The sequence below is a fragment of the Nostoc sp. genome, from assembly GCF_036916655.1.
GTDB lineage: Bacteria > Cyanobacteriota > Cyanobacteriia > Cyanobacteriales > Nostocaceae > Nostoc.
Window position 1 is genome coordinate 1 of sequence record NZ_JBALFY010000077.1, and the last position, 57,671, is coordinate 57,671.

Consider the following 57,671-nt stretch of genomic DNA (forward strand, 5'->3'; position numbering starts at 1 on the left):
GAAAAGAAAAACCCTATTTTCAGAGGAATTTTAACGACACAAAAACTGCATGAACAAAAACCGCCTAAAAACCCACAAAGTCAACAGCCTAGGCTTAGGGGAAAAGTGAGTATCTTTTTTTCTCAGTTGCTCAAGATTGAACGATTCATACTCTTTATAGTCCATAAATATTCTCTTTTTTTGGAACGCAAGTTTTTGTGGATAAATACAATTTGTATTTCAAACTTAGAATTCCCACAATTTTGTATAAAGTATCACTGTGCCGAATCGGGAAAATTGTATATTAATAAATTTAATAAACCTCGACCGCCCAAGAAGGGTGCTGTGCTAGAGAATGGCGCTCAAAACCATTGATATAGCTTGCCTATGCTAAATAAAGTAAGAAATTTGGTGCGGTAGTTTCTTACTTTAGGGGTTGCTGAAAAAGTCATAAAAAAGCAATTTCAAGGGTTGACCAGTTATTCAACCATGAACAGAGATAGTTTTATGTTATTTATAGCTAGCCAGAAGATTATTTTCAATTATGTTAAACTGGGAAAAAGGTCTATTTTTGAAAAATAGACATAAAAAAGCATAAAAAACCCGCGACAGGTGAGTAGAAAGATTCATCACTAAAAAAGTAATAGCAATTGCAGTTTCAGAAGTATGAGACAGTTTTGCCATCACTCGATTGAGACTAAATCTTCTTTTAGCTTGCCCAAATTTTCCTTCAATACAATTACAAATTCTCTCGGATTCTAAATCTTGTTTCTTTTTTTCTTTACTAGCACGTCTCGCTACGGATGGTCGCTTTGATGCAAGGGTTTTGGGGTATTTTACGTTCAAATCTTGCACCTGAATATACTTCTTTGGTCTGAAAATCTCAGAGTGTCAGCTTTTCTTTCTTTTTCAGCAACCCCTAAATAGACTGTGAGCAAGAATGTCGGGAAATGGGAGGATGACAACATCGGCAATTAGGGGGCATGGAACATCACCCATCATTTACCTCCAAAAGCCGCCTTAACTCCTGCTTTAAAACCTCCGGATCTGGCAAAAAAAGTCGATATCTTGACACAAAAAGCTGATTAGAAATACCACCCATCGCATACTCAACCAAAATCTCATACTTATAATGCCCATTTTTTACCTTGTAACTCGCCGCATATAATTCCCCCACAACTGAGCTGCTTGAGCGCTGCTGCCAGATGTTGGGGAATTATTGTCGTTTCCCAGCCAAACGCCAGTTACAAGTCGCTGACTGGGGATAAAACCAATGAACCATAAGTCAACGTTTTTATCAGTCGTGCCAGTTTTACCAGCTTCCCCTAGTCCAATAGCAGCACTACGACCAGTGCCTCTAGCGATGACACCACGCATTAAAGTAGTCATTTCATCGGCGACATCGTTTTTCAGCACTTGTTTGTTAGCAGCCGGATCTTGGTCGAAAGAGTAGATTACCCGACAGGTTTTGATATCATTGCGATCGCTGCAATCACCACTGTCTAAAATTCGGCTAATGGCATGGGGAGGATTGGACACACCGCGATTACCAATAGCGCCAAAAGCACCAGTCATTTCCAAAACATTGACCACGCTTTGACCTAGTACTAAGCCAGGAACCGGATCGAGGTTTGATTTGATCCCCAAACGCCGCGCCATTGCCACCACTTTATCTAGCCCAATTTCTTTAGCAACTCCCAAGGCAATAGGATTTTCTGAAAGCGCTAGTCCAGTGGCAATATCTAAACTCCCAGCACTTGAACGACAGGGTTTATAAGTAAAGCCTTGCCAAGTTAAAGGAGCGCAGGAATAACTTTTGGATGGTGAAATTCCCTGTTGAATAGCAGCAGTATAAGCAAAAATTTTGAAGGTGGAACCTGGTTGTCTTTTGGCTTGAACAGCACGATTGAACTGACTTTTTTTGTAATCAGTTCCACCTACCATTGCGAGGATGCTGCCTGTACTAGAGTCAAGAGTTACCACCGCTCCTTGAGAAAAATTAAAATTTCTACCAGAGTTGTTCACCGAATTATTCAAAGCGGCTTCTGCTTGTCTCTGTATGGCTGGATCGAGCTTGGTTTCAATGATATAATTGCCCTCTCTTGCGGCTCCCTCCCCTAAGATTGATTCCAGTTCAGAAAAGACGTAACTGTAAAAATAAGGTGCGATCGTTTTAGCTTGTTGTTCGCAGACTTTAGGACTAATTTGGACGGTGGAGCGTCTAGCGCGGTTGGCATCCTCTGGTTTAATTTTGCCCATCTCCAGCAACCGCTTAATCACGCGATTCCGGTATTCAGCCGCTTCTAGCTTATTTGGCCCATTCCCACAAAAATCGAAGGCGTTGGGAGCAGGTAAAATTCCTACCAATGTTGCTGCTTCTGCTAAAGTTAATTCTTTAGCCGATTTATCAAAGTAATACCGGGCTGCATCCTCAAAGCCAGAGGTATCTCCCCCCAAAAAAACCCGATTTAAGTACATCAGCAAAATATCATCTTTGCTGTAGAAGGTTTCGAGTTTTAGGGCGACAACTGCCTCTCGCAATTTGCGTCCAAGGGTATCTTGTCTGCCTACATACTCACGGAACAAACTGCGGGCAACTTGCTGGGTAACAGTACTGGCTCCTTGTTGGACATCTCCACTGCGGCTATTGATTAACACGGCTCGTAAAATACCCAGAGGGTCAACCCCAAAGTGCCAGTAATAACGACTATCCTCTGAAGCTACTACGGCAGCAGGCAAATAAGGGCCAAATTCCTCTAATCGCTTCATGTCTACATGAGAGATTGTCCGAGGCTCTCTCAGGGGGGTGGCTCCATCACGGGCGTAAACAACTACTGGGGCGCGTGTCGCTGTGGGTAGAGGTTTAACTTTAAATTTCAGCCATTCGACGCCAATGACTAGCGTTAACAGGGCAGTGACACCACCTATACCATAAGCTGTCCAAGTTGCAGCTTTGACATACCATGCTGGTGGATCGACGTATTGCAAACGTACAGAAGCGGCAAGTTCTGGGGGCCCCAGAGTCAAAATATCGCCGTGACGAAGTTCTAGGGAGCTAACACGACGCTTGCCACGATAGATGCCGTTAGTCGAGTTTTCGTCTTTGATGACAAAAACTGGTGTGCTATGAGTGGAATTTCGCGATAGTGACAGGTGAATTTGGCTGACAACAGGGTTACGGATGACGATATCGCTGGATTTGGAGCTACGACCGAGAATATAGCGATCGCCCAACAGTGGATATACCTCTGCTTTATCCGCCCCCGCATCCTGCACCCAAAGTTCTGGTACTTTGGCATTAGGCTTGAGCGCCAATTTAGAAAAATCGACTCTAGCTTGAATCGTATGTACTGCTTGAGTCAGTTGACCTAGTAAAGTTTGTGGCTTGTGAGGCGGTTGGGGAGAACTCATCGGCTATTCACATCACAGTTTTTAGTGAAGAATCGGGCGAATTACAATCAATTCTAGATGTTAGTCTTTCATCATTTTACTCATAAGCCAAAGCATAAATTAGCTATACGGAACTTTTTGATTTAATTTATACTTAAATTTATATTACAAACAGTATTGATTTGTGATTTTCATCACTTATTTATATCAGCATAAATTTTTTTACTATTCTCAAAGGCTTATTTAAGCTACTGTTATAAGCTCAATAACTACACTCACAATTTTTTATTGTATTCTTTAACACTAGTTATCAGCAAATAACAGGTTTTATTTTTACTAATTTTATATATCCACATACTCTAAAACCAACTTAAACATCTTCATTTAGGAAGATTTTCTAAATCTTATTGTCTGTTTTAATGGGCCGAGTGTTCCGTTGAGGTTAATTTCAGAATGATGGGAAAATCTCTGAGCCTGATTGGTGCAGCTTTATCTTTGGCACTTACCACTAATATTGCTGTAGCCGAATCCAGTAAATCCCCCATAGCTCAATCTACTGGTAGCGAATCTACTAGCGCACCAACGGAAATCAAGATGTCGCCAGAAGGTATGAAAATTCTGTGCGAGTATTTTCCGCTCAACTCCCGCTGTCCCAATGGCACAGCAGCTACTCCTAGCGCTCCTAGTAGCACTACAGTACCAGCAGAAACCACAACACCAACAGAAACTAAAACACCTGATAGCACAACTGCACCAGGTAGCGTTACCCCAACTCCGCCTGGCGCTCCCGAAAGCACTCCAGCACCAGGCGCTCCTGGCAGATTAACCCCAGCACCAGGCGCAGGCGCTCCTGGCAGATTAACCCCAGCACCAGGTAGCATTACCCCACCAGCACCAGGCGCTCCCGAAAGTACTCCAGCACCAGGTAGCCCGATCGCACCTGCACCAGGCGCTCCTAGCAACTTAACTCCAGCACCAGGTAGCTCAACACCCGAACAACCTAGCCCTCCTGGCAGCACTACCGAACCAGGTAGCTCAACTCCACCTGAACAACCTGGCACTCCTGGCACTCCTGGCAGTAGTATCGAACCAACTCCCACGACTCCCGGCTCTAGTGCGCCAAAAACTCCTACCACAGGTAATTAATTTAAAAGCTGGTGCATAATCTAAATACTAGTTTGCCATCAGCGATCGCCTGTGCGTCTTTTTTAACCTATTGCACCAGTTATTCAAACTGGTGTCAGGTAAAAAATAAAAATCGCTGAAACCTTATAGATAAAGTCTTCGCATATAAGACTGAGCAAGGGTTTCACTAATCAATAGCCTGGGATTAATCATCCCAGGCTTAATAGTTTAATGCGATCTGCCAGTTGAAGTTGGTGTTTTTTGTAAGGAAGCAATTAACAGGCAAACAATACCAATACTAATAAATGAATCTGCCACATTAAATACAGCAAAGTTAATCAGGCGAAAATCAAGAAAATCAACAACATAGCCTAAAATAAAACGATCGATACCGTTGCCCATCGCTCCACCTAAAATTAAGCCATAGCCTAACTGATCCCACAAATTTAAGGTTGGGCCAACCAGCGCCAATGCTATCAAGACTAAACTCACTCCTAAAGATAACCAGCGCAACCACTCTACTTTCCCACTTAAGAGACTAAATGCAGCACCAGTGTTAGTGACATAGGTAAAGTGAAATATCCCAGGTAAGAGTGGTAATGTCTGCCCCAAACTAAAGCTTTGTACTATCCAGTACTTTGTTATTTGGTCTAAGAAAAAAACGATGAAGGCAGCTATCCAGAAAAGACGATTTTTTAAATGCATGGTGAATTAGTCATTGGTCATTGGTGAGCCAGCATGGTCTTCTCCCTTGGCGTTAGCCTCTCCCTTTGGGAGAAGGGGAGACGCTACTAAGAGCGATAGCGTCGGCGGCAAGCGAGTCCGCGAGCGTCTGGGGGTTTCCCCATGAGTGACTGGCGTTAGCGAGGCACGAGCATCACCCGTAAGGGTCATTGGTCATTAGTCATTGGTCGTTGGTCATGAGCTTTTGACAAATGACAAAGGACAAATGACAAATAACATCAACTAATAAAACATTAAGTGACGCAATATATATGCTATTACACTAACTGCACAGACCACAGTTAGTTGACCTGGTAGCGCAAACCAGGAGTATCTGAGGATTGCTTGCATTAAGGATAGATTTTCTGTGCCTTTCCACTGAAAAAGATAGCTAATAATTAAATAAGTAATACCGCAGATGTGGAGAGTTAACAAGCCACAGATACAGCTAAAGGCAAGAGTTTCTAGTCGAGGTCTAGCTTTAAAGGCGAACAAGCCACAAATCCAAGCTCCAGGAATAAAACCTAGTAGATAGCCAAACTGAGATAGCTTGACATAACCAATACCACCGCCATCGGCAAATACTGGTAGTAAGGTTAACCCCATGACTAAATAGGCGATTTGTGAGAGCGCACCGGCATTTTTGCCCCCTAAACAACCCACCAACAACACTGCGCCAATTTGAAAAGTGACACCTAAAGAAAAAGTCTGAATTCCGTGCTGACTCCAAGTCCAAGGTAAGGTAATCCCATAAACTTCTAGGAAAGTACCACCCATTGTCAGGAGTAAGCCAATCATAGACCACAGTAATTGATTGGAAGCAGCAAACATTTATCAGGCAATTAAGGAAAAGCAAAAGGGAAAACCAGCAGCAAATAGTATATTCATTAATATTGAAATGAAATCTGTGCTGACATCTTAAGAACTAGCATATTTTCTTTTGCCTTTTCAGTATGTATGTAATTTTTCAGTTCTGCGAATTGTGGCTGAGGTGTCTATTATCTGATTTTATTGACTGAGCTGTGTTCTAAATCTGGTATCTTACTTAGATAAATGGTAAAATAAATATTATTTTTTCAATTACTACCTAAGTTTAGCTACAAATTACTTAGTATTTATAGTGATTCCAGTTGAGATAAATACTGACATAACAATTGCATACAGGTGAAAAATGCTAACAGAACTTGGAGGCAGGAAGTAAGTATATCTGATAATTATAAAGTTTTGTAAATACGTATAATCAACTTATTAATGTAGTGCTATCTGTAAGTTAAATCTCAAGCGAGAGTATAAAATTTATCAAGATAAACTGGAAATAAGCGTTTGTTCTTCATCAAAAAAAAACAAGTATTTTTTGTTCTGTTAACCTATCGTTAATCTTTATTGTTGTGCTTTAGGAGTATCTTAGAAACGCTTACCTGAAAACTTACTAAAAAATTGATAGCGATGCTCTTACGTCTTAGTGCAATAAAAACTCATCGCCTCACAGGTTCAATTTCAGTGTTAGCACTGACAATCAGCCTAGCAGGTTGTGGCGGCGGACAGCAAACCCCAGATACAGCCACCAAGGACACACCTTCTGGCACTGCTACAGATACTACTGCCTCTAGCCCAGCTAAATTAGACCTTGGTGGAACCGTAAAGTTAAGCGGGGCTGGTGCGTCTTTTCCGGCACCACTATACGATACCTGGTTTACAGATTTAAACAAAAAATATCCAAATCTGCAAGTTGACTATGCATCAGTTGGTAGCGGTTCTGGAGTTGAGCAATTTATCAAAGGCACTGTAGACTTTGGTGCTAGCGATGTAGCAATGAAGGATGAAGAAATCCAGAAAGTACCAGCAGATAGAGGTGTAATTTTACTGCCTGTGACTGCTGGTAGCATCGTGTTGGCTTACAACTTGCCTGATGTTCCAGAACTAAAGCTGCCACGAGCCGTTTACGCCGATATTTTACTAGGCAAAATCAAATCTTGGGATGATGCCCAAATTGCCAAGGCTAATCCAGGTGCAAAACTTCCTAAACAGCCAATCACAGTTGTTTATCGTTCCGATGGTAGCGGAACCACGGGTGTGTTCACCAAACACCTCAGCGCGATCAGCCCAGAGTGGAAGAGTAAAGTCGGTGATGGCAAAACTGTCAACTGGCCTGCGGGAGTCGGTGCTAAGGGTAATGAGGGTGTTACCGCTCAAATTCAACAAACTCAAGGTTCTATTGGTTATGTCGAGTACGGCTATGCCAAACAAAATAGTCTCAAGTTTGCTGATTTGGAAAACAAAGCCGGTAAATTTGTTGTAGCTAGTGAGGAGTCAGCCTCTAAAACTCTGGAATCAGTAGCTTTACCGGCAAACCTCCGCGTCTTCATTTCCGATCCCGAAGGGGCTGATTCCTATCCAATTGTTACTTACACCTGGATTTTGGCTTACAAGAAATATCCTAATGCCGCAAAAGCTAAGGCGATCGAAGCTGCGATCGAATACGCTTTAACTGATGGTCAGAAGCAGGCTACTTCACTAGGGTATGTTCCTCTACCTGCAAACGTCATCACAAAGGTGGCTGCGGCGGCTGACCAAATTAGTCCAGAGTATAAAATTTCTGTTACCAGCGGTAGTAGCGCTAGTAAGTAAACAATCACACACAGATGCTAAGTAGTAACTTTAAATACGGAGTTACTATTGTATTTAGTTTAAATAGATGATGAGGCGACAATTTTACTAAATCTGTTTGCCTCCCACATTTTTCTCTGATTTAATTGTGAAAGTCGGTATTCATGACTACAAATTCTCAAAATCTGTCATCAGCGATGAAAAATCGCTCTGGCGCAGAAAAATCCCTAGATCAGGGTTTTATTTGGCTAACTAAAATTTTCGCCTTTGGGGTTGCTGGTACTTTATTATGGATTGGGTCGCAGGTTGCAATTGGCTCTTGGCCTGCTATTCAAAAGTATGGTGCTGGCTTTTTAGTCAACACTACTTGGAACCCGGTTAATGATAGCTACGGGGTGCTACCTCAAGTCTATGGAACTCTTGTGAGTTCTTTTATTGGTCTGCTGATTGCAGTACCAATTGGGGTTGGTACTGCGATTGTCCTGAGCGAAGATTTTTTACCTGCGAAAGTGAAGCTGGTACTGGTTTTCGCAGTAGAACTACTCGCAGCTATTCCCAGCGTTGTCTATGGCGTGTGGGGGATTTTTGTCTTGGTGCCAATCTTAACCAACTTGGGAAAATGGCTCAATGGTTACTTTGGCTGGCTGCCATTTTTTAGCACTTCTCCTACAGGGCCAGGAATGTTACCGGCGGGAGTCATCTTAGCGATTATGACTTTGCCCATTATCACAGCTTTATCCCGCGATGCCTTGATTTCTGTACCCCCCAGTTTGCGCCAAGCCTCTATAGGACTGGGAGCAACCCGCTGGGAAACAATCTTGCAAGTTCTCATCCCAGCAGCCTTTTCAGGCATAGTTAGTGCTGTGATGCTGGGACTCGGCCGGGCAATGGGAGAAACAATGGCTGTCACAATGTTAATTGGCAACTCCAACAACATCAGTCTTTCTCTTTTAGCACCAGCCAATACGATTTCTTCTCTACTGGCAAATCAATTCTCAGAAGCTAGTGGTTTGCAAGTTGCGGCTTTAATGTACGCGGCTTTAGTTCTATTTTTCTTGACACTGGTAGTCAATATTCTGGCCGAGTTGATCGTTATGAGAGTCAAGCGAATATAGCTTAGTTTTTGGTTAAATTATGACTTCTAATTTTCCAGAGCGCAGTTTAACTCGCTCCGCCATGTCTCAAAGAACACTGTTTAATACAGTGATGACCGTAATCGCTTTTACCTGCGGAGCATTGGCACTTGTTCCTTTGCTAGCAGTACTCTCTTATGTGATTATTAAAGGCTTTAGCAGTCTGAATCTGGCGGTGTTTGTGGAACTGCCACCCAAAGCTCTCCAAAAGGGAGGAGGCTTTGGTAATGCAATTTTAGGCACACTAGTAATGGTAGGAATTGCTGCCTTGATTAGCATCCCCTTTGGAGTTTTGGGGGCGATTTACATCACAGAATTTAGTTCGGCGAAAGTTGCTAGATGGGTACGTTTTGCGGCTAACGTCCTGAGTGGAGTCCCCTCGATTATTGCTGGGGTATTTGCTTATGGGATTGTAGTTTTAACACTGGTAAAATTGAACTTAGGATCGTATTCAGCTCTTGGTGGAGGGTTTGCACTGGCAATTTTGATGTTGCCCATTATTCTGAGAACCACTGATGAAGCGTTACAGTTAGTATCGCAAGATTTGCGACAAGCTTCTGTAGGGTTAGGAGCGACTAACTTTCAAACGGTAAGTCAAGTAGTTTTACCAGCAGCCTTACCAGCTATTGTAACTGGGGCAACGCTAGCGATCGCCAGAGCATCTGGAGAAACCGCACCATTGCTATTTACTGCTTTATTTTCTAACTTTTGGCCAGATGGTGTATTCCAACCAACAGCTTCTCTGGCTGTATTGGTTTACAAATATGCTATTTCTCCGTTTAAAAATTGGCAATCTCTAGCTTGGGCAGCATCTTTGATTTTGGTATTGATGGTTCTAATCACAAGTATCATCGCTCGCTGGGCAACTCGCAAAAAAGCTTAGTAAACAACCATCCACAGTGCAAATTCCCATCGCTAAAATCAACACTAAATTTAATTTATGGCTACCAACACTAGGACAGTGAATGACACTGAAACCGTTTTACGGGCTGAAAATCTCAATATTTACTACGGCAAGTTTTTAGCCTTACAGAATATTTGGCTAGATATACCGAAAAATCAGGTGACTGCTTTTATCGGCCCTTCCGGTTGTGGTAAAAGTACATTGTTGCGATGCTATAACCGCCTCAATGACCTGATTGAGTCATTTCGCGCAGAAGGTAAAATACTTTTTTACGATAAAAACTTGTATGCACCCGATATCGACCCTGTAGAAGTGCGTCGGAGAATTGGGATGGTGTTTCAAAGACCAAACCCATTTCCAAAGTCAATTCATGACAATATTACTTTTGGAGCTAAAATCAACGGCTACAAAGGTGATTTCGATGAATTGGTAGAAAGCAGTCTCAGAAAGGCAGCTTTGTGGGATGAAGTCAAGGATAAACTACATCAAAGTGGCTCGTCTTTATCTGGTGGACAACAACAACGGTTATGTATTGCTCGTGCGATCGCAGTCCAACCTGAAATTATACTGATGGATGAACCTTGCTCGGCTCTTGACCCCATTTCCACCTTGCGTGTTGAAGAACTGATTCACGAACTTAAAGAGCAATATACTATTGTTATCGTCACTCATAACATGCAGCAAGCAGCGCGTGTTTCTGATAAGACAGCCTTTTTTAATGTTCGGACTTCAGAGAAAGGAACCCGTAGCGGTTATATGGTAGAGTATGACGCAACAGAATTAATTTTCAACAATCCTAAGCAAGAAGAAACCAGAGATTACGTCAGTGGCAAATTTGGATAAATATTTATTTTACATTGTTGATATTAAAGCAATGAGGGATACTCGGAAATTAAAGATGTTCGATATTCCTCTATGTTTTTTTATTTGAAGACTTTTTTCTTAAACGAACCTCATCTCCATGCAGTCTGAAGTCTATTACTTGGTGCGCTCAAAAACTGACGGTAATTATCTCATCGCTCGTCCTGATGCCGAAACGTCGGGTTATTTATTGCTGTTTCAGGAAAATTTTGAAGCTCTCAGCTATCTCAATACCCATGCAGCAGAAGTGGCAAATCGCTTTGCGGTTGAATCTATTGCGCGTACACAGTTGGGAAATTTGCTCAAACGCTGGGGTTTTAGCGGTGTGGGTATTGTGAGTGACCCGTTATTGCCCAAAGTTGAGTTTTTACAGCACAATTAACTAATTCGTAATTCGTAATTCGTAATTCGTAATTTTATCTTAAGTAAATAAAAGAGCGATCGCACAAGTAAAATTAGGCAATATGGGTGAACTTAATTCATCACCACTGAATAACGTAGCAACTAACTTTAAACTTGCTTGTTCGCGTCGATATACTTCCACCTGTTGCTTGCGCCAATCTACAATCCAATATTCTCTGACACCTCGTGATGAGTAGAGCTTAAGTTTTAGTTCTCTGTCCCGTTTTTCGTTTTCACTACCAGCAGATAGCACCTCTACAACTAGTTCTGGCGCACCTGTCAAATGTCCCGCCTCGTCTAAAAGTAGGGGTAATATCTCGTAGCTAGCCCAGACAACATCAGGAATAACATTATCATTATCGCCAAAAATTATGCCTGGAGCAGTCACAACTTCTCCCAGACCAGTAGTTTGTGACCAGTTATCCAAGGAAGTGCTAATTCTGACACAAGTTTTTTGATGCTTCCAATGGGGCGCTTTAGTCACAAACAATTCTCCGTCAATAATTTCATAGCGATTCCCGTTATCTGGAAACAACTCTAAGTCGGCGGTAGTCCAGCGCACTCTCTCAGATATCGGCTGGTTCATAAATCATTTTTGTTAGGGGATTTACCTATTTTAGCCTGAGTGGAAATTGAACATTTTAGTTGTATTCCCATAATCTATGCGATATTCCTTATAAAGAATAATATATTGACATTCCTTATAAGGAATACTATAGTTTGAGGTAGGAAGTGAATTGGACTTGGGAACTTTATCAAGATGTCAATGGAGAAATCCCCAAAGATTTGCTTGCTTTTTTCATTAGGATGATTCCTGAAGAGGAGCAACCAGAAAATCCACCACAGCCATTACTGAGTCCTTCCGAAACTAGACGTTTACAAGTTAACCTTGGCTACCTGTGTAACAAAGGACTCGCATCACTCACCAGTGGCATCTTTGAGAAACTTGAAGATGACCTGTATGAGTTACGTATGACCAAGAGCGAACATAATCCAAGGTTTATTTTAACGGCTGCGAGTCCTCAGCGATTTGTTGTGCTGCACGCCTTTATGAAGAAATACGACAACGCTATTAAAGATAGAGACAAAGAGCCTGCAAGAGTAAGATTACGTGAATTGCAGCAGAGAGAAAATTGATGAAAAAACCTAATTTTCAAGCTTGGTTGCAGCAGAAGGTAAGTGACGAGCCAGAAGTGATTTTGGCAGGAAAGTTAGAGTATCTACGCCTATATCTTACTGATGCGATGCGGGAAATACGTAATAAAGCAGGATTGACTCAGGCACAGTTAGCCCAAAAACTGGGAGTAAAGCAGGCGGCTGTGTCCAAGTTGGAGTCGGCATTAAAGGAACATGAATTGGAATCGGTGTTGCACTATTTACATACCTTGGGTGCAGATTTGCTGGTAGCCGTCAAACAAGGGGATGACTTATATCAAGCTAGTGATAACGAAGGTGTGTTGCTGGTAGATGTACCAGATGTAGTTTTCCAAAAAGCATTGGCGGCAAACATGAGCGTCCGAGAATATGTGCGTGTCGCTGTTGAGAAGTTTTCTGGCGAGGGTGATGGACTGAAAACAGCTTTGGTAAAACTACTTGAAAGTGACGATTTGGTGGCGGTGAAAGTAAGAGCGCGTTTAGGTTCAAGAACAATCCAAGAAGTTGCTGTAGAGTTGGAAAAATGTTTGAGTCTATCTGAAGAAGATAGGATTTTCGCTGTGAAAAATGTTTTGGCTGCTAATGTGGCGTGTGGAGAAAGTAATCGTGGAAGTAGTGATGAAGTTGATGAAATTGAGTTGTTGGATTTAGCTGAAGAAGTGCTGGGGAAGTTAGGTATTTTTTTTTAAAACTAGAACTCATAAACAGGAATTAATTAGTAGTGGAAGACAAACGCCTTGATGCTTATTTAAAACTAATTCAAGAACTTATCCAATCTTCTGAGGGACAAGAACCGGAGATATTAGAGATTCATAAGAACCTGATAGACACTGGTTTAGTAGAGACAATGAAGCAGGTAGCTGCAAAATTAGTAGAACAGGGAGACAAAGACAATGCCATTTTTCTGCGTAAGGTTGCTGTTACAATTTCTGCTAATTTAGGAGAGCCATCATTAGCAGAAACCTATGAAGAACTTATTCAAATGATTTTACAAGCAGTTCATAATAGTAAAAAAAATCCAGATATACTTTACTATATCCTTGAAGCTAATATAGACAAAATTAATGATGGTTTTCCTTCTGAATTGAAAAAGTATATAAAAAATTTATTTGAAAGCAATTTATTGTTATCAGAAATAATTGCAGTTGATATAGTCAATTTTAGTAGTTTTATTACTAATTTTTTACTAGGAAACACAGCTATAAATAGAGAAATAGCTATTGCTGGCTACGAAGTTTCACAAAGTATTTTAACTTCGCAAGTATTTCCTCAAGAGTGGGCTGTAATCAAAAACCAACTAGGAAATGCTTATCGTTTTCGTATAAAAGGAGATAGAGAAGAAAATATTGAGTTAGCTATTGAATCTCAGAAAGCAGCATTAAAAGTTTTTGAGCAGATAGATGATTCTCAAAAATGGGCTGATGTAAAAAATAATTTGGGGCTTGCTTACTTAGAACGTGCTAAAGAAAACAAAGAGCAAAATATAGAATTGGCCATATCTGCTTTTAAAGAAACTTTGCAAGTTTTTACTAAAGAAGTATCTCCCAATGAATGGGCAGTAACTCAAAACAACTTAGGTATCGCTTATCTTGATAGAATTGCTGGGACTAGACCAGAAAATTTAGATTTAGCTATTACTCATCTTCAAAAAAGTTTACAGATTCGTAGCAAATACCTTGACCCTATAGCATGGGCTACTACTCAAATGAATTTGGGAATTTGCTATGGTGAGCGTTTTAAAGAAGATTATACAAATGACTTAAAACTAGCTGCCAATGCTTTTCAATCTGCTTTACAAATTCGTACCCAAGAAGCTTTTCCAGAAGACTGGGCATTAACTCATAGTAATATTGGGCATATCTATAACTTGCATGGATATTTTGCGAAGGCAATTGAATCTTTCCAGTTAGCCTTAACCGTTTATAGCTACAAAATATTTCCGCTTGATTGCCTTCTAACGGGACGCAACTTAGGTAACACAGCTTTCTGCATTGGTAAGTGGGATAAAGCTATCCAAGGCTATGAAGCAGCTATTGATGGAGTAGAAACCAGTCGCAGTTGGGTAACATCCGAATCACGTCGCCAGAAAATTTTAGAAGAATCCATTGATGTTTATCAAAATATGGTGCAAGCCTGCATCAATGCTGGACAAATAGAAAAAGCGTTTGAATATTCAGAGCGATCGCGTTCCAAACGCCTGGTAGACTTAATGGCAAGCTACAACCTCTCTCAAGGCGAGGAAATTCCCCCAAAAGTTCAAGAATTATTGCAGCAGTATGAAGAACTGCAACGGCAAATTGACCAAGAACGCCAAAGCCATAAATCTGAAAATAGCCGTAGTGAAACACGCGCTGCTTGGGAGGCTTATAATGAAGCGATCGCCACTCTAGAAGCCCAAAAACAACAAGTTTGGGAAAATCTCAGACGCGAAGATCCCGTATTAGCTGACGAAATTCAAGTTAACCCCCTCAGCTTGTCAGAAATTCAAAAGCTAATTGACCAACCCAATACAGCTATCCTCAGTTTCTACACTACTAACAGCGACACCTATATTTTTGTCGTCCAGCAAAACCAGATTACTCTCCACACCTGCACAGGACAAGGCTTAAATACATTGCAAGGATGGATTGAGCAGAATTGGTTATTGCCTTATAGGGATGAACCCAAAAAATGGGAAACTCAAATTAATAGTATTCTCCGCGAATTAGCTGAACGCCTGCAAATATCTGAACTCATTTACGAACATCTTGAAGGAATAGAAGAATTAATCTTAGTACCTCACCTGTTACTACATCAGATTCCCTTTGCTGCTTTGCCTACAGGAGAATATCAGGAATATTTAGGAGATAAATTTCTCACTCGTTACAGCCCAAGTTGCCAAATTTTAGAATTTTGTCAACAACGCGATAATATAGGGACATTTAATGAAATATCTCTACAATATGGAACTGTGGAAGGTGCCGAAGATAACCTTCCCTGTGCCAGATTTGAAGGCGAACAACTCGCCAAAATGTACAACATTCCACTAGAAAACAGATTAATTGGCAGCAGTCAAGCTACCTCCAAAAACTATCGAGAATTAGCACAACAAGTTCAAGTACTTCATTCCTGCCACCATGCCCAATCTCGCCTCGATAATCCCTTAGAATCACAGTTAAAATTAGCTGATGGTAGCATCACCTTGGGGCAGTTAATGACACCAAGCTGGCGCTTACCTCAACTTGTAGAAGTATTTCTGTCTTGCTGCGAAACTAATTTGGGTACTCCTTCCCTAACTGACGATATTCTTACTCTCTCCACAGGCTTTTTGTGTGCTGGTGCTAGAAGCGTTGTTAGTACTTTGTGGTCAGTCAATGATTTAGCCACAGCATTATTTTCCATCTTTTACTACCAGCAGCGACAAGAAGGTAGAAACCGTCCTGAAGCATTACAGAAAGCGCAAATTCAACTACGAGAATTTACAAAAGTAGACCTAAATAAAATATTTCAGGAAGTAGAAGTAGGGGAAAAAGCACTGATAGGAAATAGAAAAAAATATCCTCCAGATTCTATCGAATATCAACAATGGAAGCTTGAATATAATATGTATACTAAATTGAACAGACGAATTAAAGAAATTGAAAACTCTACTCAGCAATTTCCTTTTTCAGAGCCTCATTACTGGGCTGCTTTTATTTGTCATGGTTTACGGTGAGAAAATAGTAGTATTGTGACGATTACTCGCCCTGTTCATCAATCTGATTAAAATTTGGTAAGAATTTAGGATTCAAAGTTTGGTCTAAAGTGTAGGGACAGATTTCTGGAAAAACATTTTCACCCAACTCAGTTTCTCGAATCGCTAAAGCCAAACCTAGTTCATAAACACTGAAGAAAACTTCATCAAGATAGGGTTTCAAACTAGGGCTATCTTGCAGAAGCAGTTTAATTTGAACACGTTGCTCTCGAATTGTACCCAACCAGCTATTGCTACGTTTTTCAGGTTGAAATTGCCATTTTAGTAGATGTCCTAGCAATACTCCCAGCCGATTTCGCAATTCTTGCCGTTCTCTTCTGCCCAAAGTTTCAATTTCTTCAATCAGGTTAAGCGTATCTATTTGTTCCCACTGTTGAGTTTTGAGCAAGCTAACCTGCTTTTGCGTCCAATCATAGAAATCTGTTTCATATAGGTGAGATGTGTACATTTTTTCCACTTTATTTACACCTATCTACTTACCTACACCTGCGGTAACGCTTGCAGTAAAATCCAAAATCTAAAAATAAATATTGGGTTTAGCAATGCATACGGCGGCAAGCTACGCTAAACCCAGGCTCAAATAATCTAAAATTTCGGAACTAATTCGCTACTTCAGCCACTTCAATAACTCGCCCTTCATAGTCCTTGACTAAAAAGTTCAGGGGTTTCTGGTTACGAATCTTCAATTTCAAACCGCGCGTTTCGACTCGCATTAAAATCATTTCCAGGCAGTCGTGGTCAAAACAAACGTGGCGTTGCTGATTTTTGCTACCTAAGCTCGCGCCAGTAATAATGTGTAGCTGGGTGTTTTTCTTCAATTGATACCACAGCCCATCGTTGGCATTATTCATCATTTTACCAGACAAGCTCGGCCCAGTAGACATATATAGCGGATCGATGCCAGTTGCGCCTATAGTTTGTTCGTAGTTGTAGTAGTAGTGCAATGGCACTTCAGCTGCCGGCAAATCTAGCAGCCCTTCATACAACTGTCGGGCAATTTCCAAATCTGACACCATTACAGTATGTACTTTTGGCGCACTGGTGAGAAACATCCACATAGCACCAGCGTAAGCTGCTAGCAGCATTACCATAATGCCTTGGGTGGAAAATAGGCTATCCAAGGGCAGGGAAGGCAGAAAGGAGCCTAAAGTAAGGGGACTGACCAGGAACGATATCACACTAGCTGCTATAACCATGAACAAATAAGGATTCTATAAGGTAGTTGATTTTATGACTGTCGATTAAGACTAAAATTAAGTCCTTGTTTCTAGTTTATCAATACTCAAGTAGTCTGAGTCTCATCTACAAACTGAACAACACCAAGATATTATGCGATTAACTAGGGGAGTGCAATTCCCAAAACTATTTTAACAATTATCAATCGCAAGGCTCATGCAAATTCCTCATTTTACGGAAGCTAATCACCCGCTAGTAAAGTCGCTATTTCATCACAGTGACCATGAACTACTGACTCTGTTTCAACGCTATCCAGATGCCGGAAAGTACTTTACAGTGATTTTTTGCCGCTATAGCCCTATAGTCTATACCTTAATTCGGCATTCGGCGCGATCGCCTGTGCAAGCAGATTATCTGTTTGCCCTCACCTGGCGACATATCTATTACGAACTCGGTGGACTCAAATTAACTGACTCTGAATCAGGCGAGGAAGCCTTAACCATGCAAAATTGGTTAATTAATATGACAGCTTTCTGTATTAACGAAATTAAATTACCACCCACAGAAGCAATTCATTATTCTCTGCAAGCGACTTCGCCACCGCTATGGTGCTATGTAGAACAGGCGTTAGACCAACTACCACCAATTTTACGATTAATCGTGTTAATGTCTCAAACTTTCCACTGGAGCGAAACTAGAATCGCTGCCTATCTCCAAGCCGAAGGAGAAGCGATCGCTCCAAGTGTTGTAGCCAATTTTCTTCAGGAAGGCTATCGTATGCTAGAGGACAAATTACCCGCAGATATCCGCGCTATCTACTTTGGGGAAGATTTTGCTTAATCATAGCTTAAGTACAAATGCGTATACTGAATGTCTTCAATTTAAAAACTTAAAACTTCTTCTTAGACCTTCTACTTAAACCCGCAACTTGACGGGCAATTTTTATGAAACAACAGCTTGTATTTTCCTGGCAAAAGGTAGGCTTAATTTGTGTAGGTACTGTTTCTCGTCCCCAGGTACTTTTACACAGCTTTTTACTGTTTACTTTTTTGCTGAGTCCTGTAGCTGCGAGTGTGGTTGATATTACGCAACAACTCCATCGACCTTTAAATAGTTCCGTTGGGCGACAATCAAGAGATGAAGCAGATAGTTTACTGCGTATCGGTGAACAACAATACACTTCAGGATATGCCGACAAAACAGTTGCGTCTTGTTTGCGGGCACTAGAACTATATCACTCAATTGGCGACCTGAAAGCACAAGGTCTCGCGTACAATTTGCTTGCAAAGGCTTATATCCAGCTTGGTAGTTCAAAAGAGGCTGAAGATGCTTTAAGAAGAGAATTAGCGATCGCTCGTGATACTAAAGACTTCCAAGCTCAAATTTTTGCACTGAATAATATCGGTACATTTCTGCTGCAACAAGGCGAATCTGCTATTGCTGGTAAAACAGTCGAAGATGCGCTCGCAATTGCTCATGGTGTGAAAAATATTGAAGGTGAAGGACTATCTTTGAGTAATTTGGGTTTGGTAACTGCCAGGTTGGGAGATTACAACAAGGCAATTAAGCTTTACGAAAATGCTTTAACTTTCCGCCGTCAGACTGGTGATGCCATCGGTGAAGCAAATACCCTGAATAATTTAGGTGATGCCTATTTAGCATCGGGAAATTATCAAGATACTATTGCTACTTATGGTGAAGCAATGCGGATAGCTAAAACTAACCGCGATCGCACTAATGAATTAAGAGCAATTGACGGTTTAGTTACGGCTCATACTGCTGTCGGACGTTACGAACGGGCCTTTGACTTACTAGAGCAACGTTTAGCACTCGCTAAAGAATTGCAAAATTTGCGAGAAGAATTAAAATCTTTTGAATCTTACGCTCAGTTATATAAGCAACAAGGTAATTACTTAACTGCCCGTAATTTTTACGAAAGGGCAATTACACTAGCGCGGACATTGGAAGACAGCAAGCAAGAAGTGCAATTGCAGGATCAGCTAACTCAAATGCTTCAGCGGAAGTAGTAGTCAATTTAATGTTAAAAGGGCGCTTAGAAACCGCGTCTACACAGTCAAAACCCACTTGCGTGGGTTATAAAAACTAGATTTTTTCTTAGGGAATTCCAAGAAATAAATTATCCAATATTGTGGGGTGGACATCTTGCCATAGGTGTCAACTCCAGATGGGAATAGCTTATCTGTTGGCTTCCATGCCCACCCGGAAATAAATAAATGAGTAATGAGTAATGAGTAATAAGTAATGGGTATTACTTATTACTTCAAAAATAAATTTTTTTGGCTTTTAGCTTAAGTCTACTTCAGTAGACTGGAGATTTTTGGCGATATTTAGTCATCTGAAAATGACTTTAGCTATGAGACGGGAATTTCAATTTCCGGCGGACAAGTGGTTTCGCGTTAAGTTGACACCAATGGCATCTTATCCACCCCACGAGAGTTAATTGGATATTTTTATTATTTTATCAGTCTCTTAGCCCAGGTTGGTGTGGCTCTTATTTGTGTAGCTGCGAATGACTTGAGACTGTTGGTCAATTCACGGTTGGTTTGATCCCTCACCCCTAAAACATTGGTTTGGCCTTGCTTTCGCACCCTGAAATAAATTTCGGGCTAATAGCTCAAGTCCGTTTCAACGGACTGAAATCATAGTAATGAGGAATGGTGGTTATACCCCTATTAATTTGCCAACAGTCTCATGACTTTGCCCTAGCTCTAAGTTGATTAATTCAAAAGTACTGAACCATTTCGTTCGATTCTCATCGCGCTTCTACCCTGTGTGGCATTTGTGGCTTCCTTAAATGTCACTTCCAAGCTTCCCGGTTCAGAAGAACCTTGTGGAGTCACTATTAACTGTCCGCCATCTTCTCGTTCAAATGTCACTGTTACTGGTGCTTTGAGATTTTGCAGTATTACATCTGACTTACCTTGTAGCGATCGCGGTGCAGTATCGCCAATTACTTGGAAAGTTACATTAGCCGCAGTCTCATTTACCAACCTGACATTAACCCTACCATTATTGAGTGCGATCGTCGCACTAGGGGTTTGTCGTGGTTCTAGTTGTGGTTGTTGGTCGGTAGAAACCGCGCCTGGTAAAGGCTGTTGAGTTTGAGCGCCAGGGTTTGGGCGTGGTAGCCTGACACTTGGTTCTGGAGCTTCCCCACCACCGGTACCCAATCTTGTTTGCTCTTGTGATGAAGTAGCAGGTACAGGAAGAACCCCTTGAGCGGCTAGTCTTTCTGTTAGCGCGTTGGGAGGACATCCCTGTGGTACTACAACTTGATTATTGTGTGGTTCTTCGTAAAAAATACGAGGACAAGGGTTAATTTTGGGAATAGATTCTTGGGCTAATACTTGAGGAATTGCAGGCAGGCTAATCAGCAATCCTCCACAAATAGCGCCAAATAAATCAACGGACTTGCGAAATTTTTGAGACTTCATATTCATCATTGACTCCGAAAAAAACATCCAAGTTATCTTTTTTAATATTTTTCAAACAGCTTAAATTATTACTATTTAAGTTGTTTGTGTGTTTATGCTCAAAATAATCATACTAAGTAGTTCTGTTTTTTGTATCTAACTGTAGACATGAAAATTATCTAAGCTTTGAGATAATTTTTTCATTCATAAGAATGAAAATTCTCAATCATTAGTGAGAAATTACGCCAATTAATCAAAAACAATAATGAGTTATGAATTATTTAAAATTCATATATCACAGGAAACAGAAATTTATGAGCAAATTAAGACTCAAGAGTTATTGGTAGAGTAATAGTAAAGGTAGTGCCAATGCCTTGGGTACTTTCAACTTGAATATGACCCTGATGATGTTCGACAATAGCTTGAGCGATCGCTAATCCTAATCCTGAACCAGTAGCGCTAGCTGTAGCTGTATTCCCAGTCCGATGAGTACGTGCCGGATCTACTCGATAAAAACGGTCAAACAAGCGTGGTAATGCTTCCCCTGGAATTCCAACTCCGGTATCACTCACCTTAACTTGCAACTGAGCATTGGTGTTACGTAGTCCAGAAACGCGATTGATTCCCTCAATCCGTGCCAATTCTACTTTCACTCGTCCACCTGCTGGAGTGTAATGCAAGGCGTTAGCGATTAAATTTGTGAACAGCCGCACCAATTGATCCCAATTACCCACAAGGGTAAACCAATTTTCCAGTAATTCGGGGCTAGTTTCAGAGGCAGGAGGATCAACTAAGTCTAGAGAAAGGGCGATTTTTTTTTCAGGGACTAACAATTGTTGTTCTTCAACCACCTCCATCAGCAAAGCATCCAGCGGACAAGCCGAAAAAATATCTTTGCTAATACCACTATCCTGCCGTGCCAGGAAGAGTAAGTCATTGACTAGCTTACCCAAACGCTGCGTTAACCGTTCCACTACCTTTAACTGTTGCCGATACTGCAAAGAAGTAGTCGTTTCTGTCTCTGCTAAATCCAAGTCAGCAAGAGCAACTTGCACATTAGTTTGAATCAAAGTAATGGGACTTCTAAGTTCGTGAGAAGCATCAGCAGTAAATTGTTTGAGGCGTTGATAAGACTCGCCAACAGGTTCCATCGCTTTACCCGAAAGAAACCAACCACTTGCACCTACCGAAAGTACCATTAACCCAATACCTAGCGCCAAATCAAAAATTAACTGGCGACTGGGTTTAGTGACTTCAAACCAAGGATGACTAACACGCAGATATCCTAATACTTGCCGTCTCACTTCCACCCGTTGTGTGACTTGTCGTAATAAGAGTGGGGAAGGTGGGGCCCCCTGTGGGGATAAGGGGTAATGGGAAGTTAGCAATTTGGAATTTTCATTCCCTCCCTTGACTACACGCACAGTTTCACCAGTACGGTTAGCACGAATGGGAATATTTAGAGGTTCAGATAGCGTTGACCAAAGTAATTTTCCAGTCGGACTAAACCATTCTAGGTCGATGTGGTCATCTTCTACAGTATCAGTATTATCACGAAGACTGGCTTCTACATTAATCCGAAATTTATCTGCATCAGCATCAATTGGGTCAAATATCAGCGTAGACGCACAGCGGCTAGTTGTAAGACAACGCTCCACTATTTCTACTACATGATTAAGGGTATCATCAATCCGCTCAATCAATGTACTGCGGACGTATAAATAAACGCCACTGGCAAATAGTAATAGTAATACAGCAGTAACAGCAGTGTACCAAATTGCAAGACGGCGGCGAGTAGCCTGAAACATATTTTTTCACCTAAATTTTTGACTGAATATCTACATTACGTGTTTGTACGGCTAAAAAGTAGCTCAATTTTCTCGCTCTGGTAATTTTGCTGAGGTTTAATTTTTACTGAAGAATTACACTCTTGTTGCAGTAAATCTGCTTAATCCTCTTTTATTCTTTACAGACAAGATAAAAAATCGGTTTTCTTAGGCTATTTATAGCGAATTAAGCAGAACTATTGTTGAGTAAATTTAAATAAATCAACAGAAGTCTAACTTTTAAAAATTAAATTATTGCTAGCTTGTGATAATTACAAATTTATTTTATCGCCAATGAAACGAGGGTCAATATCCAGCAACTTGAATTCATTCTAATTTTTATTCTCGATCTACCAAGCAGTATATTTATATGGTGGAAACTCGTAAAATCTCAAGTTCAAGGATTTTAAGAATCTCGCTAAAGAGATTAAAGAAAAATCTAAGACTAATTGCAACTTGCTTTTTATCTTCAACAATTCTGTTCAAAACAATCTTAGTACAATTTTCTGCGATCGCCTTAGAGGTTGATGGTCAAGATAAGATTGGTTTGATTGTAAAAAATAATCCAAATACTATTGATGATAGTTCGCTAGGATTTGACAAATTAAATAAATCCCAAAGTCAAGCTCTATTAAAACAAACTTTAAAAAATGCTAATTCTAACTTATATAAAACTAAAGAAATATCCAAATTTACCAGAATTGATTTAATCGAGGAAAATAATGCAGATGCTACTAATAAGAGGTTCCTGAAATCGGTTGAAGCAGGGATGAAGAGCAAATCATCTGTGGTAGAATCCACGGATGATTTAGCAGCCCTGAAAGAAAGTCCAACGGAGGTCTTAAACCCTTGCCCTCTCTGGTCGCAGCAGGAGACAAATAGCACAGAATTAACGAGTTCCTCTACCTCCTGCCCGACGCTCACGGACTCGCTAACACCACGTTATCTGTATCCTATTCTCCTCGATGATTTAGACAGTTTCCAAAGTCAAGCTAAATTAGAACAAACTTTAAAAGATCCCAACTCTAACTTAGAAAAAACTAAACAGTTATCCAAACTTACTGAAATCGATTTAATTGGACAAAATCATCCAACTCATAGCAATAATAATTCGCCCAAATCGGATAAATTAGATAGTTTAAAAAATCAAGCTCAATTAGAAAAAGCTTTAAAAACTCCTAACTCTAACTTAAAGGAAACTAAACAGTTATCCAAGCTTACTGAAATAGATTTAATTGCACAAAATCATCCACTTCATAGTAATAAAAATTTGCCCAAATTGGATAAATCAGATAGCTTGCAGAGTCAAGCCCCATTCAAACAAACTTCAAAAACTACTAACTCTAACTTAAAGGAAACTAAACAGTTATCCCAATTTACCATAGCCGACGTTATTCCAATTGAACAATATAAAGTAGAGCCTCCTAAACCATCTGATGAAGGTGAAGACGAAACTAAACCAAATACAACTAAACCATATACACCAACGCAACAAATACTAATAGAAAAACTACGTGGTTCAAAAAAGCAACAACAAGTAAAACAAAAACAAATAATTATTGATGCTCTCACATTTAGTGCCAATAAATATCCTTGGATTGTTAACCCAACAGATAACCTTACTTTTTCCACAGAATTATTTAAGCCAAGTGAAGATGAAAATTATATAGATACGGATATAAGTGTGAGATTTTCTGGGGATAACCAGATTATTAATAAATTTACTTATGCTAAATTCCCTAAAGCTGACCAATTTTATTGGGTTCTCGATAATAATAGAATAGTAGTTGAAACTAAAGGCTCCCAAGTAGGCATTTTCTCTCAAGGAAGACAAACCAATACTTATATCACCCAAAATGTGACCTCCCAGCAGGCATTTTGGGGATTGCAAACCCTGTTCGCTATACCTACAGATTTTCAAAATTTAGCTGGAGATGTTGGTACTGATAATTTTTCTATAATTTCAATAGCAGGAGAATTGATAAATCCTGAAGGTATACCTGCTGGGAGAGTTATTATTAATAGTGGGATTGACACAAACAACCCTAATGTCACGGTTCTCAAAAATGCTACTCCAAATCTTGGTATTGCCTCTACTTTAAGTGTGAATGGTGGGCAAGCTTTGTTTCAAGCTTTAGATGCTATTAATGCTCCCAAAATTCTCCAAGGCTTTCCAACAACGAATATACAACCTTTACTTGATGATGGAAACGTCCAACTTAAAGTAGGTGAAGTTATTCCTAATAGCGCCCTCGAAGCTGCTGGTATCTCCTGGGGAAATATCCTGACGGGAGAAGGTTTTGGTTTTACTGCTCCTGTCTCTTCTTTTCCAGGTATTAAGATTGCTCAACTTGGAAAATTTGATAACTTGGATTTGTTAAATGTAGCAGTCAATCCTTTTCTCTCTCAATCCGAGAAAGACTTTCATTATCTTAACTCTTTACAATGGCTATCTTTAGGAAGAAGACAACCTGTATTTCAGACACTATCTCAAACTCAAGAAACTTCTGATTGGCACAGACTTTATGTTAGCCATCCTCATAATCGGAGCTTAATTCAATATGATCCAGTTGCAATTAAAGCTACTTATACAAATATTTTTTCTGCTCCAGGATTATCCCTAACAGCTAAATTAAGCGATACTAGTGTTGATGCTATTCAATCAGTGAATTCTACATTAGGCTTGCTATTAGGTGGAGTTTTTGAAGCTATTAAAATCGATAATATTCAACATGGTCTAGAAGAAGCTAGACAAAAATTTAAGAATGGAGAAGGTTTTACTCCTCTAAATACACCTGCTACAGCTGACCAAAGAAGACAAATTAATAATAGGCTAAATCGTACTTTATCTTATGCCAATGCATCCAGTGGACTAGAGCAAGTATCTGGAACTTATACACTTCCTAGTCAAGTCACTCCCAATAACTCCAGCATTTTGCAAGTAAGAACGGGAAACTACAAACGAGCCGTTCAGTTTCTTGAAAGAAACATCACTATTTTAAATGAAGGTGATACGTTTTTTTCCGATCTCAGGCTCTCTAATAAAACATTTGGGCCTCTCACTTACATTGGTATCCCAATTCCTTTAAATGATACTTCCATCAATCCTATTAACGAATCGTCTGCGGCAGAAGTAATTTTGACAAACCCCCAAGGGCAACAATTTGTACAAAAATTTAATTCAGCAGATACAACATTAGTACCGCTACAGGTGCGAGCAGCTGATTTAGCATTTGATTATATGGAACTCACTAGAGTTGACAAAATAGGTGTTAGTTTTAATAACTTTAATGGTTATCTATCTTTACCGACAGTTGAATTATTAGCAGCGGGTTCTTCTGGAAATTTTAACTATAGTGCCAACTTAGGAACGTGGTTTAATGTAGATGCCAACTCAGCACCAGGTGTTTCCAATAATAATTTGGGGATAGAAGAACCAACTTTTGGTATTTATACTAATATACTCCTCAACTATATTAAAACTGATGTCCGGTTAAATTCAGCCAAAAAGCCTGTAGCTATTAATACTCACGTACCATATTTGAGATTTAATTGGAATAGTGCCTCTAATAAAAATAATCCTTTTTCTACTTATTTAAGTTATTTATATCAGCATCAAGAAAAGAATTTCGGTTTTTCTTTAGCTCCTGGTGTAGCTTTTATTGAGAATAATAGCAATGGTGAATTTTTAGGTCTTTTTAATGGTGAATTTAGTACTAGTCATGGTTTAAATCTAAAGACAAACCTAGAGATGGGCAAGGAATGTTTCTTTGAATTTCAAGGGTTACAAAGAGTTAGTAAAAATATTTCCGCTGGTGTTTATCTAAAAAATTATAGTGTTAATAATATTGGTTTGAACAGCCGAGTTTCTGGCTTCAACTACGGAATCATTTTGAGACACAATTTCCCAGATAATAGTGTATTTATAGAAACTCAAATTGGTACAGGCGAAAATGGTTTTGACCTTAAGCTTCAAGGTGGTTATCGATTTTAATAGTATTAATGTAACGCACCAAAATAGAGACGTTGCAATCCAACGTCTCTAAAACATTAAATCAAAATATTACTGACTTATTTAATAAGTCGGGAATCTAAGCCTTTTAATTTGTAAGTCCTGTCTAATCTAAAGCACCCAAAGCATTATTACCAGCGCCGGCTCGGATTATAGCTGTCATATCTTCAACCGAAGTAGCATTATTTAATAAATTAGCCGTCGTATCAATAAATGAGTTTGGGCTAGACACTGTGGTAGTTTTCACTGCTCCTGGAGTTATAGTTAGACTAGTTATGGTTTCATCATTTCCGCCTATTATCCCTCCATAGGTAGGTGTAATTTTTATACCTCCGTCAAAGTAAGAGCCAGAAGGTAAAGTTACCTCGCCACTGACACTAAGAAATGCACCGGAAGGTTTGATAATACTAACAGCACCACGAGCAGTAGCTTGTTGTGCATTTACTGGTGCTGCTAAAAAATTTCCTACACTCACTAATCCGAATAGGCAGATACTTCCCCTAAGTATTATGGATAATTTGTTAGAGAAACTATTCATGTTTTATAAACCCCTCATGCTTTTTGCCTTAAGCTCGTTCCCAGATTTTGCTTGGGAATGCAGATTTAACCTCAACTAGCAAAAGTAGAGGCGTAATCTTTTTTTAATTTCTTTTTACAGATAAAAATATATGACCCTGGCTGTGAGCATTTTGTTAAGAATGGACATTTTTCGGGTGCGTATTCTTACGCAACGGCTCTAACTATTCTTCGGTGAGTGTTTCAGGGTTTATATTGATATCACAAAGCTATGTAAAGGCATGATGAGGAGTTGCGGGAATTCACCAACACTTTGATTCCATTCGCTCAGGGGTTAAAGAAAAATTGTAGGTTGGGGAGCCACTGCGTTGCGCGGGTTAAGAGCGTTGTAGCAAGTGGCGTTGGAGGCTTTGCCAAAGCCAACATAATATATCAGGATGTTGGGTTGCGCTCTGCTCCACCCAACCTACGTCTAATGCACTATTTTAAGCTTGCCACGCTAATAGTGTTAGCGATCGCAAAGGTCTGTATAAGCGTCATTACGAATTACAAATTGGTGTTAAACCTCCACCAACACTACTTCCCGTAGCTTGGCAATCACATCATTTAGATTACCCGTGTTCAGGCGGTAACTCAAAGGATGGGCAATCAACCGCGCTGTGCTTTCATACAAGGTAGCGATTTCAATCAAACCATTTTCGCGCAAAGTCCGCCCTGTGGAAACCAAATCCACGATCGCTTCTGACATACCAGTAATTGGGCCTAGTTCTACTGAACCATACAATGGCACTATTTCCACAGGCAAATCGAGACTGTGGAAATATTCACGAGCGCAATTCACATATTTTGAAGCAACTCTACCATGTGGTGGTAAATCTAAAGGCGACGTATAAGAACTGGATGCTTTTACCGCCACCGACATCCGACAATGACCAAACTGCAAATCTACCAAGTGGGCAACTTGCGGCTGCTTCTCCCGCAGCACATCGTAACCGACAATTCCCAGTTGTGCCTGTCCATATTCCACATAGACAGGTACATCCTGCGCGCGCACCAGTAAAGCTTTGGCAATTCCTTTTGTGTCAGGAATTTGAAGTTGGCGAGTTCCTGAATCTAAAAAAGCACTAAAATCTAATCCCACACCTTGTAGCAGGCGGATGCTATTTTTAAGTAGTTCCCCTTTTGGCAATGCAACAGTCAGCATTCTTTTTCTTAGTATCCTTGGCGTTCCGGCAATTGAATAATATTGAGAATATCTCTATATGCTTACCACAAGCAGCATGAGAATTTTATTAGTTGATGATGAAATTGAATTAACTCAACCCTTGAGTCGTTTGTTAACTCGTGAGGGTTACGCTGTAGATGCCGCTTATGATGGGACATCTGGCAGCGAACTGGCACAAGCAGGCAGTTATGACCTACTGATTTTAGATTGGATGCTGCCAGGAAAAACGGGGTTAGAAATTTGTCAGGAATTGCGACGCCAAAGCAAAACCACTCCCGTGCTGTTTCTCACAGCGAAAGATACTCTTGATGACCGCGTAGAAGGTTTAGATGCTGGTGCGGACGATTACTTAGTTAAACCTTTTGAACTGCGGGAGTTACTAGCCAGAGTCCGCGCTTTATTGCGTCGTTCCGGTTCTCAAATTTATGAAACTACCACCGGACGACTGACTGTCGCTGATTTAGAACTCGATTGTGATAATCAAGTTGCCTATCGTCAGGGACGGATAATTGAACTTTCGCAAAAAGAAAGCCAGTTGTTGCAATACTTTATGGAACACACTGGACAGTTGTTAACTCATGCCCAGATTATGCAAAATTTATGGCAAGAGGAAGAACCTAGTAGCAATGTGATTGCGGCATTAATTCGTTTGCTGCGGCGTAAGATTGAGGTGGGTAAAGAAACTACGCTGATTCACACAGTTTATGGTAAAGGCTATCGTTTTGGTGCTTCATCTGTGGAGTCAGTTTAGCGAAGAAATTTTTGTATACAGCACTGACAGCTATTATGCAATACAGACCGCCAGGGAATAGAATTTCCTGTCTAATGGTGCAAGTCCTCTAGAAGAGGACTAGAAAAACTTGAGTTAAAGCACTGACAGCTATTATGCAATATAGTACAGTTTTTCTTCTTGCCCTTTCCTATCATAGCTTTTAGCTTTGAGGATGTGCCTCATAGCTATAGCCTCATTATTCCATTTTTGGAGGGAAAGACATAACTCTCGAAGTTCACGTACAAGTAGGCATCAAAACGAAAATAGCTATATTTTGATGTTGATTGATAAGTTTTGTTTAAGCGTTGTGAACGAAGACATAAGTTTTGTCACAAAAACACAAGCATTCTGGACGAAACAAGTTGTGTTGTGGACGAACGGACAAGTTTTCTGTAACAACGGACAAGCATTCTGGACGAAACAAGTTGTGTTGTGGACGAACGGACAAGTTTTCTGTAACAACGGACAAGCATTCTGGACGAAACAACTTGTGTTGTGGACGAACGGACAAGTTTTCTGAACCAAACAAGTTGTGTTGTGAACAAACGGACAAGCATTCTGAACCAAACAAGTTGTGTTGTGAACGAACGGACAAGCTGTGGTAACGAAAACAACTTTATTCTTAACGTCCGCTTCTGTTTTGGTAACAAATTGACAAGGTGTTGCGATCGCGGGAACTTGATTTGTAACGTCGCTGCCGCAAAAGTACTCAAATTATTCGTGTGAGGAGGATTTTCTTTAAGCTTTGCATTGCACGAGTAGCAAAATTACGCTGATGCCAAGCTTGATAGAAATCGGGGTAAGGCATATTCTGGGCGCATTTCCAGGCTAATTTGTAGTATTCATCACCCACTAGCTGATAACCACTTAAAGTTTTGACTACCTCAAAGCGATGCTTATTATCCTGTAGAATTTTCTCTAAGCAATCTGCTGCCCGCCAACGGGTGTCGCCATCCACAGTAGTTGATTGCATCTGTTCCACCAAAGCAGCGATCGCAATTTCATTGCCTGTGCCGATTTTACCTAAGCTAGATGCTGCCGAACTACGGGTGAAGTAAGACACAGTAGTTGATTGCAACAGTTGCACCAAGGCGGCGATCGCAATTTCATTGCCTGTGCCGATTTTACCTAAGCTATATGCTGCCTGCTCACGGGTGTGGTCATCCACAGTAGTTGATTGCAGCAGTTGCACCAAGGCGGCGATCACAATTTCATTGCCTATGCCGATTTCCCCTAAGTTATATACTTTCAGACTACGGGTGAAGTCATCCACAGTAGTTGATTGCAGCAGTTGCACCAAAGCGGCGATCGCAATTTCATTGCCTGGGTCGATTTTCTCTAAGCTAGATGCTGCCGAACTACGGGTGGAGTCATCCACAGTAGTTGATTGCAGCAGTTGCACCAAGGCGGCGATCGCAATTTCATTGCCTGTGCCGATTTTACCTAAGCTAGATGCTGCCTGCTCACGGGTGTGGTCATCCACAGTAGTTGATTGCAGCAGTTGCACCAAGGCGGCGATCGCAATTTTATTGCCTGGGTCGATTTCCCCTAAGCTATATGCTGCCGAACTATGGGTGGAGTAAGACACAGTAGTTGATTGCAGCAGTTGCACCAAGGCGGCGATCGCAATTTCATTACCTGGGTCGATTTTACCTAAGCTATCTGCTGCCAGCCTACGGGTGTGGTCATCCACAGTAGTTGATTGCAGCAGTTGCACCAAGGCGGCGATCGCAATTTCATTGCCTGTGCCGATTTTACCTAAGCTATATGCTGCTAGCCTACGGGTGTGGTCATCCACAGTAGTTGATTGCAGCAGTTGCACCAAGGCGGCGATCGCATCTTTATTGCCTGTGCCGATTTTATCTAAGCTAGATGCTGCCGAACTACGAGTGTCCTTATCCACAGTAGTTGATTGCAGCAGTTGCACCAAGGCGGCGATCGCAATTTCATTGCCTGGGTCGATTTTCTCTAAACTAGATGCTGCCTGGCTACGAGTGTCCTTATCCACAGTAGTTGATTGCAGCAGTTGCACCAAGGCGGCGATCGCAAATTCATTGCCTGGGTCGATTTCCCCTAAGCTATCTGCTGCCAGCAAACGGGTGTAGTCATCCAGATTAGTTGATTGCAGCAGTTGCACCAAGGCGGCGATCGCAATTGCATTGCCAGTGCCGATTTTCTCTAAGCTTTCTACTGCGTCCCTACGGGTGTGTTTATTCACAGTAGTTGATTGCAGCAGTTGCACCAAGGCGGCGATCGCAAATTCATTGCCTGTGCCAATTTTCTCTAAGCTTTCTACTGCCTGGCTACAGATGTAATCACGCACATCTGGGGATTGTAGCAGTTGCACTAAAGCAGCGATCGCTTTTGTCCGGTCTGTCTGTTGCAGTGCTAACCTAGCTTCCTCTTCAATTGAACTTTGACCCTCAATTTTCCACTTTACAATTTGCCTTACTATTTTATCTGCTTTGGAATAATCTCTAAACTCGGCAATTCCTGCGGCTACTAAAAAATAGGCACGATATTTATAAAATCCTTGACATCCGTCTTTAAAATTCACTAAAGCATTGATAAACTGTTGCTTTTGCTGTTTGAGGTTTTCTTCTTCTCGTCCTAGCCAAAGTAATATTGTTTGCTTCCATTGCGGTTCAAAGATGCGATAAGTTCCTTGACTGGGATTATTGGGAACATGGTTGAGAAAGAAATGCCAGTCATCAATTGCTTTCGCAGCAAAGTACTCTTGAAATGAGGCATGAAAGAAAGCGTAAACAGGTTTTCTATTCGTATCTATCCCTACACAGTTCAGCCAACCGCGATTTAGTGCCAGTTTCAGCAGCGAATTTTCATCATCAGCATCTCCTAAGAATTGATTAACAAAATCTTGCCGCAAGCGAAAACGGGTTGCTTCTTTGTCTATTGCTTCTTTAGCTAATTCTCCCAATTTGATATTGAGTTGCTGGCGCTGGTGAGAGTTTGTAACAAATTCAGCTTTTTTCCACTTGTAGAAGTCATCAACAAATTGCTGATAAAGTCCCGCTTGAGTATCGGGTAATTTGCCATCTCCTGATTGCCAATTCAAACACAGCAGTGTTAATCGTAAAGGATTTTTCACTAAATCCTGAATCCGTTCTTTACCCGGTTCTTTCAACGCAGTACATAACTGCTTTCCAGTTTCAGGAATAGCAGCGAACCATTTGTGAATAAATCTCTCTACCTGTTCTGAATAAGAAAAATCTAAACTGCGATAGGTATCAAAATCATCAAGTGCATTACTGCTGCCATCCCACAGATTAACTCGACAGGTTAGCACAATCCGCGCTTGAGAAATTAATCCTCCTTCACGAAATTGTCGGGCAATTTCTGTTAGGGGATTACCTGAAGATGCAGACATTTCATCTAACCCATCTAGCAGCAGCCAGACATTATTTTGATTAAACTGAGCAACAAAATTATCCTTTAGTTGCTTAGTGGTTTCAGCTTTACCTATTTTCTCAGCCACCTGAGTCAACCAAGTTTCAAACAGATAAGCTTTTAATTCCTGACCTCGTAAATCTGCTAAAGATACCCAAATGACAATCGACTGGTCAATCTCACGAGATACCCAATCAGCAATCTGCTGTAACAATGTCGTCTTTCCTGCACCTGGTTCGCCAATAATTGCAATTCGCTTACCTTGACTTTTAGGCGTGTTTTTCTGTTTGAGAACTTCTTCGAGAAAAGCATCATGCTCAAATGTTTTGGTGATTTCTGTCTCCTTGTACAGTTCTGAACCCTGTTCTGGAGAAATATCACCGTGACGTTTAGATTGTTTTTTACGCTCAACTAATCTCAGTGGCACGTAAACATCATCAACTTGTAGGGCGACTCCTTCAGTTGATGTCAGAGGATTTGTAGTCAACTTTCGCCGTTCTACCAGTATTTCACGGCAGACTTTACGCCAGTCATCGGGAGTTAACTTTGTCCCATCCTCCCCTGCGGACGACTTTAGTCAGAAGTTATTAGTGATTGGCCCAGTATTATTGATTTGTTGGGCAACCATTGCTGTTTTTTCTATCGTGAGATTCTCTGCTAACTTCGCAAAGTTGTTGACAACTGAGGGCTGTGACTTTATTTCATCTGCTAATTTTTTAATTTCCTTAGCAGTCTCAGACTGGTCGTTGTTGACTGCTGCTTCCACTTCCACAACAGCTTGAGCAATTTCTGGGTCTTGTTCTGCTGCTGCTTTGAGTTCCAGCACTGCTTGACCATAATCTAAACGCTGCGGTTCATTTCCCTCTACAGCATTGGTGAGTAATGGGGATTTATTCTTCTGGCGGAGTAATTTTATTAACTTGCCACCTAGCGTCCATGTAGCATCACCAATGTTTTCGCCAATTTTCTCTAGTGGCTTAGTCAAAAGTATAGTGGCGATCGCACTCACAACAGCCATCAGTGTCACAGGTTCCATAAATTCACTACAAACTTACAGCAGTTTTCATTAATTGAACCACATCAGAAACCTTTTATACTCAAGAGATTTCAGCTTGTAGTATTAAGATTTACCCAAAAACTGATTAATTTGAAGTTGCAGTTTTTCTCGTAATTGTTGCGCCTGTTGATAGGCTACTGCACGCCCTTTGTTTGAGTGGTTGTCTAATCCTGCTGGTTCTAAAGGCTCAATAAAGTAATGCAAACGAGTTCTCATTGCCCAAATTCCCATTGAGGGAAACAGGAGTAAGACCACCATCAAAGGCGAGAATGGCAAGAATGGTAATTTAACTAGTCGTTGCAATTTGGTGAAATTAACAGCCCAAGGATGCAGAAATTCACTGCCGATGCAAACTACTGGGAGAATGGGAATATGATAGCGATCGCTCAACTGAATAAAGCTGACATCAAACTTTTGTAGTTGATAGCGTTTTCTCCAACCTTTTGCAAGTCCGCGTATACCTTCGGGTGCATATAAGAGAATTTTACCTTCAGCCATTGCCGCCTCAAAATCATCGAATTCGGCTCGCACACCACCTAAAACCTGCGACCATTTAGGCGGTAGCCACCAAATCACCCAAGGATGCTCAAATAATACTGTACTTGCTATAGGTTGTAATACCCATCCTTTGGCTTCACTTAATAAATAACCCAAGGTCAAAAAGTCCCAAGGAAAACACATCCCGGCATGATTCATTGCTACAATCAATGGCCCCGTTAGCGGTAAGTTTTCGACTTGTTGCAATTCTCCCCGAAAATAGTATTTAACGATGGGGCCAAGAATTTCGGAGCGAAAAGCTTGTTGATATTTGGGATCGAATTCACCAACTTCTTTTCGGGGTGAACGAAAACCCAGACGCAACCAACGACTCAGCATCGCTAGATAAAATCCGCCAGGAATTAAAAATAATCCATATTCTAGCCAATTCCAACCATCTGGATCGGTGTGATAGTGCTGCCAATGGCGGTTGAATAAAATTAGCCAGCCTGGAGGATACCAAAGACAAAACCAATCAAACCAGCTAAATATATAGCCTTTACCTGGTGCATTTTCCAGTTGACTGTTTAAGAGACTTTCGGAGTGTTGATTAATCAAAATAGTTTAATATGATTCAGTAAAAATACTTTGCTTTTCAGTAATTATTATGCCAAATTCTTGAAGAAGAATTCAGGAGTCAGAATTCAGAATAAAGATGCGAGGCTCTCTACGTTTGCGTAGCGTGTTGCAGACAGATGCTAAGAGGCTGTTTGAAAAGTATTAGGCGAACATAATGAGACTGTTGGCGAATTAATAAGGGGTCTAACCCATTATTCCTCATTACTCTAATTTCAGTCCGTTGAAACGGACTTGAGTTATTAGCCCGAAATTTATTTCAGGGCGGGAAAGCAACGCCAAACCAATGTTTTAGGGTTAAGGGGTCAAACCCACCGTGAATTGACCAACAGTCTCATATAATTCGCTACTATACAAACCAAGTCCACCTCCGTGGGTTTTGTCTCGTGTAGTCGCGATTTCTAATCGCCAAGGCTAGTAACAAATTAGACTTTTCAAACAACCTCTAAAAGCGTAAGTTTACTTCTCTGTAAGGGTACGAATATTTGCATCGCGGAGTCGCTAATGCTGCGCTATCTGCCACTCGTACAGAATTCAGGTGCATCTACACACTGAATATAAATGCTTATTTTGTTGTATATGTCACAAAAATATCCTTTTTCATCTCTACTTCTGCCGGGGCATCTGGATTGTAAGCTGGTGATAATAAAAAACTAGCAAATGATGGCAAAGTAACTCCAGTTTTAGAGCTACATGAGGGATAAAATAATGTGTAAAATGGCTCGGCTACAGAAGGAGTTCCAAGTTTAACTTCCATAGCTGTTGCTAAAGCCTGAGCGCGGCTTTGAGCGTCTTTCATCGCTGATTGATAAACTGAACTTTGCAAAGCCTGACAGTCATTGACTGCGTACTCTACACCTACACTCTTAATAGATATATTTTCAAGTTTGCTCGTGGATTTGTTTGCTGTAGCAACAATTTCCTGGATGCGATCGCGTGTTGGTTTTTCCAGTCTCACCAATATCTTGGCATTGCTTTCACTAGAATTTGCGTTAATTTGTACTTGAATTTTATCAGCACTAATCCCTTTGGCAATTAGGCTATCTACCACAGGCTGGAGAGTTGCTTTAGTTAGAGATTTTTTGTTTGGTAAAGGTTCTGTCGGTGTTTTTTCATTTAAGAGTAAAGTCAATGAAGATAGTCGGCGAGTTTCTGGAAAGGCTGATGGTTGCGTTTGTAACTCATCATTGCTACCTCCACTACTGAATACCAATTCAATATCCGCTGTATCTGCTGGCACTCTGACTGCCCCTTGACCAATTACCATTAATGAATGGCGATCGCTCGCTGGTGGGTAAAATAACTGAGCATTAGTGACTTTGGGTGTTAATGCTCCCACCCCGACAGTCACGGTCATACCTACTAGCATTAAAGCAGTTATTTTTCTCATGTCCTGGGAATTTCCTTTGAACTTAGTAATTGTCAAAGTTTACACCTCAAGAGGAATATACTGAATCCTTTATCCAAAATAATTGACCAAAAAAAGTACTGAGGACTAGGAAAGAATTATCAGAAAAATGGGTCTAAAACCCTGTGCTTCAAGCACGGCTTTAAAGTAATGAGTAAGGAGTAATGAGTAATGAGTGGATGAAAAACGGGTATTTACTCATTACTTATTACTTATTACTCATTACTCCTTCTTCCCCGACCGTTCACGGCGGTGAGGATGTCAATTTAATCCTCATCCCTAATCCTACGCATAGTGTCGGTTACGCTTTGACAAAAAAATATTGAGCTAATCCCACGTCTTTTTCACTGACTTTAGTCGTGGGATTAGCTCAATATTCAAAAATTAACTGTGGACATGATTATATTTCAGCAGAGAGCCAAATCTTGTTAAAACTATTAACCAAACCAGTGAGAAGGTTCACAAGCTGGTTCAACTGTTTCACAAAGATGATTGCCAATCCAATCTGACTTTTCTTGAACGATTAAACAAATGCCTTGGTGAATCAAATTCTGTAAATGTAGTTGCTGCTCTAAGGGTTTACGAGGCAATTTGTAATAAGCCAAGCTTCCTTGTTCAGCCTCCGCTAGCGGAATCTGTCTGTCAGACATTGCGCTGTAAAAAGAAGGAATTCGGTTGAGGACGAAAGTAATTAGCTCTTGGCGTAATTCAGGAATCGCAAAGGCTTCTTGATATGGATGAAATGGATATGTATCTAAAACGCTTTCAATCTCTTCTACTACTGATTGCTGTGTTAAATTGACTACTGTTTTCATGATTTTTAAACTCCTTTTTTAATCAAGTCAATGCTTGGTGGAGAAAATAACTTTTTTAGATGGCAACGTCGTTTTGACAATCAGTTAAAAGTAATTCAACTGATAGATGCAATAGATCCTGAAACTAGCCTTTCATCTTGGTAAAATGTCAGACATTTGGCTTTGCTTATTTTAGGTAGTTTTATATTGTAAAACAATATAACTTTATTAAAACAGCATCCAATAAGCTGGCAAGCTACCGACGTTTTATATTTATAATTCTAATTATTTCAAATTTCTGCCAAAAAGGCAAAAATCTACATAAAACGCAGCATTAATGCTAGGGGATCAAGATTAACGGCAGTAAAAAACCTGAATAAAAAACTTGTTTCTCATGAAATTAAGCTTTTTTGGTAATTTACATTACCTTTTAGGTTTGCGGTAAAGTTTGCTGTTTCATCTAAAAAACTTATTGGTTGCACTTTGATTTAGTAAGTCAGAAAAATAGCGACTCGCTATAGTGCAAAATCAGTCTAGCGATAGATTAAAAGATCGGGCAAAAACGTTTAAAAAGTTCACATTATCTAAAGGTAGATGACGCAACTGATTATTAATTTCATTAGCCGCAGCTAATCCAGAAAGCATCGCACCTTCTACAAGATTGCCGCCACACCAATCACCACAGCAGACTAAAGGTAAGGGAGTTCCGGCTGACAAAAAAGCTTCGTGCCAAGGACGGCTAGGAAAGGCATAACGCCAACGATGTACCTGCATCCATTCGGGAGTATTCAGCCAAGGAAGGGACAGAGATTCAGCTGCTCTTTGCAACATCAACTGTCCAGCAGGTTGTAAATCTTGTGATTCTAAATGACGTTGGGCAAAATCAGCACTACTTTGCACCACAAAATGTGGTTGTTGAGGATTAGGACGCTTGCTGCTATCCAAACCAATCCATGCTAAATCAGCATCATCTACAAAAGTTAAAGCTTTCCACTGGGGGAGAGGTTGGGATGTAGAAGGATATCCAGCGATCGCACTAATCGAAGGATAAAATTCTACAGAACGCAAGTTATCAAGAAAAACTGCATCCAATAAACTTTCACCCAACGGTTCCAATAGCATCACAGCTTGGGGTGCAGGAATGGCAAGAACTATCGCTTTTACAGTTAATTCTTCGTTACTAGATTCCAGAGTCAGACGCCAACTATTTTCGGGAGTTTGAGTAATAGCAATGACACGCTGATTCAGTAATATTTCTAAACCTGGGGCGAGGGATTTAGCGATCGCACTCATTCCCCCAGGTGCAACATAACGCGGACTGCGGTTTTTAGGTTCAGATATAGAAGCGCCTGCTGTGAGTTCGTAAACCTCATCTGTCCAGACTTCCAGGATATGTTGCGATCGCAAGATTTCCACAAAACGTCCTAACAATTCACCCTTTGGCTTCAGGTAACAAGCCCCATGATCCGCCCAAGTTCCATGCAGGCGGCGTGTAGCTAGTCTTCCCCCCAAACCACGCGACTTTTCCACCACTACCACCGAATATCCAGCTTGACTTAACTGCTGGGCGCAGACTAAACCGGCGATTCCGGCACCAATTACTGCAATATCAGTCATGAGTCAATAGTCCCTAATCATTGGTTATTAGTTAATCAAACAGAATTCAGGAGTCAGGAGTCAGAATTCAGAATGAATTTTGACCGAAAAAGCAGATAGACCGGCGGCAAGCGAGTCTGAATCCCCGACTGATTTATTCTGACTCCTGTTAGCGGTAGCGGGGCGTTTAGCCCATTCTGACTTCTGAATTCTTCTTCAATGGTCATTAGTTATTGGTTATCATCAAAGGACAAAATTATTACTAATGACTGCTGAAAGCTAATAGTAGAATAAGGTACAGAAAGCTGCACGGAAGGGAGGATGGGAAATTGGATGAAATGAGGGCGGCGCTAGAGTTAGCGACCGAAGAAGAATTGCAAGACTTAACGGCAATTCTATTTAGTCGTAAGTTCAATCCCCTAGACTATGTACACACACCCGAACCGATCGAAATTCAAAGCCAAGACCGCAAAGCTTGGTTAGATTCACTAGAGGGCCGCTTCCGGTTTTTGGCGGCAGATGGGGTGACGGTATTACGGGGACGCACAGGCCAGGTAACTTACCGACAAGCGTTAATTCAAGTATGTAAGTATCTAAAAATTCCCTATTCTAATCAGCTGGCAACTATTGATTTAGAAGCAGAAGTATTTTTACATCTACTAGGACAGGTGTGGAAAAAATTACCTGAACAGGAAAAACAGAAATTGACTCTCCAGGTGCAGCGTCACCTGATCGCATCAGAACTAAAAGAACCGCTACCACTTTTATTGCAGCCTGACCCCTTGGGGTTGCTTTTCAAAGGCGGTAGTGCGATCGCTGTTACTGCTGTTCTCCAGCCATTTGTACTTAAGCAAATAGCCCGTCAATTTGCCATCCACTTTGCTACTTATGAAGTAGCCAAACAAGCGGCAATTACAGGCTCAGAAGCAGCTGCAACGCAATTCCAAAGCTATGTAGCAATGCAAATGGCGCAACGGGGTATGACAGTGAGTGCAGCTCGTTATGGGGCAGCCCGCACGATGTTTGCTGTAATTGGGCCAATCATGTGGACTTGGTTTTTTGCAGATTTAGGTTGGAGAGCGATCGCTACTAACTATGGTCGAATCATCCCTACTATCTTTGCCTTAGCTCAAATTCGCCTCACTCGCGAGGAATGTTGGGAGCCAGCTTGAACAAGGTTTTTGACTATTTCAAATCTCGTTGGCAATCTTCTTGGAACTACTCTCTATGGGCACTATTAATCTTCCCATTGAGTCCTTTAGTCGGGGCTGTGACTGTAGGTTTTGTCTCATTAATCACTTGGCTGAAACAATCCCGCAAAATTAATCGCCGCCCCCTCAACTGGGGATTTGCCCTTTTGAGTGTGTTGCTGATCGTGAGTGCTGGCTTTGCCCAAGATAAGGCAGCGGCTTTTCTCGGCTTATTTAATTTCTTACCATTCTTTTTACTTTTCGCTGCCCATAGCGCTCTAATTCAAACATTTGCCCAATTGCGGCAAATGGCTTGGGCTTTGGTAATTGGTTCCGTGCCAGTAGTAATTCTCGGCTTCGGACAGTTATTTTTAGGCTGGAGTTTTAAGTTCGAGATTTTGTGGGTTGTGTTGAGTTGGACGGTCAGACCAGGAGGAAACCCCCCAGGTCGTATCGCCTCTTTTTTCCTGCACGCTAATACCTTCGCAGCTTATCTAACAATAGTTTTCATCCTTGGTCTAGGGTTGTGGCTTGAACAATGGGCAGAGGGGCAGAGGGGCAGAGGGGCGGAGGGGCGGAGGGGCGGAGGGGCAGAGGGGCGGAGGGGTAGAGGGGAAAGACTTACTGCAACTTTTCCTCTGCTTTCCCAGTCCCCAGTCCCTAATCCCCAGTTCCCAATCCCCTTTCTCTTCCTCACTGTAGCGGTAATTGCGGATTTCATTGCCTTGATTTTAACCAACTCACGCAATGGGTGGGCGATCGCTATTTTTGCCTGTTTAGCTTATGCACTCTACCAAGGTTGGCGCATTCTTGTAGGTGGTGTTGCTGCGATCATTTCTAGTGTGCTTTTGGCAGCTTTTGCTCCCTCACCAGTCGCTCATATTTTTCGCGGGGTAGTGCCTGCATTCTTTTGGGCCAGGTTAAATGACGATATGTATCCAAATAGACCAGTCGCCTTAATGCGAAAAACTCAGTGGGAGTTTGCCTGGTCTTTAGCTCAACAACATCCTTTGACTGGCTGGGGATTACGCAGTTTTAGTACACTTTACAACGCAAAGATGCAGATTCCCTTGGGTCATCCCCATAACTTATTTTTGATGTTATCTGCTGAAACTGGTTTTCTTAATGCGTTGTTATTTTGTGGCTTACTAGCTTGGATTTTGATTACAGGTGTCCAATTACTGCAAAAGTCAAAATATATAAATACAGGGGACAGATTGATATTTTTCAGTTATCTTCTGGCCTTTAGTGGATGGATTTTATTAAATACAGTAGATGTCACCCTTTTCGATTTTCGTTTGAATGCGCTTTCATGGTTAATTGTGGCTGCCATTTGTGGAGTAATAGATCGCTATAGCCAAAAAGACAGGCTGGGATCTCATCAAAATTAGCTATGAGTTTTTTCAGTGTATGCACTGGGGACATCTAGCGTTTTAAGTTACTAGTATTACTATATTCACGTCTGTGACTGTGAGTGTGACTAATACCTAATTAGTCACTGTTGCTGATTGTTGGGAAGGTGTAGGGACATCCCTTTGGGGTTTTCCTGCATGACGGGCATCTCTTGTAGATGCCCTTTTGTATATTTATTATTTTTCTTCGGTTAAACATAATTTAAAAAACTATTGAATTTTACAGAATCTCTGAAAATTTTTATCTTTCATCAAGGAATTTAAAACATGGTTACTGAAGTAAAACTAGGTCTTTGTAACCCGCCAGAACCTATCTATTTGTATGTGAAAAAAGGAGAATTAAGTGGGGAGTCATATCTTTGGTATAATTACGATATCAATAATAAAATGACTATTCCTGTACAACAGAAAGGACTGACGGGTTATATATCAGAACTTAAATTAACGACAAAAGAATTTAAAGATAAGGACAACATTAAATTAGATATCGTTGTTAGAGCGGATGAAATTTATATTGTTAGGACTGGGATAGAAACTAACTTTGCCAAAAGTTTTTTGTTAGCTGTATCGTTAGTCCAAGACTTTTCTAAGCCTCTGATTATCGCTGCAACTGCTGGAGAAGAAAATGTGGTTTTTTGTAACCTCTACGACGCGGCGACTAAAACCCGAATTGACTCAAAATGGAACAGAGATGCTGACTGGTTGGCAATCATTGATAGTGTTCAAACTAGGTTGCAGATATCTCAAAATTTCCATATCGTCTCTGGTGAGCCAATACTGTTCTGAATAACTTAGGAATGATGTGAATTTTCGCTATGGCTCTAAGCCTTGGCGACGTTTTTCTTGGATGACTTGTTGTAGCTCATCTACTGAATTTAGACGTTTGCCATTAGACTGGACGTGTAATGCTAAAGCGTGAATTGCTTCGGCATCGCCACGATTTTGTAATATATAATCTCGCAATTGCTTACGTGTCATTTCTCTAAAGTTAGGCTTATTCATAATCAACCTCTCCTTGTAGATTAATTACTACAACTGTTTCTTCACCTGCTATTACTACGATGTTATCTGTTCGCTCATCTAAGGTAACTAGGTAAATCGGGAGATACATTCGCGTTAGCCAAGTCAAGACTCTATATAACTGTTTCAATTGTTCTGAAGTTGGCTCCATTTCATCATTAAACTTAGGCTAAACGCAAGCAAGTTTAAACTTTATTATAACTACCATGTCTGGCAACAAGCCGACAAGCCGCAAATCTTGAAGATGCTCCCTGTAGCTTGCTTCGACCTAGAAGTAGGCGTCTTAATACCCAGTATTCTGATTGGCATTAAAACTATAGATAACCCTTATGGTGTAAGCTCTCGGTAAAATGGGTATGTCGGTAACGAAAAAAAGACGCATCTATAACCAATCTTATGCTCACAACAGCTAACTTTCTTCAATACACCCAATGGATGGGTATAGCTACCCTAGTATTTGCTGCCTTAACATTTTTGGCTTTTGTTCTCAAATGGGGCATTCGCTTTCGGCTGGTGGGTGCGACTGGTTTTATGGTGGTGTTGACTAGTGGTTTATTTGCACTCTCAATAGTGCCTTTGAGTCGGACTGTGATTCCAGGGTCAGTACACTACACTTTAGTTTATGACAATGGGTCAACAAAAGCGGTGATTGCCACATCACCCCAAATTACACCCACAGAATTAGAAGCAACTTTACGTCAAGCAGCTAGTAATCTCTTTTCTTATGGTCGTTCTGGTACACGAGAAGACGAAAATTTGACAGTTCGCGCCCGTACCATTATCCACCCAGAAAAAGGGATTTCTGTACCACTTTACTTGGGAGAGGTTAAGCGATCGCTCGTTTCTCATCAAAATTCCCCAGTAACAGTCAAAATTTACACAGAAAATTTCGCCCAATTACCAAAACCGACCGCTTAAGAAGCAGGGGGCAGGGGAGGAATCAATTCAAAATTCAAAATTCAAAATTCAAAATTAAAGAACTCCTGCCTCCTGCCCCCTGCCTCCTCTTCCCCAATTCCCAGAGAAAAAATTAATTTACCTGTTATCAGGATGACAAAATTTATTTTGTATTTACTGATACATTAATGGTTATTTTTAGATTAAGATATTCACACTTTAGTGGTTATACTGTGATAAAAGGTTAATCAGCGTGCAGGTAATGGGTACTGACAGTTGTGATTTGTTAGTTGTTGTCCTAATTACCACTGTTGCCATTTTCACAAATCTTGGCGGGAAATCAATCAGTTGTTGCGGCATATAGTCGCACACCCCTAATTATGTATCTGTAGCTCAGGATTCCATGAAATAGCATGACCACTTACACATTATCAATTCTCAATTACTTTTCTTGAGAATCTGACAATGGTAATGTTAATTAGTTATACGGTTATTCAAAACTTTGATAGTTCGGAATTTCAGGTTAATGGACATTTATAGATTCAAGCAACGTCGTCAAACTACTCAATCAGTCGTTGGCAATGGGCTTTGTCTATTTCATTACTTGGCTCAAATGTAGATGAGTCAGTGTAAGGTTGGAGCCATCCGAAAGCCAGCTTGGCAACAAGTATCCCTGATTACCAGTCTATTTGATTAAGAAATATCAAGGTTTTGGCAAACTAGAAGATTATATGTCCAATAAAATTTCTACTCAACCTTCTTTGTCTACTCAAACCTCTAGTTCATTATTGACGCTGACAGTTTCCCCAGCAAAAGTAATCCGTGGTTCTGGAGTGTTGCAAGCAGCCGCAGCAGAGATTGCCTGTTTGGGAAGTCGTCCTTTAATTGTGGCAGGTAAGTCTACTCTCGCTATCAGCCAAGAAAATTTACAACCTGTTTTAGAAGCGCAACAATTACATACTGTTCAAGCTTCTTATGGCGCAGATTGCTGCGAAGCTAGTCTGAAATCTTTACAGAAAACGGCGAAAGAACATAAAGCGGATGTAATTATTGGTGTTGGTGGCGGCAAAGCCTTAGATACAGCGAAATTAGTCGCGCAGCAGTTAAAGTTGCCAGTGGTGACAATTCCGACTTCCGGGGCTACTTGTGCAGCTTGGAGTGCCTTGTCGAATGTTTATTCGGAAGACGGGGCATTTCTGTATGATGTCGGGTTATCTCGTTGTCCCGATTTACTGATTCTCGATTATGACTTAATTAAAACTGCACCCCAACATACTTTAATAGCTGGAATTGGTGATGCGATCGCGAAGTGGTATGAAGCCTCAGTAAGCAGTGGACATTTGCAAGACACTTTAATTATTGCCGCAGTGCAACAAGCGCGAGTTTTGCGAGATATCCTCTTACAAAAGTCAGCCGCCGCCTTAAAAGAACCAGGTAGTGAAGTTTGGCGAGAAGTTGTAGATGCAACTGTTTTACTCGCCGGGGTAGTTGGAGGACTTGGAGGGGCGCAGTGTCGTACAGTTGCCGCCCATGCCGTGCATAATGGTTTAACTCATATTTCAGGGCATGGTAGTATTCATGGCGAAAAGGTTGCTTTTGGGATTTTAGTGCAATTGCGTTTAGAAGAAATGCTCCAAGGCAATCAATTAGCCGCATCAGCACGACAACAGTTGTTAAAGTTTTACACAGAAATTGGATTACCCCAAAAATTAAGTGATTTGGGATTGGGCAATATTACATTAGGCGAGTTGCAAACAGCCGCCGAAATTGCGCTAATTCCTAATTCTGACATCCATCGACTACCGTTTAAAGTCGCGTTGGAACAGCTGATGGCAGCAATGGTTTCTACCACTGCACCTATAGATAGTAGAGATACGACAAATCGAGTTTCGCCCAAGGGAATGAGTGACGAGGTTGAAGAATGAGTTTAAATTGGATTGTCCCAGCAGAACGCATACAAAAACTACCACCTTATGTATTTGCCCGTTTAGATGAACTCAAAGCTAAAGCACGGGAACAAGGGTTAGATTTAATTGATTTGGGTATGGGAAACCCCGATGGTGCAACACCAGCACCAGTTGTAGAAGCAGCGATCGCTGCCTTGAAAGATCCCGCCAATCATGGTTATCCGCCCTTTGAAGGCACTGCCAGTTTCCGCCGTGCCATCACCAACTGGTATCATCGCCGTTATGGTGTGGTTCTCGATCCCGATAGCGAAGCTTTGCCACTGCTGGGTTCTAAAGAAGGATTAACTCATTTAGCACTCGCTTACGTTAACCCTGGTGATTTAGTTCTAGTTCCTTCCCCCGCTTATCCCGCACATTTCCGAGGCCCGGCGATCGCAGGTGGGAAAATCCACAGTTTGATTCTCAAACCAGAGAATGACTGGTTAATTGATTTAGCTGCCATTCCTGACGAGGTTGCAAGACAAGCGAAGATACTCTATTTCAACTATCCCAGCAATCCCACTGCTGCCACTGCACCCCGCGAATTTTTTGAAGAAATCGTCGCCTTTGCCCGTAAATACGAAATTTTGCTGGTGCATGATTTGTGTTATGCCGAGTTAGCTTTTGATGGTTATCAACCCACCAGCTTGTTAGAAATTCCTGGTGCGAAAGATATTGGTGTGGAATTTCACACCTTATCTAAAACCTATAATATGGCTGGTTGGCGCGTCGGGTTTGTAGTGGGCAATCGCCATGTCATTCAAGGTTTGCGGACACTAAAAACTAACTTGGATTACGGTATTTTTGCCGCCTTACAAACAGCAGCCGAAACAGCTTTACAACTGCCAGATGTGTATTTACACGAGGTACAACAACGCTACCGCACCCGCCGCGATTTCCTGATTCATGGGTTAGGGGAGTTGGGTTGGGATATCCCCAAAACCAAGGCAACAATGTATCTTTGGGTAAAATGTCCCGTGGGCGTGGGTTCCACAGATTTTGCCCTGGATGTGTTGCAGCAAACAGGTGTTGTTTTGACTCCAGGTAATGCCTTTGGGGTTGCAGGTGAGGGTTATGTCAGGATCAGTTTGATTGCCGACTGCGATCGCTTGGGTGAAGTTTTACATCGCTTCAAGCAAGCAGGCATCCGCTATCAACCGGAAGCTGTAGGCTCGATTTCACAATAGAGATCGTAATAGAAAGCCCTCGTTTTGCTTTGAGGGCTTGGCATTTCTTTGCTGGCTATCGGCTCAATTCCTTTTTAACCACGAGCAAGCGCAATCTGGGTAACATCAAAGTTTTCTAGCCGAGTCATGTTTCCACTCTTTTTATCGATGCTATACACAGCATTAGGTGTCTCATACCTCATAGCTCCAAAGGCGAGGAGTTGCCCTGTTCCAGAGCAAACTAAGTTTTGTAAGCCATTATTCCATACCTGACCATTAACTTTCAATTGTGCCAGTACAATCGGCCTTTTTTGATTTGAGTCTAGCTGCACCAGACTTGTTTCACCATGCAATCCAAGTAAAGACGTATAGAATTTCCCATCTGGGCACTCAGCTAGATTGCTAACCCGCTCATCGTTCGGGATTGTAATCTGACTAAGAGGACTTATCGCTCCTGTTTGAAGGTCAATATTTACCAATGTGATCGGTGGTGTACCGTTCTTGTGACCTATTAAACCGATGAGTCGCCCATCATTAGTGCCTAGCAAGCTTCCAAGCTGTTGATTCTCATTAAGTCCTGAGACTCTCAAAGTTTTTACAGACGCACCATCCAAAATTGTCAGGCGAGTAGGTGTCGCTTTTCTCCTACTAGTCGTAACAGGAGTAATGGCTACAACAAGTGTGCCATCCCTTAAAGAAGTAAAGCCACTCAATATTTCATTAGGCTCTAATAAAGGCGTACTGTTATCCGCAATTACTTGAGCTTTTCCTGTAATTAAGGATCGCAAAACAAGTCCTACAGGCTTAATATCTGTAGTTACACTGTTTTGGTGAGTGCTATATGATTCAGTGGTGTTGACCTCTGGAATAGCCGTTGGATCAGTGGTGATAGAGGTAGAACCTATACCGACAATATTTAAACTCGGTGTTTGCGCCAAGGCTTTGTTAGTTAGATAACTAAACCCAGAGACTACAGTTCCAGCAAGTACCAACTGGCCAAATTGGCGACGTGAGAGCTTGTAACCCATATTTATCTTCCTAGAGTTAATGACTTTTATTAGGTAGCAGTGTGAATATAAACAGGTAAGGCTAAGATAGTTGCGTCCAGGTTGCTACTGATGGTGTGCCATTGTTATCACTAATAAAAAGCATGTACCAGCCTGGTGGTGCGATGTTTCGATTGTTTGTTAGTGTGACATTGAGAGAAGTGGCATTCCTAAAATTAATGGGTACATCCACTAATCTTTGTTCTGTATCGCAGGAATGAGTGGTTGCCATTGGTTTAATCAGACTAACCCATTGAATATTCGCAGCTTGGGGTGTCTGAATTGTAAATTGCTGCCCGTAGCTCAATGCTTGAGGGGCACTCTGAATAATTGGTCGCGATCGCGACATATAAGCAGGACTGTAGATTTCTAATCGCAGTTCATCGACAGTCCGTTGAGGGTTCCCTCCAGCTGTGACTACCCTACCATCTGGTAGGAGCAAGGCTATCGAGTGATATACACGGGGGACATTTTGTTTAGCTACTACTGTCCAGCTATTTGTGACTGGATTGTAGATTTCTGCTGGCAGCATTGATTGTGTTGTATTCTCATTCATTTGGCTACCATTGCAAACAAACACTGTGCGATCGGGTAATAAAACTGCGCTTAGATGCATCCGAGCATAGTGTAAATTTCTTGATGGGTAGTAAGTTGGGTTAGGCCTATTTAGCAAGGCAATATTCACCCTGTTTATTGCCGCATTAGGACTAGTATTACCCTCAGTACTAGAAGTAGTATTACCCCCACCTATAATCATTACTGCTTGGTTTTGTGCAGGTGGTAAAAGCACACTGGCAGCTTGATTACCACAATCTGGGAATTGCAACCCTGGCACCACTTGTTCTGTAATGGATTGTGTAAATGTCCCTGGCAGGGTTAATATTCTTGGTGCCACTGAAGTGCCACCCATTTGAGCACCAGAATAAAAGACGTTCCCATTACTTAGTAGAAATAGCTGTGCGTATTGCGGTAAGGCACTAGTTCTTGGAAAAGCGTTCCAACCATTTGCAAATGTCGAAGAATAAATTTCTGGTTGTTGGTTGAGGTTGCCATCTATACCAAGCCCAGACACGGCTAATATCCGACCACTGCCTAGTGTTAACAGAGTAGGATACCAGCGGCCATTATTCATTGATGGCATGTTGATCCATTTTTCGGCAATGGGATCAAACATCAGAGCATTGGGTAAACCATAGAATGGATCGTACCGCAGAGTTCCACCCGCAACCATTAACATCCCATTGGGGGTGAAGGAGTGACCAGCGCAAAAAAGGTCAATAGGTTGATTATTACTATTCAATGGAGGCCCTTGATAGATAAAGGTTCCCGCATTTACATCCCATAACACACTGTTGTATGGAGTATTTAAATGACTAGGATCGTTACCTGAGCCACAGAAAAATAATATTTTACCAGTATGAAATAAGGCGGCATGTATGGGTAGGATTGGGGCTTTATACGACAATACTTGCCATGTGTTTCCTGCGGTGCCAGCCTGAGCTATGAGAGTCCCTGAATCTGTTTCCTCTAGAAGGGTAGTCTTATTATTAGATTGAGTCATTTTATTTACAATAATTCCTACGTAAGTTTTGTTTTTGTTCTTTCAGTAATTTATTCATAAATTTATATCTACTTCTTCTTTAGGCTCATTGAGTGTTAAGATATGATGTTTTTTATAAAAAGCTAAAGTAAAATCCGTTGTGTCAATAGTAATTAAGCTTTGAATATAGTGCTTTCCGAGCTACTAAGAGGTTGTTTGAAAAGTCTAATTTATTACTTGCCTCGGCGATTGAAAATCGCGGCTACACAGGCAAAATCTGCCTCAGAAGGTTATAAAACCCTTGATTTTGTATTAGTCCACTTCCGTGGACTAAATTTTGTGTAATAGCGAATTCTATTCGCCCAATACTTTTCAAACATCTACTTAGGAAACGGTATAGTTTATGCTATCAAATATCAAGTTGAACTACAGACATAGGAGTAAAAATGACGTAGGGACAATACCCTACGGGAAGTCGGTTTGCGTCTATATGAATCCTCCCTACCAAGGATTTCGAGCAATGCAGAATTAATTTTCACTCCGATGTCTTATGCTTATTTGGCAGGTTCATTTGAACCCGTTATTTATCTTGATGATTAGGAAATAAATCAGAATTTTGAAGTTAATAATTTGCGATCTTTCTTGATACTCAAAGTTCACCGTTCAGTGGATACTAATAAAGTGTGATAACTATCTACTGCTGCCCCAATACGGTTCGGTTAAGGCAAGAGACGCGATAAATCGCCGTCTCTACAAAGGACTGATTATTGTAAAGACGGCGATTTATCGCGTCTTTGCGATTAGCGGCGTGTCATCAAAAAAACCTTATCCGAACCTTATTGACTGCTGCCCCCTCCTTCATAATTGTCTAGAGTGAATCAAAACATGACTAAGCTGATCGAATACGAAGAAGCCAGCGACGAAGTACGTGCAGTGTATGACGACATCCGCGTTACACGTCAGAATGACTATATTAATAACTTCTGGAAAGCCATAGCTAACCATCCGCCCACACTGCAACGAACTTGGCAAGCCTTAAAGGAAGTGATGGTTAGCCCTGGTGAAATCGATCCACTGATGCGCGAACTGATTTATATTGCCGTGAGTGCAACCAATGGCTGTGAGTATTGCATCGCCTCGCACACAGCGGCAGCACGTGCCAAGGGTATGAATGATACTATGTTCGGGGAACTAATGGCGATCGCAGCCACAGCCAATATGACCAATCGTCTCGCCAATGGCTATCAAATTCCGGTGGATGAAAAATTCAAGACGTAGGAGTTTAGCCTTGTCTATTGGTGTCAACTTAAGCTAAAACCCCTTTCAAATCTCGTTCACAGTCTCCGACTGGAAACGAGGAAATCTAAAATCCCCGTCTGAAATGTCTTTAAATTTTTAATTTTTAATTTTTAATTGTTACTATGCCCAAGGTTCAGATTAACGGGATTGATTTGTTCTACGACATTAAGGGAACGGGTGAGCCTTTGCTATTAATAGCTGGCTTTCTTTGCGATCATGCTTATTGGTCGCTGATTATGCCATCGCTGGTTTCGCAGTATCAAGTCATTCGCTTGGATAACCGAGGTATGGGGAGAAGTTCTGCTCCCGAAAACCCCTATAGTCTGAAGCAGATGGCTGCTGACGTTGCAGCCTTACTCGATCGCATCGGAATTAATCAAGTGCATCTAGCAGGGCATTCAATGGGTAGTCAGATAGCCCAAGAGCTAGTATTAGCACACCCTGAAAAGGTAAAAAGTCTGATGCTACTTTCATCTTTAGCAAAAGGTGATGCATTATTCAACAGTATCATCGAGACTTGGGGCGAACTTCCTAGTAATGTAGACCTAAAACTTTACGAAAAAGTCATATTGCCCTGGATATTTACAGATGCCTTCTACTCAATTTCTGACATGATTGAAGGTCTGATTGAATTTGCCATCAGATATCCTTTCCCACCTGCAACTCATTCACTCTATCATCACAGCCAAGCCATCCTTAGTAGTGACACAACAGACCGTCTCCAAGAAATTCATTGTCCTACTTTAGTTTTGGTTGGTAAACAAGATATTCTCACCCCGCTAAAGTTTTCCCAGCAACTTGCTCAAGGTATTCCCAATGCTGAACTTGTAGTCATCGAACGTGGTGGTCATGGCTTCTTGATTGAGTCGCCGGATGCTGTGGTTTCAGCTATGCTCGATTTTCTGGGGAAGTTGAAGCCAGCCTATAGCAATTTTTGATTTTAGATTTTGGATTTTAGATTACTTCCTAAAACCCTATTTCGAGAATCTCAAATAATACTAACTAAGAGACTTTACCAAAACCACCACCGCCAGGAGTTTCTATTACAAAAACATCCCCAGTTTTCATCTCTACCGTTGCTGTGCTGTCTAAATTTTCTGCAATTCCGTTCTGACGTTGTATCCAGTTGCATCCTACTTTTCCTGCTTCGCCGCCATTTAATCCAAAGGGAGGAACAAGCCGATGACCAGAGAGAATATTAGCTGTCATCGGTTCAAGAAATCGAATGCGGCGGACGACTCCATTACCACCCGAATATTGCCCTTTGCCACCGCTATCGGGACGAAGACTAAAGCTTTCTAAAAGTACAGGATAACGGGTTTCTAAAACTTCTGGATCGGTCAAACGAGAGTTAGTCATGTGAGAATGAACACCATCAGTGCCATCAAAATCAATCCCCGCACCCGAACCGCCGCAGATAGTTTCATAATATTGATATTGCTCATTACCAAAAGTAAAATTATTCATCGTTCCTTGAGAAGCAGCCATAACACCTAAAGCACCATATAAAGCATCTACAATAGTTTGAGAGGTTTCGACATTACCTGCGACGACTGCGGCTGGATAGATTGGGTTGAGCATACAGCCAACCGGGATAATAATTTCTAGAGGATTAAGACACCCGGCATTGAGAGGAATATTATCATCAACTAAAGTACGGAAGACATATAAGACTGCTGCTTGAGTTACAGCTTTAGGAGCATTGAAATTACTATTTAGTTGTAGAGAAGTTCCTGTAAAATCAATGGTAGCACTGCGGTTTTCTGGGTGAATCGTTACTTTAACTTGAATTTGTGCCCCATCATCCATTTTATAAGTAAATGAGCCATCCTTGAGAACTGCGATCGCACGTCTCACAGACTCCTCAGCATTAGCTTGCACAAATGTCATATAAGCTTGAACAGTATCAATTCCGTATTGTACAACCATTTTAGAAAGTTCTTGAACTCCCCGTTCATTTGCGGCAATTTGGGCTTTGAAATCGGCTAGATTTTGGTCAGGTTTACGAGCAGGATAAGTATGATTTGATAGGTGCTGTCTGACTACGGTTTCTCGAAAATTTCCCTCTTCAACCAAGAGGAAATTATCAAAAAGAATTCCTTCTTCTTCTACTGTGGTGCTGTGGGGAGGCATTGAACCGGGAGTAATTCCACCAATATCTGCTTGATGTCCGCGAGAAGCAACGAAAAATAGGGGAGTGGACAATAGAGTATTTTCAATACTTTCCAAAAATACAGGGGTAATTGCAGTGACATCAGGAAGGTGTGTACCGCCGTTATAAGGGTTATTAGATAGATAGACATTTCCTGGTTTTAGGGTGTCGCCTTTATCGTTAATTAAACTGCGGACACTTTCACTCATTGAGCCTAAATGTACGGGAATATGTGGGGCATTTGCTACTAGTAATCCTGATGAGTCAAAAATAGCGCAGGAGAAATCCAGCCTTTCTTTGATATTCACTGATGTGGCTGTGTTTTGCAACACAATTCCCATTTGTTCGGCAATAAATTGATAGAGATTTTTGAATATTTCTAAGCGGATGGGATCGGGTTGAGATTTGATGTGCATTATTGACTCCTTATTTATATTATAAAAAAATTAAATTTGTAACAAAAATACGAAATTACATATTTTTGGATTTTCTAGTCAAATATATTTTTACAGATTTAAGTGAGCTATATATCTAAATTTGGGAACAATATACAAGAAGGAATTACTCTCAATCGAGAATATAGCTATTATGGATTTCAAGAATTTAAACTGGACTAAAAGTGTAACACCTCAAGATGAGTTATGGGCCTACTCGGAGTTTCCAATTCACTATCTCTTTAAGCTAAACTGGAAAGACAATAAAATTAATGCCAATAAACCCCAAAAGAATGATTTAATTCTGTTGAGACAAAGAGGCTACGTTACCCACTTGGTAAAAGTTTTAGACTACAAGTCAGAAGATGATGATTGGCAAGGAGATTTTAACATTTATCGAATTGTTGAAATTATTTGGGTGATTTCATGGGAAAATCCACCTATTTTTGCTAAAGCAGATGAACTGTTTGGTTACAAAGAAGTTCTACATTATCAGGGTGGTGATGTAATGGAGTTGAATACTCTCCCCAGCTTTAATAAACATTGGGATAGTAACGGTGGTCTTGATAATTTTCAAAATCGTGTTCGTACTGCGCTTTTTGAAAATACTGTATAACATTTGTTACGTCTAACTTACCATCTATATCCATTTGCTTTCCCCCATTCAATCCAAGCTTCAGCCATTTGCTGAAGTCTACCACGCTGTTCGGCTTTGACTGGGTTTGCTCCTGTAATTGCACTTAAGGCCCAAAACCAATGGTCTGGTTCGCGCTCAAGTTCGCGCATAATTAAAGGAACAACAGGTTGTCCCATCCCGATTATTTTTTGATAAGCGGGATGCATTGATATTTTTGAAGCAATAGAGAGCATTCCTGTCTCACGCCGCCATTGTTATGCTAATTGTGAGAATGTAGTTTCTATTTCTGCGGTTTTAATAACCGGATAAACGTAAGGTGACATTTAACTTCTATTTAGGTTTACTACAAGTGACTTGATATTGATTATCCTGTAATTTACAGACTAACACTGATGAATTAATTAATATTTATGGTCTAAAATTAGGTGATTTTGTACAGTTAATCTCGCTTGCCAGTTAGGCTCAACTACAATTGTACTAATTTTTTCCACAACGATCGCAGGGCCATTAATAATATCTTCTGGTTGTAAATCTTCCCGTCGATAAACAGGAGTATCATACCATCTATCAGCAGTAAACATCCTTACTATCTCAACAGATACGGGGTCTTCATCTAAAGGGCGAGTACAAATTATTAAAGGTTCTTCAGGAGTATCCATTTCCTGAATTACTTCCACTGAAGCGGATTCAATAATTAAGTTTTTATCTAATTGAATAAAACCATAACGAGATTGATGTTCAATCTCAAATTCTTGTCGCATCCTTACCACATCATCGGCAAAACTAACTGTCAAGGTAGAGTTAGTCCCCTCATATTTTAAATTAGCTTTTCGGATTACTTCTACTTGACTTAGTGTCTCATCTATTTCACTTCTGGCTTGAGTTTCTAAATATGCCATTAACTGCTGTAACTGAGGAATTAATCCTTGATTTAAAGGTTGTTCAACTCCTCCTTCTCTAATTGCACGCACATCAGCTAATCCCATTCCATAAGCAGAGAGAACGCCAGCATACGGATGTAGAAATATCTTTTTCATTCCCAAAGTGTTGGCAATTAAACAAGCAACTTGCCCACCAGCACCACCAAAACAACAAAGCACATATTGGGTAACATCATAACCGCGTTGCAGACTAATTTTTTTAATTGCATTCGCCATATTTTCCACTGCGATCGCAATAAATCCAGCGGCGACTTGTTCGGGGGTACAATGATTTAATGTGGCGGCTTGAATGTCTTGGGCTAATTGGGTAAATTGCTGAATCACAGCATCTTTATCTAAAGGTAAATTGCCATCAATACCAAAAACCGAGGGAAAATATTGTGGGTGAATTTTACCTAACATCACATTGGCATCAGTAACCGCTAATGGCCCGCCACGTCGATAACAAGCAGGCCCAGGATTTGAACCAGCAGATTTAGGGCCAACACGATAACTAGAACCATCAAAAAAGAGAACTGAACCACCTCCAGCAGCAATGGTATTAATTGCTAATACAGGAACTCGCATCCGCGCCCCAGCTATTTCTGAATCTAGTTGTCGTTCATACTCTCCTTGAAAGTGGGCAACATCTGTACTTGTTCCTCCCATATCAAAGGTAATAACTAACTCAAAGCCTGCCCTTTTACTAGTTTGAACTGCGCCAACAATACCGCCAGCCGGGCCACTTAAAATACTATCTTTCCCTTGAAATTGTTCGGCTGTAACTAAACCGCCGTCAGATTTCATAAACATCAATTTGACTCCAGGTAACTGACTTGCTACTTGGTTGACGTAACGACGCAGAATAGGAGTTAAATAAGCATCGACTACTGTTGTATCTCCCCGGCTAACCAACTTCATTAAGGGACTAACTTGATGGGATACAGATATTTGAGTAAAGCCAATTTTTAAAGCAAGTTGGGCTATTTGTTTTTCGTGTTCTGGATAGCGATCGCTGTGCATAAAAACAATAGCACAACTCCGAATTCCTGTATGGTAAACTGCTTGTAAGTCACTTTTGACTTGTTCAATATTTATCGGGATTAATTCATTACCGTTAGCATCATATCTTTCATCTATTTCAATTACCTGCTCATAAAGCATTGTTGGTAAAACGATATGACGGGCAAAGATGTTAGGACGGTTTTGGTAGCCAATTCTCAGCGCATCTTTAAAGCCTTTGGTGATGAGAATAACGACACAATCGCCTTTTCTTTCTAATAGCGCATTTGTAGCTACTGTTGTCCCCATCTTGACAACTTCTACCGCTTCAGTTGGAATAGGTTCATTATTAGCAATGCCGATAATATCCCGAATACCTTGAATGGCTGCATCTTGATATTGTTCGGGATTTTCCGAAAGTAGTTTATAGACTATAATCCATTGCTGATTAGGCAGAGTCACAATTAAAAAACGCTCAGGAAATTTTAATAGTCTATCTATAATTACTTGATTATTAGTAACAGCAACAATATCTGTGAATGTGCCACCACGGTCAGCAAAAACCTTTAACATGACTCTATTTCCTCGACACTATTGCATCCGATTTTATAAGGAGAATTCAGAATTCAGGAGTCAGAATTCAGTATGAATTATGTACGACTGAGTAATGAATATTGGTTTAAAACTGTACTTCGTCCCGCTACGCTAACGCCCATTGTGGGCGAAACTAGTATTGAACTTTAAACAACAATGTTATTACTCTATTCCTTCCCTACGAGACGCTGCGCGTAGCTTGCTTCCAAGGGTACATGGGTAGAGTATTCAGAATTCAGAATTCTGAATACTTTTTATTTTTGAACTTACAGCAGTTTGCAGGTAACTGATGCACAAAATATAGAGATTGCATCTAAAATTTAAGTAAAGAAATATTTCGTAGCTTACAGGCATGAAACGCATCGTCTTGATTGCTGGGTTTGAATCGTTCAACGCGGACTTGTATAGAAAAGCAGCTTTTTTGGCTAACTCTCGCTGTCCACAGTTGGATATTCGAGTATTTAGCGATCGCGATCTTACCAGTCAACGTGCCGAAGTAGAAGCAGCACTGTATGACGCTGATGTGTTTTTCGGTAGCCTACTATTTGATTATGACCAGGTTGTGTGGTTGCGCGATCGCATTTCCCAAATTCCCATCCGCTTAGTTTTCGAGTCAGCCTTAGAATTGATGAGTTTAACCAAGTTGGGTGACTTTGCCATTGGCGACAAACCCAAAGGAATGCCCAAACCAGTTAAATTCATCCTCGACAAATTTAGCAACGGACGAGAAGAAGACAAACTCGCTGGTTACATCAGCTTCTTAAAGATTGGCCCCAAACTACTAAAATACGTGCCAGTGCAAAAAGTCCAAGACTTACGCAACTGGTTAATTATCTATGGTTACTGGAATGCTGGCGGTTCAGAAAACGTCGCTTCATTATTCTGGACACTAGCAGAAAAATATTTAAATTTAAAAGTCGGCGACATTCCCCCGCTAATTGAAACCCCCAACATCGGATTACTCCACCCCGATTATCAAGGGTTTTTTGAATCGCCAAAAGCATATCTAGAATGGTATCTTGTGGGGCAGTCGTCTCGCCTGCCATTGTCAAAGGGCGGGCAAGATGCCCACCCCACAAAACCCGTAGTTGGAATTTTACTCTACCGAAAACACGTCATCACCAAACAACCCTACATTCCCCAACTAATTCGCAGTTTTGAAAAAGCTGGTTTAACTCCTTTACCCATCTTCATCAACGGCGTAGAAGGACACGTAGCGGTACGAGATTTGATGACAACCGACTATGAAATTCAGCAACGACAACTAGGTAATATAGAAACTCCCTCACTATCAAGTGAAGCAGTAAAAGTAGATGCGATCGTCTCTACAATTGGCTTTCCTCTCGTGGGTGGCCCAGCTGGTTCAATGGAAGCTGGCCGCCAAATAGAAGTCGCAAAACGCATCCTCACCGCCAAAAATGTACCTTATATTGTTGCTGCACCATTATTAATTCAAGATATTTCCTCGTGGACGCGCCAAGGTATCGGTGGCTTGCAAAGTGTGGTGTTGTACGCCTTACCAGAATTAGATGGCGCTATTGATACCGTTCCTCTTGGTGGATTAGTGGGCGAAAATATTTATCTGGTTCCCGAACGGGTGCAACGATTAATTGGTAGGGTAAAAACTTGGGTGTCTTTGCGACAAAAACCTGCATCGGAACGCAAAATAGCAATTATTTTATATGGGTTTCCGCCTGGTTATGGTGCTGTGGGGACAGCTGCATTATTAAATGTGCCACGTAGTTTGCTGAAGTTTCTCCACGCACTCAAAGAACAAGGTTATACCGTGGGAGATTTACCGGAAGATGGCGAAGAATTGATTCGCTGGGTGAAAGAAGCAGATGAAGCTAATCCTCTTGTGGGGTGGGCATCCTGCCCGCCCCCAGATAATGGTGCTTATGTTGCCCACCCCACAAATAGCGTAAATGTTCATACCTTAGAAAAATGGTTGGGATATCTGCAAACCTCCCGCATCGAAAAACAATGGAAATCTCTCACGGGAACTGGAATTAAAACATTCGGCGATGAATTCCAAATTGGCGGCGTGCAATTAGGCAATGTCTGGAT

General features: G+C 41.0%; 49 protein-coding genes and 1 pseudogene (1 of these 50 running past the window's edge). 25 read left to right on the top strand and 25 right to left on the bottom strand.

The features are described 5' to 3' along the window. Positions 1–354, top strand: a 354-nt coding sequence (locus V7L31_RS21575) for a hypothetical protein (RefSeq protein WP_334698152.1), incomplete at its 5' end; no start/stop codon positions are given. Between the two features lie 135 nt (positions 355–489). Here the strand turns inward: V7L31_RS21575 and V7L31_RS21580 are convergent. Both V7L31_RS21580 and V7L31_RS21585 read right to left on the bottom strand, forming a co-directional pair. Beyond that, a pseudogene (locus V7L31_RS21580) lies at positions 490–777 on the bottom strand (transposase); the annotation flags it as partial. A 345-nt stretch (positions 778–1,122) separates the two neighbouring features. Then, entirely contained in the window at positions 1,123–3,390 is a 2,268-nt protein-coding gene (locus V7L31_RS21585; RefSeq protein ID WP_334698153.1) for a transglycosylase domain-containing protein, read from the bottom strand. Positions 3,391–3,822: 432 nt separating this feature from the next. Between V7L31_RS21585 and V7L31_RS21590 the strand changes: the two genes are divergently transcribed. After that, the gene (locus tag V7L31_RS21590; protein ID WP_334698154.1) at positions 3,823–4,515 is read left to right on the top strand and encodes a hypothetical protein; all 693 of its coding nucleotides are present in this window, start codon (positions 3,823–3,825) and stop codon (positions 4,513–4,515) included. Positions 4,516–4,722: 207 nt separating this feature from the next. On the opposite strand, the gene lspA is transcribed toward V7L31_RS21590, so the two are convergent. From lspA to V7L31_RS21605, 3 genes are all read right to left on the bottom strand, one after another. Next, entirely contained in the window at positions 4,723–5,199 is a 477-nt protein-coding gene (gene lspA / locus V7L31_RS21595) for a signal peptidase II (RefSeq protein ID WP_334698155.1), read from the bottom strand. 6 nt (positions 5,200–5,205) lie between these two features. Next, complete coding sequence (locus tag V7L31_RS21600) at positions 5,206–5,388, bottom strand: hypothetical protein (protein WP_334698156.1); 183 nt, start codon at positions 5,386–5,388, stop codon at positions 5,206–5,208. Positions 5,389–5,460: 72 nt separating this feature from the next. Next, positions 5,461–6,048: a biotin transporter BioY gene (locus tag V7L31_RS21605; protein ID WP_334698157.1), complete on the bottom strand. Its 588-nt coding sequence runs from the start codon at positions 6,046–6,048 to the stop codon at positions 5,461–5,463. 615 nt (positions 6,049–6,663) lie between these two features. On the opposite strand from V7L31_RS21605, the gene pstS reads away from it, so the two are divergent. The 5 genes from pstS to V7L31_RS21630 all read left to right on the top strand — a co-directional run bounded on the left by pstS (position 6,664) and on the right by V7L31_RS21630 (position 11,104). After that, positions 6,664–7,845, top strand: a complete 1,182-nt coding sequence (pstS, locus tag V7L31_RS21610) for a phosphate ABC transporter substrate-binding protein PstS (RefSeq protein ID WP_334698158.1) — start codon at positions 6,664–6,666, stop codon at positions 7,843–7,845. 143 nt (positions 7,846–7,988) lie between these two features. Beyond that, positions 7,989–8,939 carry a phosphate ABC transporter permease subunit PstC gene (gene pstC, locus V7L31_RS21615; RefSeq protein ID WP_334698159.1) on the top strand — a complete coding sequence of 317 codons (951 nt, stop codon included), beginning with the start codon at positions 7,989–7,991 and terminating at the stop codon, positions 8,937–8,939. Between the two features lie 19 nt (positions 8,940–8,958). After that, complete coding sequence (pstA, locus tag V7L31_RS21620; protein WP_334698160.1) at positions 8,959–9,840, top strand: phosphate ABC transporter permease PstA; 882 nt, start codon at positions 8,959–8,961, stop codon at positions 9,838–9,840. A gap of 57 nt (positions 9,841–9,897) precedes the next feature. Beyond that, entirely contained in the window at positions 9,898–10,704 is an 807-nt protein-coding gene (pstB, locus tag V7L31_RS21625; RefSeq protein ID WP_334698161.1) for a phosphate ABC transporter ATP-binding protein PstB, read from the top strand. 118 nt (positions 10,705–10,822) lie between these two features. Further along, positions 10,823–11,104: a hypothetical protein gene (locus V7L31_RS21630; protein ID WP_334698162.1), complete on the top strand. Its 282-nt coding sequence runs from the start codon at positions 10,823–10,825 to the stop codon at positions 11,102–11,104. A 39-nt stretch (positions 11,105–11,143) separates the two neighbouring features. On the opposite strand, the gene V7L31_RS21635 is transcribed toward V7L31_RS21630, so the two are convergent. Then, positions 11,144–11,710 carry a Uma2 family endonuclease gene (locus V7L31_RS21635; protein ID WP_334698163.1) on the bottom strand — a complete coding sequence of 189 codons (567 nt, stop codon included), beginning with the start codon at positions 11,708–11,710 and terminating at the stop codon, positions 11,144–11,146. A 146-nt stretch (positions 11,711–11,856) separates the two neighbouring features. Between V7L31_RS21635 and V7L31_RS21640 the strand changes: the two genes are divergently transcribed. From V7L31_RS21640 to V7L31_RS21650, 3 genes are read left to right on the top strand one after another with little or no spacing between them, the layout of a single operon-like run. Then, positions 11,857–12,261, top strand: coding sequence for a type II toxin-antitoxin system RelE/ParE family toxin (locus tag V7L31_RS21640; RefSeq protein ID WP_334698164.1), 405 nt, complete (start codon positions 11,857–11,859; stop codon positions 12,259–12,261). Beyond that, complete coding sequence (locus V7L31_RS21645) at positions 12,261–12,968, top strand: helix-turn-helix domain-containing protein (RefSeq protein WP_334698165.1); 708 nt, start codon at positions 12,261–12,263, stop codon at positions 12,966–12,968. The genes V7L31_RS21640 and V7L31_RS21645 overlap by 1 nt, the downstream gene beginning before the upstream one ends. A gap of 32 nt (positions 12,969–13,000) precedes the next feature. After that, positions 13,001–15,973, top strand: a complete 2,973-nt coding sequence (locus V7L31_RS21650) for a CHAT domain-containing protein (protein ID WP_334698166.1) — start codon at positions 13,001–13,003, stop codon at positions 15,971–15,973. A gap of 22 nt (positions 15,974–15,995) precedes the next feature. Here V7L31_RS21650 and V7L31_RS21655 read toward each other — a convergent pair whose 3' ends face one another. Both V7L31_RS21655 and V7L31_RS21660 read right to left on the bottom strand, forming a co-directional pair. Next, positions 15,996–16,460 carry a DUF29 domain-containing protein gene (locus V7L31_RS21655; protein WP_334698167.1) on the bottom strand — a complete coding sequence of 155 codons (465 nt, stop codon included), beginning with the start codon at positions 16,458–16,460 and terminating at the stop codon, positions 15,996–15,998. Between the two features lie 151 nt (positions 16,461–16,611). Beyond that, on the bottom strand, positions 16,612–17,208 hold the full coding sequence (locus tag V7L31_RS21660) for a glyoxalase-like domain protein (protein WP_292849024.1): 597 nt from the start codon (positions 17,206–17,208) through the stop codon (positions 16,612–16,614). 196 nt (positions 17,209–17,404) lie between these two features. On the opposite strand from V7L31_RS21660, the gene V7L31_RS21665 reads away from it, so the two are divergent. Both V7L31_RS21665 and V7L31_RS21670 read left to right on the top strand, forming a co-directional pair. Next, positions 17,405–18,028, top strand: coding sequence for a sigma-70 family RNA polymerase sigma factor (locus V7L31_RS21665; protein ID WP_179066496.1), 624 nt, complete (start codon positions 17,405–17,407; stop codon positions 18,026–18,028). A gap of 104 nt (positions 18,029–18,132) precedes the next feature. Next, positions 18,133–19,215: a tetratricopeptide repeat protein gene (locus V7L31_RS21670; RefSeq protein WP_334698168.1), complete on the top strand. Its 1,083-nt coding sequence runs from the start codon at positions 18,133–18,135 to the stop codon at positions 19,213–19,215. A 711-nt stretch (positions 19,216–19,926) separates the two neighbouring features. Here the strand turns inward: V7L31_RS21670 and V7L31_RS21675 are convergent. Together V7L31_RS21675 and V7L31_RS21680 are read right to left on the bottom strand one after the other, a co-directional pair. Then, a complete protein-coding gene (locus tag V7L31_RS21675; RefSeq protein WP_334698211.1) occupies positions 19,927–20,649 on the bottom strand; it encodes a hypothetical protein in 723 nt (240 codons plus the stop codon). 296 nt (positions 20,650–20,945) lie between these two features. Further along, positions 20,946–22,430 (bottom strand): sensor histidine kinase, encoded by a 1,485-nt coding sequence (locus V7L31_RS21680; protein ID WP_334698169.1) that lies wholly within the window; start codon positions 22,428–22,430, stop codon positions 20,946–20,948. 388 nt (positions 22,431–22,818) lie between these two features. Here V7L31_RS21680 and V7L31_RS21685 point away from each other — a divergent pair, with 388 nt between their 5' ends. After that, the gene (locus V7L31_RS21685; RefSeq protein WP_334698170.1) at positions 22,819–26,442 is read left to right on the top strand and encodes a hypothetical protein; all 3,624 of its coding nucleotides are present in this window, start codon (positions 22,819–22,821) and stop codon (positions 26,440–26,442) included. A gap of 124 nt (positions 26,443–26,566) precedes the next feature. Here the strand turns inward: V7L31_RS21685 and V7L31_RS21690 are convergent, their stop codons facing one another. Beyond that, a complete protein-coding gene (locus V7L31_RS21690; protein WP_334698171.1) occupies positions 26,567–26,935 on the bottom strand; it encodes a hypothetical protein in 369 nt (122 codons plus the stop codon). A 600-nt stretch (positions 26,936–27,535) separates the two neighbouring features. Further along, the gene (gene hisG / locus V7L31_RS21695; RefSeq protein WP_179067730.1) at positions 27,536–28,180 is read right to left on the bottom strand and encodes an ATP phosphoribosyltransferase; all 645 of its coding nucleotides are present in this window, start codon (positions 28,178–28,180) and stop codon (positions 27,536–27,538) included. Positions 28,181–28,256: 76 nt separating this feature from the next. Here hisG and rppA point away from each other — a divergent pair, with 76 nt between their 5' ends. Continuing rightward, complete coding sequence (gene rppA, locus V7L31_RS21700; RefSeq protein ID WP_334698172.1) at positions 28,257–28,952, top strand: two-component system response regulator RppA; 696 nt, start codon at positions 28,257–28,259, stop codon at positions 28,950–28,952. Positions 28,953–29,280: 328 nt separating this feature from the next. Further along, on the top strand, positions 29,281–29,493 hold the full coding sequence (locus tag V7L31_RS21705; protein WP_334698173.1) for a hypothetical protein: 213 nt from the start codon (positions 29,281–29,283) through the stop codon (positions 29,491–29,493). 189 nt (positions 29,494–29,682) lie between these two features. On the opposite strand, the gene V7L31_RS21710 is transcribed toward V7L31_RS21705, so the two are convergent. The 6 genes from V7L31_RS21710 to V7L31_RS21735 all read right to left on the bottom strand — a co-directional run bounded on the left by V7L31_RS21710 (position 29,683) and on the right by V7L31_RS21735 (position 38,370). Continuing rightward, entirely contained in the window at positions 29,683–32,868 is a 3,186-nt protein-coding gene (locus V7L31_RS21710) for a HEAT repeat domain-containing protein (protein ID WP_334698174.1), read from the bottom strand. Positions 32,869–32,958: 90 nt separating this feature from the next. Further along, positions 32,959–33,417, bottom strand: a complete 459-nt coding sequence (locus tag V7L31_RS21715; RefSeq protein WP_334698175.1) for a hypothetical protein — start codon at positions 33,415–33,417, stop codon at positions 32,959–32,961. 84 nt (positions 33,418–33,501) lie between these two features. After that, entirely contained in the window at positions 33,502–34,533 is a 1,032-nt protein-coding gene (locus V7L31_RS21720; protein WP_334698176.1) for a 1-acyl-sn-glycerol-3-phosphate acyltransferase, read from the bottom strand. A 583-nt stretch (positions 34,534–35,116) separates the two neighbouring features. Further along, complete coding sequence (locus V7L31_RS21725; RefSeq protein WP_334698177.1) at positions 35,117–35,941, bottom strand: SIMPL domain-containing protein; 825 nt, start codon at positions 35,939–35,941, stop codon at positions 35,117–35,119. 455 nt (positions 35,942–36,396) lie between these two features. Continuing rightward, positions 36,397–36,774: a hypothetical protein gene (locus tag V7L31_RS21730; protein ID WP_334698178.1), complete on the bottom strand. Its 378-nt coding sequence runs from the start codon at positions 36,772–36,774 to the stop codon at positions 36,397–36,399. A 507-nt stretch (positions 36,775–37,281) separates the two neighbouring features. Beyond that, complete coding sequence (locus V7L31_RS21735) at positions 37,282–38,370, bottom strand: NAD(P)/FAD-dependent oxidoreductase (protein ID WP_334698179.1); 1,089 nt, start codon at positions 38,368–38,370, stop codon at positions 37,282–37,284. A 308-nt stretch (positions 38,371–38,678) separates the two neighbouring features. Here V7L31_RS21735 and V7L31_RS21740 point away from each other — a divergent pair, with 308 nt between their 5' ends. The 3 genes from V7L31_RS21740 to V7L31_RS21750 all read left to right on the top strand — a co-directional run bounded on the left by V7L31_RS21740 (position 38,679) and on the right by V7L31_RS21750 (position 41,737). Beyond that, positions 38,679–39,521 (top strand): YaaW family protein, encoded by an 843-nt coding sequence (locus V7L31_RS21740; RefSeq protein ID WP_334698180.1) that lies wholly within the window; start codon positions 38,679–38,681, stop codon positions 39,519–39,521. Continuing rightward, positions 39,503–40,930: an O-antigen ligase family protein gene (locus V7L31_RS21745; protein ID WP_334698181.1), complete on the top strand. Its 1,428-nt coding sequence runs from the start codon at positions 39,503–39,505 to the stop codon at positions 40,928–40,930. The genes V7L31_RS21740 and V7L31_RS21745 overlap by 19 nt, the downstream gene beginning before the upstream one ends. A 288-nt stretch (positions 40,931–41,218) precedes the next feature. Continuing rightward, positions 41,219–41,737 (top strand): hypothetical protein, encoded by a 519-nt coding sequence (locus V7L31_RS21750; protein ID WP_334698182.1) that lies wholly within the window; start codon positions 41,219–41,221, stop codon positions 41,735–41,737. A gap of 27 nt (positions 41,738–41,764) precedes the next feature. Here the strand turns inward: V7L31_RS21750 and V7L31_RS21755 are convergent, their stop codons facing one another. Both V7L31_RS21755 and V7L31_RS21760 read right to left on the bottom strand, forming a co-directional pair. After that, positions 41,765–41,953 (bottom strand): DUF6887 family protein, encoded by a 189-nt coding sequence (locus V7L31_RS21755; RefSeq protein ID WP_334698183.1) that lies wholly within the window; start codon positions 41,951–41,953, stop codon positions 41,765–41,767. Further along, positions 41,946–42,122, bottom strand: a complete 177-nt coding sequence (locus tag V7L31_RS21760) for a DUF6888 family protein (protein ID WP_334698184.1) — start codon at positions 42,120–42,122, stop codon at positions 41,946–41,948. The genes V7L31_RS21755 and V7L31_RS21760 overlap by 8 nt, the downstream gene beginning before the upstream one ends. Positions 42,123–42,367: 245 nt before the next feature. Between V7L31_RS21760 and V7L31_RS21765 the strand changes: the two genes are divergently transcribed. From V7L31_RS21765 to V7L31_RS21775, 3 genes are all read left to right on the top strand, one after another. Continuing rightward, positions 42,368–42,889, top strand: coding sequence for a Ycf51 family protein (locus V7L31_RS21765; RefSeq protein WP_334698185.1), 522 nt, complete (start codon positions 42,368–42,370; stop codon positions 42,887–42,889). Between the two features lie 710 nt (positions 42,890–43,599). Then, on the top strand, positions 43,600–44,793 hold the full coding sequence (locus V7L31_RS21770; RefSeq protein ID WP_334698186.1) for an iron-containing alcohol dehydrogenase family protein: 1,194 nt from the start codon (positions 43,600–43,602) through the stop codon (positions 44,791–44,793). Then, a complete protein-coding gene (locus V7L31_RS21775) occupies positions 44,790–46,001 on the top strand; it encodes an aspartate aminotransferase (protein WP_334698187.1) in 1,212 nt (403 codons plus the stop codon). The genes V7L31_RS21770 and V7L31_RS21775 overlap by 4 nt, the downstream gene beginning before the upstream one ends. 74 nt (positions 46,002–46,075) lie before the next feature. Here V7L31_RS21775 and V7L31_RS21780 read toward each other — a convergent pair whose 3' ends face one another. Together V7L31_RS21780 and V7L31_RS21785 are read right to left on the bottom strand one after the other, a co-directional pair. Then, positions 46,076–47,008, bottom strand: coding sequence for a hypothetical protein (locus V7L31_RS21780; RefSeq protein WP_334698188.1), 933 nt, complete (start codon positions 47,006–47,008; stop codon positions 46,076–46,078). Positions 47,009–47,069: 61 nt separating this feature from the next. Continuing rightward, positions 47,070–48,587 carry a galactose oxidase-like domain-containing protein gene (locus V7L31_RS21785; protein WP_334698189.1) on the bottom strand — a complete coding sequence of 506 codons (1,518 nt, stop codon included), beginning with the start codon at positions 48,585–48,587 and terminating at the stop codon, positions 47,070–47,072. An 864-nt stretch (positions 48,588–49,451) separates the two neighbouring features. Between V7L31_RS21785 and V7L31_RS21790 the strand changes: the two genes are divergently transcribed. Both V7L31_RS21790 and V7L31_RS21795 read left to right on the top strand, forming a co-directional pair. Continuing rightward, positions 49,452–49,844 carry a carboxymuconolactone decarboxylase family protein gene (locus V7L31_RS21790; RefSeq protein ID WP_094350326.1) on the top strand — a complete coding sequence of 131 codons (393 nt, stop codon included), beginning with the start codon at positions 49,452–49,454 and terminating at the stop codon, positions 49,842–49,844. A 143-nt stretch (positions 49,845–49,987) separates the two neighbouring features. Continuing rightward, positions 49,988–50,803, top strand: coding sequence for an alpha/beta fold hydrolase (locus V7L31_RS21795; RefSeq protein WP_334698190.1), 816 nt, complete (start codon positions 49,988–49,990; stop codon positions 50,801–50,803). Positions 50,804–50,867: 64 nt separating this feature from the next. Here the strand turns inward: V7L31_RS21795 and V7L31_RS21800 are convergent, their stop codons facing one another. Next, complete coding sequence (locus V7L31_RS21800) at positions 50,868–52,433, bottom strand: hydantoinase B/oxoprolinase family protein (protein WP_334698191.1); 1,566 nt, start codon at positions 52,431–52,433, stop codon at positions 50,868–50,870. A 172-nt stretch (positions 52,434–52,605) separates the two neighbouring features. Here V7L31_RS21800 and V7L31_RS21805 point away from each other — a divergent pair, with 172 nt between their 5' ends. Beyond that, the gene (locus tag V7L31_RS21805) at positions 52,606–53,067 is read left to right on the top strand and encodes a hypothetical protein (protein WP_334698192.1); all 462 of its coding nucleotides are present in this window, start codon (positions 52,606–52,608) and stop codon (positions 53,065–53,067) included. A 17-nt stretch (positions 53,068–53,084) separates the two neighbouring features. Here the strand turns inward: V7L31_RS21805 and V7L31_RS21810 are convergent, their stop codons facing one another. Together V7L31_RS21810 and V7L31_RS21815 are read right to left on the bottom strand one after the other, a co-directional pair. After that, complete coding sequence (locus tag V7L31_RS21810) at positions 53,085–53,321, bottom strand: hypothetical protein (RefSeq protein ID WP_334698193.1); 237 nt, start codon at positions 53,319–53,321, stop codon at positions 53,085–53,087. 168 nt (positions 53,322–53,489) lie between these two features. After that, complete coding sequence (locus V7L31_RS21815) at positions 53,490–55,583, bottom strand: hydantoinase/oxoprolinase family protein (protein WP_334698194.1); 2,094 nt, start codon at positions 55,581–55,583, stop codon at positions 53,490–53,492. Between the two features lie 373 nt (positions 55,584–55,956). Here V7L31_RS21815 and bchH point away from each other — a divergent pair, with 373 nt between their 5' ends. Next, positions 55,957–57,671, top strand: the 5' portion of a protein-coding gene (bchH, locus tag V7L31_RS21820; RefSeq protein WP_334698195.1) for a magnesium chelatase subunit H. It continues 2,014 nt past the right edge of the window; only the first 1,715 of its 3,729 coding nucleotides appear in the window; it begins with the start codon at positions 55,957–55,959; the stop codon falls past the right edge of the window.

Excerpts from the sequence above, each read along its gene's own strand:
- V7L31_RS21760 (WP_334698184.1), bottom strand. The coding sequence starts at position 42,122 with ATGGAGCCAACTTCAGAACAATTGAAACAGTTATATAGAGTCTTGACT.
- V7L31_RS21605 (WP_334698157.1), bottom strand. The coding sequence starts at position 6,048 with ATGTTTGCTGCTTCCAATCAATTACTGTGGTCTATGATTGGCTTACTC.
- V7L31_RS21795 (WP_334698190.1), top strand. The coding sequence starts at position 49,988 with ATGCCCAAGGTTCAGATTAACGGGATTGATTTGTTCTACGACATTAAG.
- V7L31_RS21670 (WP_334698168.1), top strand. The coding sequence starts at position 18,133 with ATGAAACAACAGCTTGTATTTTCCTGGCAAAAGGTAGGCTTAATTTGT.
- pstB (WP_334698161.1), top strand. The coding sequence starts at position 9,898 with ATGGCTACCAACACTAGGACAGTGAATGACACTGAAACCGTTTTACGG.
- V7L31_RS21590 (WP_334698154.1), top strand. The coding sequence starts at position 3,823 with ATGATGGGAAAATCTCTGAGCCTGATTGGTGCAGCTTTATCTTTGGCA.
- V7L31_RS21780 (WP_334698188.1), bottom strand. The coding sequence starts at position 47,008 with ATGGGTTACAAGCTCTCACGTCGCCAATTTGGCCAGTTGGTACTTGCT.
- V7L31_RS21755 (WP_334698183.1), bottom strand. The coding sequence starts at position 41,953 with ATGAATAAGCCTAACTTTAGAGAAATGACACGTAAGCAATTGCGAGAT.
- V7L31_RS21745 (WP_334698181.1), top strand. The coding sequence starts at position 39,503 with ATGTTGGGAGCCAGCTTGAACAAGGTTTTTGACTATTTCAAATCTCGT.
- V7L31_RS21815 (WP_334698194.1), bottom strand. The coding sequence starts at position 55,583 with ATGTTAAAGGTTTTTGCTGACCGTGGTGGCACATTCACAGATATTGTT.
- V7L31_RS21730 (WP_334698178.1), bottom strand. The coding sequence starts at position 36,774 with ATGAAAACAGTAGTCAATTTAACACAGCAATCAGTAGTAGAAGAGATT.
- V7L31_RS21685 (WP_334698170.1), top strand. The coding sequence starts at position 22,819 with ATGGTGGAAACTCGTAAAATCTCAAGTTCAAGGATTTTAAGAATCTCG.
- V7L31_RS21675 (WP_334698211.1), bottom strand. The coding sequence starts at position 20,649 with ATGAATATGAAGTCTCAAAAATTTCGCAAGTCCGTTGATTTATTTGGC.
- V7L31_RS21805 (WP_334698192.1), top strand. The coding sequence starts at position 52,606 with ATGGATTTCAAGAATTTAAACTGGACTAAAAGTGTAACACCTCAAGAT.
- V7L31_RS21770 (WP_334698186.1), top strand. The coding sequence starts at position 43,600 with ATGTCCAATAAAATTTCTACTCAACCTTCTTTGTCTACTCAAACCTCT.
- V7L31_RS21725 (WP_334698177.1), bottom strand. The coding sequence starts at position 35,941 with ATGAGAAAAATAACTGCTTTAATGCTAGTAGGTATGACCGTGACTGTC.
- V7L31_RS21630 (WP_334698162.1), top strand. The coding sequence starts at position 10,823 with ATGCAGTCTGAAGTCTATTACTTGGTGCGCTCAAAAACTGACGGTAAT.
- pstS (WP_334698158.1), top strand. The coding sequence starts at position 6,664 with ATGCTCTTACGTCTTAGTGCAATAAAAACTCATCGCCTCACAGGTTCA.
- pstC (WP_334698159.1), top strand. The coding sequence starts at position 7,989 with ATGACTACAAATTCTCAAAATCTGTCATCAGCGATGAAAAATCGCTCT.
- V7L31_RS21600 (WP_334698156.1), bottom strand. The coding sequence starts at position 5,388 with ATGACCCTTACGGGTGATGCTCGTGCCTCGCTAACGCCAGTCACTCAT.
- V7L31_RS21665 (WP_179066496.1), top strand. The coding sequence starts at position 17,405 with ATGCAAATTCCTCATTTTACGGAAGCTAATCACCCGCTAGTAAAGTCG.
- V7L31_RS21635 (WP_334698163.1), bottom strand. The coding sequence starts at position 11,710 with ATGAACCAGCCGATATCTGAGAGAGTGCGCTGGACTACCGCCGACTTA.
- V7L31_RS21810 (WP_334698193.1), bottom strand. The coding sequence starts at position 53,321 with ATGCTCTCTATTGCTTCAAAAATATCAATGCATCCCGCTTATCAAAAA.
- V7L31_RS21660 (WP_292849024.1), bottom strand. The coding sequence starts at position 17,208 with ATGGTTATAGCAGCTAGTGTGATATCGTTCCTGGTCAGTCCCCTTACT.
- hisG (WP_179067730.1), bottom strand. The coding sequence starts at position 28,180 with ATGCTGACTGTTGCATTGCCAAAAGGGGAACTACTTAAAAATAGCATC.
- V7L31_RS21750 (WP_334698182.1), top strand. The coding sequence starts at position 41,219 with ATGGTTACTGAAGTAAAACTAGGTCTTTGTAACCCGCCAGAACCTATC.
- V7L31_RS21765 (WP_334698185.1), top strand. The coding sequence starts at position 42,368 with ATGCTCACAACAGCTAACTTTCTTCAATACACCCAATGGATGGGTATA.
- rppA (WP_334698172.1), top strand. The coding sequence starts at position 28,257 with ATGAGAATTTTATTAGTTGATGATGAAATTGAATTAACTCAACCCTTG.
- V7L31_RS21680 (WP_334698169.1), bottom strand. The coding sequence starts at position 22,430 with ATGTTTCAGGCTACTCGCCGCCGTCTTGCAATTTGGTACACTGCTGTT.
- V7L31_RS21645 (WP_334698165.1), top strand. The coding sequence starts at position 12,261 with ATGAAAAAACCTAATTTTCAAGCTTGGTTGCAGCAGAAGGTAAGTGAC.
- V7L31_RS21800 (WP_334698191.1), bottom strand. The coding sequence starts at position 52,433 with ATGCACATCAAATCTCAACCCGATCCCATCCGCTTAGAAATATTCAAA.
- pstA (WP_334698160.1), top strand. The coding sequence starts at position 8,959 with ATGACTTCTAATTTTCCAGAGCGCAGTTTAACTCGCTCCGCCATGTCT.
- lspA (WP_334698155.1), bottom strand. The coding sequence starts at position 5,199 with ATGCATTTAAAAAATCGTCTTTTCTGGATAGCTGCCTTCATCGTTTTT.
- V7L31_RS21775 (WP_334698187.1), top strand. The coding sequence starts at position 44,790 with ATGAGTTTAAATTGGATTGTCCCAGCAGAACGCATACAAAAACTACCA.
- V7L31_RS21655 (WP_334698167.1), bottom strand. The coding sequence starts at position 16,460 with ATGTACACATCTCACCTATATGAAACAGATTTCTATGATTGGACGCAA.
- V7L31_RS21790 (WP_094350326.1), top strand. The coding sequence starts at position 49,452 with ATGACTAAGCTGATCGAATACGAAGAAGCCAGCGACGAAGTACGTGCA.
- V7L31_RS21785 (WP_334698189.1), bottom strand. The coding sequence starts at position 48,587 with ATGACTCAATCTAATAATAAGACTACCCTTCTAGAGGAAACAGATTCA.
- V7L31_RS21585 (WP_334698153.1), bottom strand. The coding sequence starts at position 3,390 with ATGAGTTCTCCCCAACCGCCTCACAAGCCACAAACTTTACTAGGTCAA.
- V7L31_RS21715 (WP_334698175.1), bottom strand. The coding sequence starts at position 33,417 with ATGGAACCTGTGACACTGATGGCTGTTGTGAGTGCGATCGCCACTATA.
- V7L31_RS21735 (WP_334698179.1), bottom strand. The coding sequence starts at position 38,370 with ATGACTGATATTGCAGTAATTGGTGCCGGAATCGCCGGTTTAGTCTGC.